Source organism: Tenacibaculum discolor (assembly GCF_003664185.1).
Taxonomy (GTDB): domain Bacteria; phylum Bacteroidota; class Bacteroidia; order Flavobacteriales; family Flavobacteriaceae; genus Polaribacter; species Polaribacter discolor.
The window spans coordinates 115,343-173,013 of the sequence record NZ_RCCS01000008.1 but is presented as its reverse complement, the minus strand read 5'-3'; the positions used below and the strand labels follow the sequence as shown (position 1 = coordinate 173,013).

The 57,671-nt window shown below is 31.0% G+C and carries 56 protein-coding genes (2 of these 56 running past the window's edge); 16 read left to right on the top strand and 40 right to left on the bottom strand.

What is annotated here, in order from left to right; genetic code table 11:
• Positions 1-267, bottom strand: the start of a protein-coding gene (locus tag C8N27_RS11355; RefSeq protein WP_121147466.1) for an AAA family ATPase. Its footprint begins 276 nt before the window's first position; the window shows 267 of its 543 coding nt (coding positions 1-267); it begins with the start codon at positions 265-267; its stop codon lies beyond the left edge, outside the window.
• 115 nt (positions 268-382) lie between these two features.
• Here C8N27_RS11355 and C8N27_RS11350 point away from each other — a divergent pair, with 115 nt between their 5' ends.
• The 6 genes from C8N27_RS11350 to C8N27_RS11325 all read left to right on the top strand — a co-directional run bounded on the left by C8N27_RS11350 (position 383) and on the right by C8N27_RS11325 (position 5,975).
• Positions 383-664: a DUF493 family protein gene (locus tag C8N27_RS11350; RefSeq protein WP_099216096.1), complete on the top strand. Its 282-nt coding sequence runs from the start codon at positions 383-385 to the stop codon at positions 662-664.
• A 9-nt stretch (positions 665-673) separates the two neighbouring features.
• The gene (locus tag C8N27_RS11345; RefSeq protein ID WP_121147465.1) at positions 674-2,272 is read left to right on the top strand and encodes a peptidylprolyl isomerase; all 1,599 of its coding nucleotides are present in this window, start codon (positions 674-676) and stop codon (positions 2,270-2,272) included.
• A 4-nt stretch (positions 2,273-2,276) separates the two neighbouring features.
• Positions 2,277-3,134, top strand: a complete 858-nt coding sequence (locus C8N27_RS11340) for a hypothetical protein (RefSeq protein WP_099216094.1) — start codon at positions 2,277-2,279, stop codon at positions 3,132-3,134.
• Positions 3,097-4,473 (top strand): peptidylprolyl isomerase, encoded by a 1,377-nt coding sequence (locus tag C8N27_RS11335; protein ID WP_121147464.1) that lies wholly within the window; start codon positions 3,097-3,099, stop codon positions 4,471-4,473. The genes C8N27_RS11340 and C8N27_RS11335 overlap by 38 nt, the downstream gene beginning before the upstream one ends.
• Positions 4,474-4,573: 100 nt before the next feature.
• Complete coding sequence (locus C8N27_RS11330) at positions 4,574-5,527, top strand: AAA family ATPase (protein ID WP_121147463.1); 954 nt, start codon at positions 4,574-4,576, stop codon at positions 5,525-5,527.
• Position 5,528: 1 nt separating this feature from the next.
• Entirely contained in the window at positions 5,529-5,975 is a 447-nt protein-coding gene (locus tag C8N27_RS11325; protein WP_121147462.1) for a YybH family protein, read from the top strand.
• Between the two features lie 103 nt (positions 5,976-6,078).
• Here C8N27_RS11325 and C8N27_RS11320 read toward each other — a convergent pair whose 3' ends face one another.
• Positions 6,079-6,966 carry a 3-hydroxybutyryl-CoA dehydrogenase gene (locus tag C8N27_RS11320; protein ID WP_121147461.1) on the bottom strand — a complete coding sequence of 296 codons (888 nt, stop codon included), beginning with the start codon at positions 6,964-6,966 and terminating at the stop codon, positions 6,079-6,081.
• Between the two features lie 150 nt (positions 6,967-7,116).
• Complete coding sequence (locus C8N27_RS11315; protein WP_028892569.1) at positions 7,117-8,076, bottom strand: Gfo/Idh/MocA family protein; 960 nt, start codon at positions 8,074-8,076, stop codon at positions 7,117-7,119.
• Between the two features lie 219 nt (positions 8,077-8,295).
• Here C8N27_RS11315 and C8N27_RS11310 point away from each other — a divergent pair, with 219 nt between their 5' ends.
• Positions 8,296-8,937, top strand: coding sequence for a protein-L-isoaspartate(D-aspartate) O-methyltransferase (locus tag C8N27_RS11310; protein ID WP_099216089.1), 642 nt, complete (start codon positions 8,296-8,298; stop codon positions 8,935-8,937).
• On the opposite strand, the gene C8N27_RS11305 is transcribed toward C8N27_RS11310, so the two are convergent.
• The 13 genes from C8N27_RS11305 to C8N27_RS11250 form a co-directional block, all read right to left on the bottom strand.
• Positions 8,934-9,659, bottom strand: a complete 726-nt coding sequence (locus C8N27_RS11305) for a hypothetical protein (RefSeq protein ID WP_121147460.1) — start codon at positions 9,657-9,659, stop codon at positions 8,934-8,936. The two genes, C8N27_RS11310 and C8N27_RS11305, sit on opposite strands and share 4 nt — an antisense overlap.
• A gap of 70 nt (positions 9,660-9,729) precedes the next feature.
• Positions 9,730-9,903, bottom strand: coding sequence for a hypothetical protein (locus C8N27_RS15945; protein ID WP_167444751.1), 174 nt, complete (start codon positions 9,901-9,903; stop codon positions 9,730-9,732).
• A gap of 18 nt (positions 9,904-9,921) precedes the next feature.
• Positions 9,922-10,782 carry a substrate-binding domain-containing protein gene (locus C8N27_RS11300; RefSeq protein WP_121147459.1) on the bottom strand — a complete coding sequence of 287 codons (861 nt, stop codon included), beginning with the start codon at positions 10,780-10,782 and terminating at the stop codon, positions 9,922-9,924.
• Complete coding sequence (locus tag C8N27_RS11295) at positions 10,783-11,652, bottom strand: nucleoside phosphorylase (protein ID WP_121147458.1); 870 nt, start codon at positions 11,650-11,652, stop codon at positions 10,783-10,785.
• The gene (locus C8N27_RS11290; RefSeq protein WP_121147457.1) at positions 11,653-12,597 is read right to left on the bottom strand and encodes a DUF1835 domain-containing protein; all 945 of its coding nucleotides are present in this window, start codon (positions 12,595-12,597) and stop codon (positions 11,653-11,655) included.
• A 148-nt stretch (positions 12,598-12,745) separates the two neighbouring features.
• Positions 12,746-13,069: a translation initiation factor gene (locus tag C8N27_RS11285; RefSeq protein ID WP_099216085.1), complete on the bottom strand. Its 324-nt coding sequence runs from the start codon at positions 13,067-13,069 to the stop codon at positions 12,746-12,748.
• Between the two features lie 5 nt (positions 13,070-13,074).
• Positions 13,075-14,022, bottom strand: coding sequence for an isopenicillin N synthase family dioxygenase (locus tag C8N27_RS11280; RefSeq protein WP_073183641.1), 948 nt, complete (start codon positions 14,020-14,022; stop codon positions 13,075-13,077).
• Between the two features lie 60 nt (positions 14,023-14,082).
• Positions 14,083-14,808 carry a DUF6048 family protein gene (locus C8N27_RS11275; RefSeq protein WP_047789011.1) on the bottom strand — a complete coding sequence of 242 codons (726 nt, stop codon included), beginning with the start codon at positions 14,806-14,808 and terminating at the stop codon, positions 14,083-14,085.
• On the bottom strand, positions 14,789-15,265 hold the full coding sequence (locus C8N27_RS11270; RefSeq protein ID WP_121147456.1) for a DUF6452 family protein: 477 nt from the start codon (positions 15,263-15,265) through the stop codon (positions 14,789-14,791). Before C8N27_RS11270 ends, C8N27_RS11275 begins: the two co-directional genes overlap by 20 nt.
• Before the next feature lie 24 nt (positions 15,266-15,289).
• Positions 15,290-15,652: a four helix bundle protein gene (locus C8N27_RS11265; protein ID WP_099216083.1), complete on the bottom strand. Its 363-nt coding sequence runs from the start codon at positions 15,650-15,652 to the stop codon at positions 15,290-15,292.
• Between the two features lie 44 nt (positions 15,653-15,696).
• Positions 15,697-17,148 carry a 23S rRNA (uracil(1939)-C(5))-methyltransferase RlmD gene (gene rlmD, locus C8N27_RS11260; protein WP_121147455.1) on the bottom strand — a complete coding sequence of 484 codons (1,452 nt, stop codon included), beginning with the start codon at positions 17,146-17,148 and terminating at the stop codon, positions 15,697-15,699.
• Between the two features lie 107 nt (positions 17,149-17,255).
• Complete coding sequence (locus C8N27_RS11255; RefSeq protein ID WP_099216081.1) at positions 17,256-17,951, bottom strand: YiaD family glycine zipper/OmpA-like lipoprotein; 696 nt, start codon at positions 17,949-17,951, stop codon at positions 17,256-17,258.
• A gap of 14 nt (positions 17,952-17,965) precedes the next feature.
• Positions 17,966-18,442 carry a lipocalin family protein gene (locus C8N27_RS11250; RefSeq protein ID WP_099216129.1) on the bottom strand — a complete coding sequence of 159 codons (477 nt, stop codon included), beginning with the start codon at positions 18,440-18,442 and terminating at the stop codon, positions 17,966-17,968.
• Between the two features lie 249 nt (positions 18,443-18,691).
• Between C8N27_RS11250 and rocD the strand changes: the two genes are divergently transcribed.
• Positions 18,692-19,936: an ornithine--oxo-acid transaminase gene (rocD, locus tag C8N27_RS11245; protein WP_121147454.1), complete on the top strand. Its 1,245-nt coding sequence runs from the start codon at positions 18,692-18,694 to the stop codon at positions 19,934-19,936.
• Between the two features lie 276 nt (positions 19,937-20,212).
• On the opposite strand, the gene C8N27_RS11240 is transcribed toward rocD, so the two are convergent.
• The 5 genes from C8N27_RS11240 to C8N27_RS11220 all read right to left on the bottom strand — a co-directional run bounded on the left by C8N27_RS11240 (position 20,213) and on the right by C8N27_RS11220 (position 26,805).
• The gene (locus tag C8N27_RS11240; RefSeq protein WP_121147453.1) at positions 20,213-23,188 is read right to left on the bottom strand and encodes a DEAD/DEAH box helicase; all 2,976 of its coding nucleotides are present in this window, start codon (positions 23,186-23,188) and stop codon (positions 20,213-20,215) included.
• Positions 23,189-23,363: 175 nt separating this feature from the next.
• Positions 23,364-24,020, bottom strand: a complete 657-nt coding sequence (locus tag C8N27_RS11235) for an IS1 family transposase (RefSeq protein ID WP_121147452.1) — start codon at positions 24,018-24,020, stop codon at positions 23,364-23,366.
• A gap of 334 nt (positions 24,021-24,354) precedes the next feature.
• Positions 24,355-24,420 (bottom strand): DUF1508 domain-containing protein, encoded by a 66-nt coding sequence (locus C8N27_RS16200; RefSeq protein WP_147431732.1) that lies wholly within the window; start codon positions 24,418-24,420, stop codon positions 24,355-24,357.
• A 7-nt stretch (positions 24,421-24,427) separates the two neighbouring features.
• The gene (locus C8N27_RS11225) at positions 24,428-25,033 is read right to left on the bottom strand and encodes an SMI1/KNR4 family protein (RefSeq protein ID WP_121147450.1); all 606 of its coding nucleotides are present in this window, start codon (positions 25,031-25,033) and stop codon (positions 24,428-24,430) included.
• Positions 25,034-25,044: 11 nt separating this feature from the next.
• The gene (locus tag C8N27_RS11220) at positions 25,045-26,805 is read right to left on the bottom strand and encodes an RHS repeat-associated core domain-containing protein (protein ID WP_121147449.1); all 1,761 of its coding nucleotides are present in this window, start codon (positions 26,803-26,805) and stop codon (positions 25,045-25,047) included.
• 286 nt (positions 26,806-27,091) lie between these two features.
• Here C8N27_RS11220 and C8N27_RS11215 point away from each other — a divergent pair, with 286 nt between their 5' ends.
• Positions 27,092-27,886, top strand: a complete 795-nt coding sequence (locus C8N27_RS11215) for a hypothetical protein (RefSeq protein WP_121147448.1) — start codon at positions 27,092-27,094, stop codon at positions 27,884-27,886.
• Positions 27,887-28,037: 151 nt separating this feature from the next.
• Here C8N27_RS11215 and C8N27_RS11210 read toward each other — a convergent pair whose 3' ends face one another.
• The 5 genes from C8N27_RS11210 to C8N27_RS11190 all read right to left on the bottom strand — a co-directional run bounded on the left by C8N27_RS11210 (position 28,038) and on the right by C8N27_RS11190 (position 33,237).
• Positions 28,038-28,418 carry a hypothetical protein gene (locus tag C8N27_RS11210; RefSeq protein WP_121147447.1) on the bottom strand — a complete coding sequence of 127 codons (381 nt, stop codon included), beginning with the start codon at positions 28,416-28,418 and terminating at the stop codon, positions 28,038-28,040.
• A gap of 204 nt (positions 28,419-28,622) precedes the next feature.
• The gene (locus C8N27_RS11205) at positions 28,623-28,856 is read right to left on the bottom strand and encodes a DUF2188 domain-containing protein (protein WP_121147446.1); all 234 of its coding nucleotides are present in this window, start codon (positions 28,854-28,856) and stop codon (positions 28,623-28,625) included.
• A gap of 897 nt (positions 28,857-29,753) precedes the next feature.
• Positions 29,754-30,671, bottom strand: coding sequence for a tyrosine-type recombinase/integrase (locus C8N27_RS11200; protein ID WP_121147445.1), 918 nt, complete (start codon positions 30,669-30,671; stop codon positions 29,754-29,756).
• A complete protein-coding gene (locus C8N27_RS11195) occupies positions 30,664-31,596 on the bottom strand; it encodes a tyrosine-type recombinase/integrase (protein WP_121147444.1) in 933 nt (310 codons plus the stop codon). The genes C8N27_RS11200 and C8N27_RS11195 overlap by 8 nt, the downstream gene beginning before the upstream one ends.
• Positions 31,597-31,659: 63 nt before the next feature.
• The gene (locus tag C8N27_RS11190; RefSeq protein ID WP_121147443.1) at positions 31,660-33,237 is read right to left on the bottom strand and encodes an MTBMA_p00010-related P-loop-containing protein; all 1,578 of its coding nucleotides are present in this window, start codon (positions 33,235-33,237) and stop codon (positions 31,660-31,662) included.
• A gap of 141 nt (positions 33,238-33,378) precedes the next feature.
• Here C8N27_RS11190 and C8N27_RS11185 point away from each other — a divergent pair, with 141 nt between their 5' ends.
• Entirely contained in the window at positions 33,379-33,720 is a 342-nt protein-coding gene (locus C8N27_RS11185; RefSeq protein ID WP_121147442.1) for a helix-turn-helix domain-containing protein, read from the top strand.
• Positions 33,721-33,777: 57 nt separating this feature from the next.
• On the opposite strand, the gene C8N27_RS11180 is transcribed toward C8N27_RS11185, so the two are convergent.
• The 7 genes from C8N27_RS11180 to C8N27_RS11150 all read right to left on the bottom strand — a co-directional run bounded on the left by C8N27_RS11180 (position 33,778) and on the right by C8N27_RS11150 (position 46,391).
• The gene (locus C8N27_RS11180) at positions 33,778-34,227 is read right to left on the bottom strand and encodes a contact-dependent growth inhibition system immunity protein (RefSeq protein ID WP_121147441.1); all 450 of its coding nucleotides are present in this window, start codon (positions 34,225-34,227) and stop codon (positions 33,778-33,780) included.
• The gene (locus C8N27_RS11175; RefSeq protein WP_121147440.1) at positions 34,227-39,041 is read right to left on the bottom strand and encodes a DUF6443 domain-containing protein; all 4,815 of its coding nucleotides are present in this window, start codon (positions 39,039-39,041) and stop codon (positions 34,227-34,229) included. The genes C8N27_RS11180 and C8N27_RS11175 overlap by 1 nt, the downstream gene beginning before the upstream one ends.
• Entirely contained in the window at positions 39,038-42,208 is a 3,171-nt protein-coding gene (locus C8N27_RS11170; protein WP_147431726.1) for an RHS repeat domain-containing protein, read from the bottom strand. Before C8N27_RS11170 ends, C8N27_RS11175 begins: the two co-directional genes overlap by 4 nt.
• A gap of 64 nt (positions 42,209-42,272) precedes the next feature.
• Positions 42,273-42,707, bottom strand: a complete 435-nt coding sequence (locus tag C8N27_RS11165) for a hypothetical protein (protein WP_147431725.1) — start codon at positions 42,705-42,707, stop codon at positions 42,273-42,275.
• A gap of 76 nt (positions 42,708-42,783) precedes the next feature.
• Complete coding sequence (locus C8N27_RS11160; RefSeq protein WP_121147437.1) at positions 42,784-43,965, bottom strand: PilN family protein; 1,182 nt, start codon at positions 43,963-43,965, stop codon at positions 42,784-42,786.
• Positions 43,965-46,043, bottom strand: a complete 2,079-nt coding sequence (locus tag C8N27_RS11155; protein ID WP_121147436.1) for a type II secretion system protein GspD — start codon at positions 46,041-46,043, stop codon at positions 43,965-43,967. Before C8N27_RS11155 ends, C8N27_RS11160 begins: the two co-directional genes overlap by 1 nt.
• Positions 46,044-46,055: 12 nt before the next feature.
• The gene (locus tag C8N27_RS11150; protein ID WP_167444750.1) at positions 46,056-46,391 is read right to left on the bottom strand and encodes a hypothetical protein; all 336 of its coding nucleotides are present in this window, start codon (positions 46,389-46,391) and stop codon (positions 46,056-46,058) included.
• Between the two features lie 96 nt (positions 46,392-46,487).
• On the opposite strand from C8N27_RS11150, the gene C8N27_RS11145 reads away from it, so the two are divergent.
• Positions 46,488-46,898, top strand: coding sequence for a type IV pilin protein (locus C8N27_RS11145; RefSeq protein ID WP_121147434.1), 411 nt, complete (start codon positions 46,488-46,490; stop codon positions 46,896-46,898).
• On the opposite strand, the gene C8N27_RS11140 is transcribed toward C8N27_RS11145, so the two are convergent.
• The 7 genes from C8N27_RS11140 to C8N27_RS11110 all read right to left on the bottom strand — a co-directional run bounded on the left by C8N27_RS11140 (position 46,895) and on the right by C8N27_RS11110 (position 53,193).
• Positions 46,895-48,019: a type II secretion system F family protein gene (locus C8N27_RS11140; protein WP_121147433.1), complete on the bottom strand. Its 1,125-nt coding sequence runs from the start codon at positions 48,017-48,019 to the stop codon at positions 46,895-46,897. The two genes, C8N27_RS11145 and C8N27_RS11140, sit on opposite strands and share 4 nt — an antisense overlap.
• Before the next feature lie 3 nt (positions 48,020-48,022).
• Positions 48,023-48,472: a PulJ/GspJ family protein gene (locus tag C8N27_RS11135; RefSeq protein WP_121147432.1), complete on the bottom strand. Its 450-nt coding sequence runs from the start codon at positions 48,470-48,472 to the stop codon at positions 48,023-48,025.
• On the bottom strand, positions 48,459-48,800 hold the full coding sequence (locus C8N27_RS11130) for a hypothetical protein (protein WP_121147431.1): 342 nt from the start codon (positions 48,798-48,800) through the stop codon (positions 48,459-48,461). The genes C8N27_RS11135 and C8N27_RS11130 overlap by 14 nt, the downstream gene beginning before the upstream one ends.
• On the bottom strand, positions 48,788-50,059 hold the full coding sequence (locus tag C8N27_RS11125; protein ID WP_121147430.1) for a hypothetical protein: 1,272 nt from the start codon (positions 50,057-50,059) through the stop codon (positions 48,788-48,790). The genes C8N27_RS11130 and C8N27_RS11125 overlap by 13 nt, the downstream gene beginning before the upstream one ends.
• Positions 50,060-50,061: 2 nt before the next feature.
• On the bottom strand, positions 50,062-50,514 hold the full coding sequence (locus tag C8N27_RS11120) for a hypothetical protein (protein WP_121147429.1): 453 nt from the start codon (positions 50,512-50,514) through the stop codon (positions 50,062-50,064).
• A gap of 1 nt (position 50,515) precedes the next feature.
• The gene (locus tag C8N27_RS11115) at positions 50,516-51,913 is read right to left on the bottom strand and encodes a GspE/PulE family protein (RefSeq protein ID WP_121147428.1); all 1,398 of its coding nucleotides are present in this window, start codon (positions 51,911-51,913) and stop codon (positions 50,516-50,518) included.
• Positions 51,914-52,476: 563 nt separating this feature from the next.
• Positions 52,477-53,193 carry an RDD family protein gene (locus C8N27_RS11110; RefSeq protein ID WP_121147427.1) on the bottom strand — a complete coding sequence of 239 codons (717 nt, stop codon included), beginning with the start codon at positions 53,191-53,193 and terminating at the stop codon, positions 52,477-52,479.
• 119 nt (positions 53,194-53,312) lie between these two features.
• Here C8N27_RS11110 and C8N27_RS11105 point away from each other — a divergent pair, with 119 nt between their 5' ends.
• The 5 genes in view from C8N27_RS11105 to C8N27_RS11085 are tightly spaced (at most 4 nt apart) and all read left to right on the top strand, a layout consistent with a single transcriptional unit that may run on beyond the window.
• Positions 53,313-54,278 carry a stage II sporulation protein M gene (locus C8N27_RS11105; RefSeq protein WP_121147426.1) on the top strand — a complete coding sequence of 322 codons (966 nt, stop codon included), beginning with the start codon at positions 53,313-53,315 and terminating at the stop codon, positions 54,276-54,278.
• The gene (locus C8N27_RS11100) at positions 54,271-55,122 is read left to right on the top strand and encodes a hypothetical protein (RefSeq protein WP_121147425.1); all 852 of its coding nucleotides are present in this window, start codon (positions 54,271-54,273) and stop codon (positions 55,120-55,122) included. The genes C8N27_RS11105 and C8N27_RS11100 overlap by 8 nt, the downstream gene beginning before the upstream one ends.
• A 4-nt stretch (positions 55,123-55,126) precedes the next feature.
• Positions 55,127-55,861, top strand: coding sequence for a DUF4129 domain-containing protein (locus tag C8N27_RS11095; protein ID WP_121147424.1), 735 nt, complete (start codon positions 55,127-55,129; stop codon positions 55,859-55,861).
• Between the two features lies 1 nt (position 55,862).
• Positions 55,863-57,104: a DUF4350 domain-containing protein gene (locus C8N27_RS11090; protein ID WP_121147423.1), complete on the top strand. Its 1,242-nt coding sequence runs from the start codon at positions 55,863-55,865 to the stop codon at positions 57,102-57,104.
• Between the two features lies 1 nt (position 57,105).
• A protein-coding gene (locus tag C8N27_RS11085) for an AAA family ATPase (RefSeq protein WP_099216073.1) crosses the window boundary here: on the top strand, positions 57,106-57,671 show its 5' portion. 439 nt of this gene lie beyond the right edge of the window; only the first 566 of its 1,005 coding nucleotides appear in the window; it begins with the start codon at positions 57,106-57,108; the stop codon falls past the right edge of the window.

Sequence of the window (57,671 nt, the reverse complement as noted above, 5' to 3'; positions counted from 1 at the left end):
TACATCAGGAATTCCTCTATCAAAAAAGATAATCTCAGCATCTCTTTGATGAGCATCTATGTACTGTTGCTCCCTTCCTTCTAATAATAGTTGGCTAAATAATAAAGGTTGCTCTAAAAAAAGTTGATCAATTCCATCTTTTTGAGCTTTTAGAGTAACTTCTCTTGAAATCTCTGGCATACATTCATATCCACGGTTAATAAATTCTCTTAAAATAGAGGATTTACCAGTACCAGGACCACCTATTAAAACTATTTTTTGTTGCATGGGGCAAAAATAAAAGTTTCAAGTTATAAATATAATAAATAGTGTAATTTTGTGCTTCATCATTATAAATTCTATATTTTTTGATGAATTTTAATAAAACAGTAATTTTTGAGTTATGCAAGATAGAGAAGCTTTTTACGCAAAGTTAAAATCACAATTAGAAGATACCACAACGTTTCCTGCTAAGTATTTATATAAATTTATAGTTCCTACTGATGGTAATCAAGTACAAGAAGTACAAGATTTATTTGATAACGGAGGGGCAGTTATTAATACCAAAAAATCTAAAACAGGAAAGTACGTGAGTGTATCGATACATATAACTGTTAAAAGTTCAGACGAGGTTATTTCATATTATAAAAAAGCAGAAGCTATAAAAGGAATTATTTCTTTGTAAATTTATAGCATGAAAAAAATACTTTTCATAACTGCTGTTTTTTATGTTACGTTTCCTTCTTTTGGTCAAAAAGATTTGGAATTGTTTCGTATTAATGATGATCCAATATTGGTATCAGAGTTTAAGCAGATGTATGAAAAGAATTTAACTATTGCCGAGGATAAAGAAGCTAATACTATTGAAAGTTATTTAGAACTGTTTATTAATTATAAGTTGAAAGTAAAAGAGGCTTATAATTTAAAACTAGACACCGCAAAATCATACCAAAGAGAGCTCGAAAGTTATAAAAAAGAATTACTAGCACCTTATTTGTATGATTCAGAGACATTAAGTGAACTAGTAGAAGAAGCTTATTATCGCACTAAAAATGAAGTTAAAGCAAGTCACATTTTAGTAAGATATCCAAGCAAAGGGTTAGCAGTAGATACATTGTTTTTAAAAAACAAGATTGAAGTATATAGAAACCGTATTTTAAAAGGAGAAGATTTTGAGAAAGTAGCAAAAGAAGTTTCAGAAGATCCATCAGCAAAAATTAACGGAGGAAATTTAGGCTATTTTAAAGCTTTTCAAATGGTATATCCCTTTGAAACGGCAGTATATAAAACAAAACTAGGAGAAGTTTCTGAACCTTTTAAAACAAGATTTGGGTGGCATATTGTAAAAGTAACGGGTATAAGACCATCAAAAGGAGAGTTTGAAGCAGCTCATATTTTAGTTAGAAACTCACCAAAAAGCGAGTCAAAAATTCATTCGTTATATAAACTTTTAGAATCAGGAAAACCATTTGAAGAAGTAGTAAAAGAACACTCAGAAGATACTAATGCAGCCAAAAATGGAGGTAAATTACCAAGGTTTGGAACAGGAAAAATGGTTGAGGAGTTTGAAAATAATGTAAGAAACTTAAAAGAATCAGGAGATTATAGTAAACCATTTAAAACAGTGTATGGTTGGCATATAGTTAAACTCATAAAAAACTATCCAGTACCGCCTTTTTCAGAAATGAAAACTGAGTTAACCAGAAAGGTAAAACAATCTAAAAGGGTTAAGGTATCCGATCAGGCATTACTTAGGAAGCTTAAGAATAAATATCAAATTAAAGAATATCCTAAAGCATTGATAATTTTTCAAAGAAATAAAAAAGAGGAGTTAAAGATAAAAGAGCTAAATGCTGTATTACTTTCTGTTAATAAGAAAAAGTTTACTCAAAAAGATTTTTTAGAGTTTATAAAATTTAAAAACAAGACTATAGCAGAAAGTTTTAGAGATTTTAAACGAAAAGCATTATTAAGTTCTTTTAAAGAAAATTTGTTTCAAACAAATTTAGAATATAGAAACACATTGTTAGAGTATAAAGAAGGTTTACTATTATTTGATTTAATGCAAAAAAAAATATGGAATAAGGCATCAAAAGATACCTTAGGCTTAAAATCTTTTTATATTGCGAACAAAGTAAAATATGGCAAAGAACTTGATGATATAAGGGGGCAAGTAATAAGTGATTATCAAGACGAGCTAGAACAGAAATGGATTAAAGAGCTACGAAAAAACAATATGGTTAGAGTAAGAAAAGGGGCATTAAGAAAATTAAAGAATACGTATAACCAATAGTATAGTGAGAAAATATATTTATTTAATTACCTTATTAGTAATAGTTTCATGTGACCTTATAAGTTTAAAAACTAAAAAGGTTACAAATGAAAGACCAATAGCTACTGTTTATAATAAACATTTGTATAAGAAAGATATTGCAGGTTTATTACCAAAAAACCTTTCACCTAAAGATAGTTTAGTTATAGTGAAAGGATTAATTAATTCTTGGGCAAAGCAAGAATTATTGTATGTAAAAGCCGAAGAAAATATATCAGAAGTAAACAGTGAAGAAATACAAAGCTTAGTTAACGATTATAAAAAGAGCTTATACATTAATGGGTATAAAGAGCGTTTAATAAAACAACAATTAGATACAGTTGTTACTGAGGAGGAAATAGCGTTGTATTACCAAGAAAATAAAGAGAATTTTAAAGTAAGTGAAGAATTGCTACAGTTTGAATATGTACACTTTGGTAAAAACTACTTGGATAAAAAAGAAACAATAAAACAGTTTAAATCAGAAAAAGAAGAAGATAAAGAAGATTTAGAGAGACATTTATTAAATTTTAAATCGTATCGCTTGCAAGATTCAACTTGGGTAACTTTTGACTATTTAAAGAAAAAAATTCCACCTTTTCGTAACGAAACGAAAGAAAACTTGTTAAAAATATCAAAATTCATACAAAAAGAAGATAGTTTAGGAGTATATTTGGTCGCTGTAAAAAATATGTTACCAAAAAATGCTACGGCTCCATTAAGCTATGTAAGCCCTAGAATAAAGCAAATTATTTTACATAAAAGAAAATTAGAATTAATACGAGATATTGAAAAAACGCTGATAAATGATGCAATTGAAAACAAGAACTTTAAAGAATATTAGTATAACATTTACGTTGTTTTTAGCAAGCTTAACAACATTAAACGCACAAGGAACTAAAATAGATGGTGTTGCTGTTGTAGTAGGTAAAAACATTGTTTTAGATTCTGATATAGATAAGTTTAAGCAAGAGGTAGAGTTAAGAAGTGAAGGAAAGGTAAAGATTTCTGACTGTGAAATGTTAGAAGAATTAATGCAGCAAAAGTTATTAGCTCACCACGCGGTTATTGATAGTGTTACAGTATCTCAATCAGAAATAGATAGTAGAGTAGATAGAAGTATTGCTTTCTTTACACAAGAATACGGTAGTGAAGAAAAAGTAGTTGAAGCTTATGGTTTTAATGATGTTGAAGATTTAAAGAAAGAATTAGGAAGAGTTCAGAGAGAAAATCTATTAATTGAAAAAGAACAGCAAAAAATTACTGAAAATATTGATGTAACTCCTGAAGAAATTCGTATTTATTTCAAAGGGCTAGAAGATAAAGGAGAGCTTCCTGAAATACCTGCTGAAGTTCAATTACAACAATTAGTAATAAAAGCAGAGCCAACAGAAGAAGAGAAAGAGCGTGTAATTAACAAGCTAAAAGAGATTAAAAAAGAGATAGAAAATGGTGCCAGCTTTAAGTTAAAAGCAATTATCAATTCAGAAGATCCTGGAGTTGCTCAAAACGGCGGAAAATATGTAATTACAAAAGATAGCCCGTTCATTAAAGAGTTTAAAGAAACTGCTTTTTCATTAGATGTAAATCAAATTTCTGAGCCTATTAAATCTGCTTTTGGATATCATATACTTCAGTTGCATAAAATAAAAGGGAATCAACGTGAAGTATCACATATTTTAATGCAACCTGAGGTTTCTGACGAAAAATTAAAAGAAACTAAAGAGCAAATAGAAAAGATAGTAGCCGATATTAAAGAAGGAAAAATAACTTTTGAAGAGGCTGTTAAGAAGTATTCTGAAGATGAAGAAACAAAAAATAGTGCAGGTATCATAATGAACCCTTATACACAAGAGCCTACTTTTGAGTTAACAAGAATGCCACCAGATTTATTTGCAAGAATTAGTGAATTAAAACAAGGTGAATTATGTGATGTTTATTACGATGAAACTCGTGAAGGTGAAAAGATGTATAAAGTAATCTTATTAAAAGAGAAAACAGACACACATAAAGCTGATTTAGTAGAAGACTATGTAAGAATGCAACAGTTTGCTTTAGCTAAGAAAAAAGAGGAAGAAATTACAAAATGGACGAAAGAAAAAATCCAAGAAACTTACTTAAAATTAAGCAACGATTATAAGAAGTGTACTTTTAAGAAAGATTGGAAAAAAGAAAACAAGTAAGAAATAATAAATTTAGTATATTGTCATTCCCGCGAAAGCGGGAATTTCATTTTATAAAAGTTTGTAATTAAATTTTTTTGAACAAAGAAAAACTTGATTTATGTCTGACGTAACAGCAGTAAACACATTAGTAGAAAAGTACAGCCAACTACAACAAGAAATAGGTAAGGTTATAATAGGGCAGCAAGAAGCTGTAAATTATACATTACTATCAATTTTTTGTGGAGGACATTCGCTGTTAATAGGAGTGCCTGGACTGGCAAAAACCTTATTAGTAAATACAATTTCTAGCGCATTAGGGCTTAATTTTAATAGAATTCAGTTTACCCCAGACTTAATGCCTTCTGATATTTTAGGTAGTGAAATACTAGATGAAACACGTCATTTTAAATTTATAAAAGGACCTATTTTTTCGAATATTATTTTAGCAGATGAGATTAACCGTACACCTCCTAAAACACAAGCGGCTTTATTAGAAGCTATGCAGGAAAAATCGGTAACTATTGCAGGGCATCATTATAAGTTAGAATTGCCATTTTTTGTGTTAGCTACGCAAAATCCAATTGAGCAAGAAGGAACATACCCATTACCAGAAGCACAATTAGACCGTTTTATGTTTTCAATTAACTTGGAATATCCAAGTTTTGAAGAAGAAGTACAAGTCGTAAAAAATACTACCTCAATAGCTGAACAAAAAGTGAATGCAATTTTTTCATCAGAAGAAATTATTGAAGTTCAAAAGTTGATTCGTAAAATACCTGTAGCAGATAATGTAGTTGAGTATGCGGTTAGGTTGGTAGGTAAAACACGTCCTAACTCTGATAAAGCAACAGAATTAATCAAAAAGTATATTGATTGGGGAGCAGGCCCTAGAGCCTCTCAAAACTTAATTTTAGCAGCTAAAGCACATGCAGCAGTACATGGAAAATACTCACCTGATATTGAAGATGTACAAGCAGTAGCTATTCCTATTTTATCACACAGAATTGTAAAAAACTACAAAGCAGAAGCTGAAGGTATTACTATAAAAGAAATTATAAATTCATTATTTTAAGATGAAGAAGTTATTAACTGTCATTTTTTTATTGGCACTATTTGTTGCGTGTAAAGAAGAAGCAACTCAAACTGTTTCAGAAGAAACAGAAAAGCAAGAAATCTTATCAGTAATGAAAGCACAAGAAGAAGCTTGGTCTAATCACGATTTAGAAGGTTTTATGCAAGGGTATTGGAAAAGTGATTCATTAAAGTTTTACGGACGCAACGGAATTACGTTCGGTTGGCAAAAAACCTTAGATAACTATAAAAAAGGGTATCCAACAAAAGAGCATTCGGGAACATTAACGTTTAAGGTTAATGATATTTCTAAAATTACTAATGGAGCTTATTCAGTTATGGGAGAATATCATTTAAAAAGAGCTGTAGGAGACGCTAACGGCGTTTTTATGATCATATTTAAGAAGATACAAGGAGAATGGAAAATCATCGCAGATACTTCGTGTTAAAACTTAGTATGATGATAAACTTGTTTTAGTATCAATCACATTTATATAAAAAAGGGAAGTTTCAATTGAAACTTCCCTTTTTTATATAGTTATAAGTCAAAGCTTACGAAAACATCTTCGCTACTTTCTCTGCTTTTCTACTTTCTGAATAATCGTAAAAACCTTCTCCAGATTTTACTCCTAATTTTCCTGCTGCAACCATGTTTACTAATAACGGACATGGAGCATACTTAGGGTTTTTAAATCCGTCATACATTACGTTTAAAATAGATAAACAAACATCTAACCCAATAAAATCAGCTAATTGTAATGGTCCCATTGGATGTGCCATTCCTAATTTCATTACAGTATCAATTTCAGCAACACCAGCAACACCGTTGTATAAAGTTTCAATACTTTCGTTAATCATTGGCATTAAAATACGGTTGGCAACAAAACCTGGGTAATCGTTTACTTCAACAGGAACCTTATTAATTTTCTTAGTTAAATCAACTGTAAAGTCCATTACTTTATCAGAAGTGTTGTATCCTCTAATAATTTCAACCAATTTCATAATTGGTACAGGATTCATAAAGTGCATTCCAATTACTTTTTCAGGTCTATTGGTAGCTGCTGCAATTTGAGTAATTGAGATTGATGAAGTGTTGGTAGCTAAAATAGTATCTTCAGCACAAGCTTCATCTAAATCTTTAAAAATCTTAAGTTTTAAATCTACATTTTCAGTAGCTGCCTCAACAACTAAACTAGTGTTTTGAACACCTTCTTTAATAGAAGTATGTGTAGTAATGTTATTTAAAGTATTATTTTTATCGTCTTCAGTAATTTTTTCTTTCGCTACCATTCTGTCTAAGTTTTTAGTAATGGTTGCTAGACCTCTATCTAAGGCAGCTTGCGAAATGTCGATAAGTTGAACATTGTATCCAAATTGAGCAAAAGTATGCGCAATTCCATTTCCCATTGTTCCTGCTCCAATTACGGCGATATTTTTCATGTTGTTGTGTTTTGATATTTATATGGGCGTTCCCCTGCGGGTCGGGCTTTCCGCTACAATCTTTTTTGTTGTATTCTTCGATTCACTCAGAATAACAAAAAAGGATTTTCACTGCAATCCCTAACGCGGTTATTACTTATTTACTTTATTCTAAAAACAGTCTATAATCTGATGTGCTACACGTAAAGCTTCAGTACCTTGACGTAACGAAACAATAGGAGTAGTGTTATTCTTAATAGCATCTGCAAACGACTCTAATTCATCTAAAATAGCGTTGTTGGCAACTACTTCAGGATTATCGTAATAAATTTGCTTTTTAACTCCCTCAGCATTCTGCAAAATCATAGCAAACTCATCAGGTTTTTCTGGCACATCTTTCATTCTAACAACTTCAGATTGCTTTTCTAAAAAGTTTACAGAGATATAAGCGTCTCTTTGGAAAAAACGACTTTTACGCATGTTTTTCATTGAAATTCTACTTGCTGTTAGGTTTGCAACACAACCGTTTTCAAATTCAATACGTGCATTGGCAATATCAGGAGTTTCTGAAATAACTGATACTCCACTTGCATGCACATTCTTTACTTTTGAATTTACCACAGATAAAATAATGTCAATATCATGAATCATTAAATCTAAAACAACAGGAACATCTGTTCCTCGAGGGTTAAATTCAGCTAAACGATGTGTTTCAATAAACATTGGTGTGTCAATCAAGTCTTTTACAGCCATAAAAGCAGGGTTAAAACGCTCTACATGTCCAACTTGACCACGAACATGATGTTGACTAGCTAAAGTTCTTATAGCTTCTGCTTCTAATACTGTATTAGTAATAGGCTTTTCAATAAAAATATGCTTCCCTTTTTCAATGGCTTGTTTAGCACAATCAAAGTGAGAAAGAGTAGGAGTAACAATATCAACTACTTCAACAGCATCAATTAATGCTTCTACTGAATCGAATAATTTATAGCCAAACTCATCAGCTACTTTTTGTGCGTTTTCTGTAAAAGGGTCATAAAACCCTACTAATTCGTATTTTTCTGATTGTTGTAACAAACGCAAATGGATTTTTCCTAAGTGACCTGCGCCTAAAACTCCAGCTTTTAACATAAGTGAAAGATTATTAGTTATTTGATTGGTTTGTTGAAAAAGAAATGATTTCCACAAAAAATCAACGCAAACAAAGATACACTTTTATACAGATTTATTACTACTTTTATCCTGCCGAAATTTTATAATTAGTGAGCCCCATAAAGGGTATTTTAAATAAGAAATTATAGGTTTTATAGTAATTTAGCTAGTAATACCTATTGGTAGATTAATGTAAGAATGAAGGATACAACCAAACATCAAGGACTTAGAAATCAATTAGCAAACGTTTTAGAAGCAAAAGGAATTAATGATGAAAAAGTGTTAAAGGCTATTAGAAAAATTCCAAGACATTTGTTTATGGATAGTAGTTTTGAAGCACATGCTTATCAAGATAAAGCATTCCCTATTGCTGCTGAACAAACAATATCTCAGCCTTATACTGTGGCATTTCAATCACAAGTATTAGAAATAAAACCAGGCGATAAAGTATTAGAAATAGGAACAGGATCTGGTTATCAAACAGCGGTATTGTTAGAGTTGGATGCAGAGGTGTATTCAATAGAACGACAACATGAGCTGTTTAAAAAAACTTCGATGTTTTTACCAAAGTTAGGTTATAAACCTAAACGATTTATTTTTGGTGATGGTTATAAAGGGTTGCCAGAAGAAGCTCCTTTTGATAAAATTATTGTTACAGCTGGAGCACCATATGTACCTAAAGCATTGTTAGGACAGATTAAAGTAGGAGGTAGGTTGTTGATTCCTGTGGGAGATAAAGAGCAAGTAATGACATTGTTTATTAGAAAGTCGCCAAAAGAATTTGAAAAGCATGAACTAGGTGGTTTTAGATTTGTGCCTATGCTAAAAAAGAAGAATTAATTATTTATTTGTTTAAAAACTTGACTATTTTCTTTGATTAATTGTTCAATCATTTTAGAATAAGGCAACTTAAAAAAATTAGATTTTACATAATATAAATTCTGATGAGTAAAAGAGAAAACAGGTAAATAAAGTTGTACATTTATACTATCTTGTTTTGTAAGGTCTTCTCTAGGAAAAACTTTAAAAGTGTTTTTTCTACCATCAATAACCATTAAAGGTTTATCATAAATCAAATCATTAATAGTGTCACTTTTTTCATTGTATTGATGATATGCTCCTATGCAAAAATATTCTAATAATTTTTCTTCAGTTATTTTAGAAGAGAAACTTTCTAAGGGAGTTATTGAAAATGTTCCCGCTCCAGTTCCACAATCTAATCCATAATGATACTCATTTTCATATTTTGGAAATTTAGTTTTTAGCCTATAGTGTGAAGAAAAAACAGAGTCATTAACAGGGAATAAAGCATTCCAACGATACGTCCACACTAAAAAAGGTCTTATTGATTTGTTTTTAAAGTTTATTTGTAAAACCTTCCTTTGTCTACTGACTTGTATGTTTAGTGCATCTGATTTTTTCTCTATACTACTTATTTCTGGATTATATAATTTATTAATTAATGGAGCGGAATAATAACCTCTTAAAAGGTATAAATCAGTTAAGAATAAAACAATAATAAAAACTAAGAGTCTCGTAGCAAATTTTATCAACTTTTTCATATTTTTAAAAGTAACAAAAAAATCCGCCTAAAAAAGCGGATTTATTGAATTTGAATAAAGAAACATCAACTTATTCAGCGATTGCTACTTCAGTTGCATCTGCAACTACTATCTCTTGTTGTTGATGTTGTTTTTGTTTGTTTTGATTAGTTTTTGCTAATCCACAAGGACTAGTACTTCCGCAAGAAGAAAAACCTAATAAACTAACAGTACAAATTGCAATAAATACTACTTTTTTCATCATTATTCCGTTTTATAAAAATCAAATATACATATTTCTGATTAAGTCACCAGAATTTTCCTTCTTTTCAATAACGTTAAACTCTACCATTTTATTTTGTATGTCCGAAATTAAATTTTCAGAAATAGCTTCACCGTCATTCCATTCAGTAATAGATAACCATTCTTGAATATCTTCTATTTGTTGTTCATACCTGTTAGAAAGAACTTCATCAATATTATCAAAATCTTTAAAGTTTTTAGTACAATTATTAATTATATCGTGTACTTTTTTTACTTCTTCAAAATGATTTTCTAATACTTCATCACGAACAGCAATAACAAAACAAGGCCATGGAGTAGGGCAATTACCAACTCTTCTAAAAGTACCATTGTCTACCAATGGTTTGGTGGTAAAGTGTTCCCACATAAAATAGTCTGCTTCTCCATTAGTTAAAGCATCAATTCCTCCTTGCAAATCTCCAACTACTTTAAATTGTAATTTATTAATGTCCCAACCATTGTTATGAGCATTTACAATTGCCATAAGTTGAGAACCTGAACCAAAGCGACTAATAGCTACAGTTGCGTGTTCTAAATCGTCAATAGTTTTAAATTTAGAATTGGCAGCTACATGGATTCCCCAAACAAGCGGGCTTTTTACAAAGGTTTGTGTAATTTTTGACGGATTTCCGTTAATAATATCCTTTATAATTCCTTCAGTAAGTACTAAGGCAATATCAACTTCACCAGAGCGTAAAGCTTTCGCCATAGCTCCTGTACCTCCAGGATAATCTTTCCAGCGTAAGTTTATTCCTTCTTTGGTGTATTCTTTATTTTTTAAAGTGATGTACCATGGATAATTAAAATGTTCTGGAACACCACCTATTTTTAATTTTAGCATTTATTTAACTAATTTCTCAAGAGTGTATACAATCAAATCATTTACTACTTTGTATGGATCTTCACTAAACGTTCCGTTTGCTCTATTAGCAATAATAGCGTTCATTGAAGAAGCATTGTGTCCTAGTAATTTAGCTAATCCGTAAATAGCAGAAGTTTCCATTTCTAGGTTGGTAATTCGATTGTTGTTGTAGTTAAAACTATCAATCTTTTTATTTAAATCAGGGTCTTGTAGAGGTAAACGTAAAACACGTCCTTGAGGACCATAAAATCCACCAGCAGTAGCAGTTATACCTTTGTATACTTTGTCAGATATTAACTTATCTTCTAAAGCTTTTCCGTTAGAAACAATTAATGGGTACGATTTTTTTGTACTCCAGCTGGTATGTTTTATAAAAGCTTCTTCAATATCAGGGTGTGAAATTTTATCTACTTGATATGATTGAAGCATTCCGTTTAAATCTAATCCATGAGAGCTTAATAAAAAGCTATCAACAGGAATGTCTGCATGCAAAGAACCCGAAGTTCCAATTCTGGTAATATTTAACTGTGTATGCTTTTCTTTAGCTTGACGTGTGTTTAAGTCGATATTAACTAACGCATCTAACTCGTTTAAAACAATATCAATATTATCAGGACCTATTCCTGTAGAAATTACAGAAATCCTTTTTCCTTTATAGGTACCAGTAGTGGTTTTAAATTCTCTTTTTTGGGTGCTAAACTCTATGGTATCAAAGTGTTTGGTAACTTTATCGACGCGATATTGGTCTCCAACAAAAATGATATCGGTAGCAATATGTTCAGGTCTTAAATTCAAATGGTAAATACTACCATCTGGATTTAAGATGAGCTCAGAATGTTGTATACTCATTTACGATGTTATTTTTAACAGCTTATCAGTAGAGTTTACATAGAGATAGCTGTATTTTTTTGCGCCACCAAGATACGAAAAATCAGAACGAATCTTTGCATAATAATTAGTTTGGTTTTGCAATACTTTCTTTCCTGTTTTACTAAGTTTTACAGGATCAAAAGAGGTAAATAGCTTTTTAAGGCTTTCAAGCTTGTTAACGTATTGAATGTCACCAAATCCGTAGTTTTCTTGGTGAGTTAAAAGATTAGCTACGAATTCATTTTGGTTGGCAAAAGTATGTTCGTTAGCTATTTTTAATATGTTATTTTCAATATGGTTTAATCCATTTTCAATAGAAGGAAAACGAAGTAAATGTGCTTTTATGGCACTTTCTAAATATACAAATGGTGATTCTGGATTGAATTTATGCGCATTTTCAAGAGGTAACGGACTATCTGAACAATACAATTGCCAAATGTAGTCTGCGTACTCAATATCGTCTTGAGAGAGCTCTATTTTATTATTAAAATGCTCTATTAATTGGTCATCAGATAATTCACCTAAACCATATAGTTTTTTAGAGTTATCTATTTTACCACTAGTAACCAAAGATATTTTGTGGTTTTTACGATATCTTTTTAGCCAGCTTATTACCGCTAACATGTTTACTTGACAAAACAAATCGTATTCAAACCATAAAACAATCTCATCTTGTTGTTTTTGATTACAAAGGTTACGGTACTCTTTAAGGGTATAATCTATAAACTTCTTCTTAGTAACTTTATACGTAGTTTTTAAAAAGTCAAAACGAGTTTTCCAGAAGTCTTCACTACCTACGTCTACAGATGTTTTTCCTTCACATAACATTTCACGCCATGTAATAATATCACCTTCAATGTTTAATTTTTGAAGCCTTTGAGTTGTGACGTCTCCATTAGTTATGTGTAATAAAGAATGTTTCATGATTTCTAGGGAATTTGTTGATTTCTTTATTTATATAATAATAAACGATTTATTTTATACGTTATTATTTATTGGTTGGTATTTAACACTTTACAAAAGTTGTAAATATAAAAAAAATGTCGAAGATTCAATTCTTCGACATTTTTACTTATCCACCAACGCGTTTTACGTTGAATCCTTTATCTTTAAGAAGTTGCATTATAGTATCTCTATAATCTCCTTGAATTATGATTTTATCGTCTTTAAAACTACCGCCAACACTTAGCTTAGTTTTAATTTCTTTAGCAAGTTTTTTAAAATCTTGAGTAGCTCCATTGTAACCATCTATAATGGTAACTGGTTTCCCTTTTCGTTTTTCATACTTGCAAAGAATAGGTTCTTCTTGTAACCAGATATCAGGTTTTTTTTCTACAGGTTTTTCTTCAAACTGATGTTCTGGAAATAAATTTTTTAATTGATCTTGTAAATCCATTAGATTTATTTTTTCAATCCTAATTCGCGTAAACGCTCATCTAAAAACTCACCCGCAGTAATATCTTCAAACTGCTTAGGGTTGTTTTCATCAATACAGTTTTCTAAAACATCTAGTTTCATATCAGAAACAGGGTGCATAAAAAATGGAATTGAATAACGAGATGTTCCCCATAATTCTTTAGGAGGGTTGGTTACACGGTGAATTGTTGATTTTAACTTGTTGTTACTATGACGTGATAACATATCACCTACATTAATCATTAATTCATCATCTTCCGCTATAGCATCAATCCATTCTCCTTTATGGTTTTGTACTTGTAATCCTTTTCCTTGTGCTCCCATTAACAAAGTAATTAAGTTAATATCTCCATGAGCAGCAGCTCTTACAGCTCCTTTAGGTTCAGTAGTAATAGGAGGGTAGTGAATTGGACGTAAAATACTATTTCCGTTTTTAATATAGTTATCAAAATACGTTTCTTCCAAGCCTAAGTGTAATGCTAACGAACGTAACACGTATTTAGCTGTTTTTTCTAACATTTGGTATGCTTCTTTACCTACTTTGTTAAATTCAGGTAATTCTTCAACCTCTACATTTTCTGGGTATTCTTTAGCATACTTTGAATCTGCATCAACATACTGACCAAAGTGCCAAAACTCTTTTAAATCTCCTTCTTTTTTTCCTTTAGCACTTTCTTTACCAAAAGAAACATATCCTCTTTGACCACCAATACCTGGAATTTCATATTTTTCTTTTACATCTGTAGGTAAATCAAAAAACTTCTTGATTTCAGCATATAAGTTGTCTACTAATTCATCGTCTAAAAAGTGCCCTTTTAATGCTACAAATCCTATATTCTCATAAGCGTCACCAATTTCATTGATGAATTTTTGTTTTCTTTCAGCATCGTCTGATAAAAAATCTGCTAAGTTTACGCTTGGAATTTTATTCATTGTTAATAAGTTTTATTATTCAGGCAGTAAAGTTAGTAAAATCAAGCGTATGCTGATAATTTATTTATTAACAAAAGGGATTAAGTACGATATTGTATAATTGAATCCGAATCCTGTACTACTTTCAAAAACACGATTAAAACCTGGTGTGTATAGTGTTTTAAAACCTTTTTGATCGTCAACACTTAACATAATTTTATATGAAAAGCTAAAACCTATAAACAGGTTTTTAAAAGTTTCTGCCTTTATACCTAGTTGTAATTCAGTCCAATGAGCGGTAAGTCCGTCATCAGACATAGGTGTTGTAACTGGGTTTGAGGGAAAATAAGGAGGTAAGTTTTCGGTACCCGAAGAAACATTAGGTTGGTAGCTATTTAAGGTATGGTCAAATATGGCAAAACCATAACGCATACCAACATAAATTTCGTTATTCATGTCTAACCAATTCTCATAAGCATTGTAATTTGCTCCAAGTCTAATATAACTTCCTTTTGAACTAGAAGACGAAAAATCTTCATAGGTAGTTTCATCTTCAAAACCTAGCTCTGTAGCGATATACCATTTTTTAGATACTCTATAATCACCCACTAATTCTAGACCACTATAACTTTTGTCAATAATAGCAAGACCAGGTTTACTAATGTCTAATCCGATACGTAAGCCATATCCTGTTTTATATGTAACGGTATCTTTTTTTTCTTTGGTTTCTTCTTTAGATGTATTTATTTGTGAGTATCCGTTCACAAATACAAAAACGAAACATAAACTAATGAAATACTTGTACATGGGCGCTAGCTTGATTGTCAATTAAAGGAACTTCTGTAGTTGATAAACTGTTTATCCAACCTGTATTACTTAAAGTTACATTTTCATAAATAATTCTGAAACCACATGAGCGAGAAACAAAATCTTTTTCAGGGTTATACTCAATAGTAAGCGTAGCGGTTTTATTGTTAGCTATATTACCATCTACATCATTCATTTTTAATGTGTAGACTGTTTTCTGAGATAAACTGTTTAAAGGAATAGCAATACTATCTGTTGTTCTATTGGTAAAGAGACTATCAGTTTTACCTTCTGCAATTACAGATAAGCGTTCTACACTTTTTAAATCATTCGTATTATCGATATCGTAAAAACGAAGCACTAAATTGGGTGTTACTGGGTTTTGTGTACAGAAATCATCTTTTTCACAGGCTGTTAAACCTACTAGAAGTATGAATAGAGCAATGTATTTTTTCATATAACTGTTTATCTGTTTAGTTGTTTATGCGTTAAGTTGATATTTTCTTAGTGCGTTTAACATATTAGTTATCTTTTCTAGCTTTTTTCTGACTAAAATATAATCTTTTTCAGAAACATAATTTAGTTCTTTTGATATTATGAGCTGATTTAACACTTCCATTGCTGAACTATAAGAAATAGTAATAAAATGAGCTTTATCTTTATTACTTTTTCGTGCTGTACCTTCTGCTAAGTTAGAGGCTATTGAAATAGTAGCTCTTCTTAGTTGTGATGTTAATCCAAAATTTTCATTTGCAGGAAAGCTATCAGTTAAACTATATATATTTTTAGTTAGTGAAATACTTTCTTTCCAAACTTCTAATTTTTCAAAAGAATAAATTTTCATAGCAAATAAACTTTTAAACAATTAAACGCATCAACTTAACTATGTTATTTTTCAAATAAAACCACCGTTTCTATGTGTGATGTATGTGGAAATTGATCTACTAAACTAATCTTTTTTAATTGGTATCCGTTGTTTATCAATTCCTCCGTGTCACGAGCTTGTGTTGCTGGGTTACAAGATACATAAACCATTCTATCAGCGTTTAAGTTTATGATTTTCTTAAGCGTTTTTGGTGCAATTCCTGCACGAGCTGGATCTAAAATAATGGTTCTTATTTTGTTTTTATATTGTGGGTGTTCATTTAAGAACTTTCCTACATCAGCTGCATAAAATTGTAAACCTTCAATATTGTTTCGATCTGCATTCTTCTTAGCATCTTCAATAGCAGAGGCTACAATATCTACACCAACAATTTTAGTGTTATTCGACTTTGAAGCAATAATTTGCCCAATGGTTCCAGTACCACAGAATAAATCCATCACTACGGTATTGTCAATTGCATCTTTGTTTTCTAACGCATAATCAACTACTTTGGTATATAGTTTTTCGGCAGATTTAGGATTGGTTTGGAAGAAGCTTTTCATGCTAATTTCAAAATTCAACCCTAATAACTCTTCTACAATTTTATCTTTTCCGTATACCAATTTAACGCTTCCTGAAGTAGCAATAGTTCTATCACCAGTTTCGTCGTTAATAGTGTGTAATAAACCAGCCACTCTATCACCAAATAACTCTACTAGATAGTTGGCGAATTTATCTAAATCAAATTTTGATAAATCGTGAGAAGTGGTTACTAAGTTGAATAACAATTCGTTGGTTTTGTATGATTTTCTTACCACAAAATACCTAAAGAAACCTTCTTTTTTAGGTCCGTGCCAAGGCGCTAAACCAGTTTTTTCACAATACTCTCTAATGTTTTTGATGTTATCTTCAACTTGTTTGTCAAATAAACCAGAATCTTTTTCAAGGTTATCACCCATCCACCAAACACCACGACGTTTAAAACCTAATGTAAACTCATCTATATCGGTTTTATTTTTACGGTCATAACCAATGGCAGAAAAACCATATTCCATTTTATTGCGGTAGTGAAATACATTCGGAGAAGCAATAAACTCATCAAATAGGTCTTCAATATTTTCAACTTTACCAATACGTTTAAATAAAGATAAAGTACTTTCTTGCTTGTATTTGTGTTGTAAATCTATAGGTAATTGAATATAAGGTGCTCCAGGAATATCTTGATATGGAACAGATACTTCATCATCAGAATGTTTTAAAACATCAATTAACTTACACTCTGCATACTTCTTTTTTGATTTATCTACACGTGCTTTTACTAATTGTCCTGGTAAAGTGTTAGGAACAAAAACTACAAAAACACCTTCTTCTGAACGTATTCTTCCAATTCCTTTTCCGCCGAAGGCATAGTCTTCAATTAAAATTTCAATGACTTGTCCTCTTTTTACAAACTTATTTCGCTCTCTTCTTGGCATTCTATACTATGATTTATGGTGTGCAAAATTAGGAAAAGATATGGTTTGAAGATAAAAAAAAGACTACTCATTTAGAGTAGTCTTTAATCTTTGTTGTGAAGGCTTTTTTATTGACCTGCTTCTTTTTTAGCTTCTTTTATCATTTGTTCGTTTGCAACAATAGCAAACTCAACACGTCTGTTTTTACTTCTTCCTTCAGCAGTATCGTTAGTAGCAATAGGATCTTTAACACCTAGTCCTTTAGTTTCAAAACGACTGTTGTTTAATCCTTTACCAGCTAAGTAGTTTCTTACTGAATTAGCTCTTTTTTCTGAAAGTTTTTGGTTATAATCAACAGCACCAGTACTATCTGTATAACCGTAAATTACAATATTTGTGTTTTCATAATCTTTAAATACAGGTACTAATTTATCTAAGTTGGCCTGCGCTGTAGCTGTTAAAGTAGCTTTATTAGTAGCAAAACGAACAGCATTTTCTCCTAAAGTAAGTTTAATACCTTCACCAACTCTTTCTACTTCTGCACCTGGTAAAGCTTCTTCAATTTCACGAGCTTGCTTATCCATTTGGTTACCAATTACACCACCAGCAACACCACCTACAACACCACCTAAAATGGCACCTAGTTCAGAGTTGTTTTTGCTTCCTACATTGTTACCTATTACAGCACCTATTACAGCACCAGCAGCAGTACCAATAGCAGCACCTTTTTGAGTGTTGTTAGCGTTTTGTATAGATTTACAAGAGGTAAAAATTGTGCCAGCTAAAAATAAAATTGATAAACTATAAATGATTGATTTTTTCATAATATTCTTATTAATTATTGTCTTTGAAATGAATATGTAATGTCTTTTACTTGCCCTGCAACGTTAACTTGATCTATTAAATCAAAACTAGTTTCGGTAACGTTACGTAACCTTAAAATATATCCAGCATTAACGTCTTTAGCTTTGTGATTATTAATAATCTTTAATACAAAGTTTCCATCTTTATTAACATACCATGTAATAGGAGAGCTAAAGTCTTTACAATCTGTACTTGGATTATTTAAGCTCATTTCTCCTTTGTTGTTGTTTGAAACAAAACTCCAGTTACTACCAATAAAGCAGTTAGAGTCTTCTAAATTAAATGAGTTTACTTTTAGGTAGTTTGAACCTGGAAAGTTTACAGCAGTAATAGTCCAGTTACCTTTTAGCATTCGTTCAGTTTTATTGTCAAGTTTAGTGTTAGTTACAGATGTAGATTTACACCCAATTACAGCTATTGAAAGCAGTAATAAAAATAAGATTTTTTTCATAAAATGATATTTAGTTAATTTCTTTAAAGATAAAAAAAACTGATTAACTATGGTTTTATTGTAAACCATAAAAAAAGTTATGTTGTTTGTATTTTTAGACCCTTCAAAGTCTATGAAAGTCACTTAAATTTAATAATTTTGTAGCTAGGGATGATTTCTTTCCCACGCTGAATTTTCGAAACTTCTTTTTCGAAAGGATAAAGGTAGATAAGGAATGGTTATTTTATAAATTTTAAAAAATTAAGAAAAATGGCTGTTTTAGACCAATTAACTTCGCAACAAGCGATTGACTTAGAAAACAAATACGGAGCACATAACTACCATCCATTACCAGTAGTATTGAGTAAAGGAGAAGGAGTATATGTATGGGATGTTGAAGGAAAAAAATATTATGATTTTTTATCAGCTTACTCTGCAGTAAACCAAGGACATTGCCATCCAAAAATTGTTGGAGCAATGGTAAACCAAGCACAAACATTAACGTTAACTTCTCGTGCTTTTTATAACGATATGTTAGGAAAGTATGAAAAATTTGCAACAGAATACTTTGGTTTTGATAAATTATTACCAATGAATACGGGTGCTGAAGCTGTAGAAACTGCTTTAAAAATCTGTAGAAAATGGGCGTATGAAGTAAAAGGAATTGATGAAAACGAAGCACAAATTATTGTTTGTAAGAATAATTTCCACGGAAGAACGACTACAATTATTTCTTTTTCAAACGATCCTGTAGCACGTAAAAACTTTGGTCCGTTTACTGAAGGGTTTATTAAAATTGAATACGATAATTTACAAGCTTTAGAAGAAGCATTAGAAAACAACAATAATATTGCTGGTTTCATGGCTGAACCTATTCAAGGAGAAGCTGGGGTATATGTGCCTTCTGAAGGATATTTAGCAGCAGCTAAAGCGTTATGTGAAAAGCATAATGTATTATTTATTGCTGATGAAGTACAAACAGGTATTGCACGTACAGGTCAGTTATTAGCAGTAAACCACGAAGATGTTCAACCAGATATTTTAATTTTAGGTAAAGCTTTAAGTGGAGGAGCTTATCCAGTATCTGCAGTATTAGCAAACGATGACATTATGAATGTTATTAAACCTGGTAACCACGGTTCTACTTTCGGAGGAAACCCTGTTGCTGCAGCGGTAGCTATTGCAGCTTTAGAGGTGGTTAAAGATGAAAAGTTAGCTGAAAATGCTGAGCGTTTAGGTAAAATATTTAGAGAAGAGTTAGCTGAGTTTGCTAAAGAAAACGAATTAGTAACGTTAGTACGTGGTAAAGGATTGTTAAATGCTGTTGTAATTAACGATACCGAAGAAAGTGAAACAGCTTGGAATATCTGTTTAAAATTACGTGACAACGGATTGTTAGCAAAACCAACACACGGAAACATTATCCGTTTTGCACCACCATTAGTAATGAACGAAGAACAATTAAGAGACTGTATTAATATTATTAAGAAGACTATTACTGAGTTTAAAAAATAAGTTTACAGTCTGTATATATTAAAAAAAGGAACGATTATATCGTTCCTTTTTTTGTTGTTATTTATTAGTTTTTAATTACTAAAATATGAAACTAACATTTTTCTAAATGTTATTAAAAATGTTTAATAGCAAGTTAGGTGCTTTCCTGTACACTTTTTAAATTGGTGATTTTTTTGGTGTACAAGTACTGTACACTATTTTTTTTATCAAAATTTTTAGTGTACAACAGTTGTACATTTTTTTAGTTGTAATTTTTTTTGGTGTACAAAAACATAATTAGTTTGCCATTTCATAAATATTTAGGTGTCTTTTTAAGATTCCAGAAGGCGTATTTTTGGTTTCATCAAAAATTCGGGTATCACCAAAAAGAATAAAACTTTCTTTGGCTCTAGAAACCGCTACATTTAGCATATTAGGCTTGTTGTCTTTTTCAAAAAACAAGGTTCCTTCATCATCATTAGAATATACAGAACTGAACAAAATAATATTTCGTTCTGCTCCCTGTAACGCATGTACGGTACCTAGTTTTATATCGCTTACTTTATAACCTGCATCGGTTAAAGCTTTAGATAATTCTCCTTTTTGACTTGCGAAAGGGGTAATGATTCCTAAAACAGGTTCAATGGCTTCTACATTGTAGGCTTCTTGAATGGTTTCTTTGTTTTGCTGTAACCAAGAAATTATGGCTTTTACTTCACTAATGTTTTGACGACTGTTGTATTTACGTTCACTAACGCCTTCAATATGATATGCCATCATTGATGGAAAAGCTTGGTTTTCTTTCGCCTTCCCTTTCATAGGTTTTAAAATTCCATCGTACGCCAATTCGTTACAAAAACTAATAATTTCATCATTACATCGTCTGTGCTCTAACAAAACCAATCCTTGTTCTTTTTTTGCGGGTAGGGGAGTTTCAAATTCACAGGCATTTTGAGCCATTTTCATAATGCTTCCGCTAGAAGCTAAAAAACCTAACTCATCTAAATGTGTGTCATTCTGATTTTCAATAATATCAAGACTTGTTAAGTTTCCTTGGTCAATTTTTTTAGGAATAGACCAAATAGGTTCTATTTGTTTTAAATCACCTATTACAAAGGCTTTTTGAGTTAATGAAAATACAGGGATACTTACTTCTGGAGTAACCTGACCTGCTTCATCAATAATTAACAAATCTAAAAAGTTGTATAGCGGTAAGTATTCAAAAATAGGTTTTCCGTTTTCGTTTTCTCCTTGAAATTGACTGTATAAAAAGTGACTTGGAGCTGTATAAAAGGTAGCGACAAAGCACGGAGTAAGCATAGCTCTTCGTTTCCATTTTGCTTTGATAGCGTATTCTCCTGTCCCTTTTTCGGTATTTTCCTCCAACATTTCTCTGGTTTCTAGTAACCAACGAGCTTCCCAGTAATGGGTTGCTAATAAAAATGCTTTATGACGTAAATCAATATCTAATTCATCATAAAAGAAACGTTGTGTTGCATCGTTAGAGTTTATTTTTTCATATTCGTATGCCCACATTTGTTCTTCTGAGACAAAAGGAAATCCTTTAATGTTGTTTTCATACTTCCAATTTTTTAGGCTTAAATGCGATTGCAATAACAGGTTTACATTATTTGTACATTCTTTTATGTATGCAGCAGCTTTTTTAGCATCTAATAATGTTTCTGCTGTAGTCTTAAAAATATGTTCAGCATTTCTTGTTTCAAAATTAGCTTCGTCAATAAAATAGTGTTTTACTTTATCAATAAAATCAGTGTCTTTTGTAGCTGTTTTTAAATCGTTTAAAACAGTTCTCCATTCTTGTAGTTTGGAGATTTTAAACGTACTTTTTTCGATGAAATCTTCTTCGTGTACGAGTATGCTGTTAATATAGTTTACCGCATTAATATAGTTTCTAGAATAGTCAACACCATCTGCTAAAATATTTTGAATCCCAATAATTTCTTCTTGTAGATGATTGCAAACATCGTCAAGTGAATTTGTTTGGGTATTAAAGTAATTACAGTAATTGGTTAAGAAATAGTACTCAGCTTCTGAAATGTATTTTTCGTTTTCTAGATTACATAAGGTTCCTTCATGACCAAATAGGTTTCCTTTTAAATAATTGATATTGGCCAGTTTTTTCTCACTTTTTGAACTGGAAGGAAGATAGGTAGCATATCCGTTAAAATCAGGAATCCAACGGTTGGCTAATTCTTCCATAGTGCTTTCAGAATTGATAAAACTATCAATAATATTGGTTACTGCTTGGTTGTTGTTTGAACAAGCTAAGATTATAGGAGCTTCTTCACCGTTAATAGCGGCTTTTACAAATTCGGTAGCAACTAAACTTTGTAAAAGTGTAGTTTTTCCTGTTCCTGGAGGTCCGTTTACAGCGGTAACTGCATTTTCTTCTGCTACTAAATAAGATAGTAATGTTTTACGTTGACTAACAGAAAGTGGAAATTTATTTGACATTTGCCCTAAATGCAAATGGTTATACACTAAAAATCCGTTATCGGTAATGGCTTCTTGTCGTTCTCTAGTATATGGGTTGATGATTTTAGAGAGTACGGGTAATTCATTCGTATTTTTAAGTAGGTTTTCATACAGAAATAAAATACTTTTTGCTGTAGAAATTTTAGAACTTAAAGCAAAGTAAGTAAGCTCATATTGCGTGGTATAGCGTTCTACTTGATAACGGTATAGGTTGCTAAAAGTTATCGCAGAAAATACTTCGTTAATATAGTTCCAGTATTCATCCCAAGGTACAGAATCTTCACTGTTTTCAAAATCAGGAGAAGCTAATTCTTTAGCATCTAAAACGGTATCGATAGAAGAAAAGATAAAATCGTTCTTTACATCTGCCATTGGGGTTAGATAGTTGCGAACAATTAAAGGAAAGCCATCTTTTGGAGCTGATAATTGCCCTGAACGATTTACAATAGCACTAATCCAAAAAGGATGAATAGTGCGTTGTTTGAATTTAGTGTTGTCGGTTTGATAAACTAAATGAAAGGGGGCAATTAATATTTTAGTTTCTTCTACTTTATGCCACTTAGGATTGTCTTTTTTAGTAATTCCTTTTAATCGATTAATTCTACGTTCTTCAACATCTAACAGTTGACTTGCTTGTTTAGAATTGATGAGCGCATTGCTTAAATCGGATGATTTTTGATAAAAAAGGTTTTTTATTTTACTAATGTCGATAGCTAAGTTTTCACTATCAGATAAGCTGTTTTTATAATATTGTAACCAGTTTTTTTCGTCGTTCATAGTTGTTCTCGTGCCCTTGAAATGTAATTTTTTCCTGTAAGAAAGGGTGCGAAAATACTATATTCAGCGTCTGTAAAAAGGGTTTTTATTTGCTTTTTATTAACGAAAAAATAGGAGAGAGGATAGTGGGTTTGTTTTCAGTAAATTAAAGGGTGTGATATGTTAAAAACACATTTTAAGTCCAGAAATAGATTTTTAAATGTGCTTCTAAATATTTTTGATTTCTTGTAAAGCAAATCGTTTTTCTACTTAACCGTTTCATATGTGTTCTTAAATTCAAATTCATTCGCTCAATTCTGTTCGTGCAATACTGAAATTGTTTATGAATTTTTTTGGGAATTAAACTTGGATAAATATTCAATTTATCGGTGTAAATTTTACTCGGTTGAAGTAAGAGAACTTTATTAATTAAAGGTTTTATTGTTTCTTTTGATTTTCTACCCACATAGAAGTCTATAATACTTTTTGTTTCTCTTTCTAACACATAGGTTATCCAAGTAACATTTTTCTTGTTACCAATAAAACTCCACATTTCATCAATTTCAAATTTGCACCCAAAGGTATTAAAGTATGGAATCTTAACCTTTTTACTTACTTTTAGAATTCTTGATAAAACAGTTTTACTAGAAATGTTCAGTATTCGACTAATACTTCTGACTCCACAACCTTCTTTAAGTAATTTTTTTATGAAATCATTTGTTTCTGTTTTGTATGCTTGATATCTATAATCTGATTGAAAATATTTCTTGCAATTTTTACAGTAAAACCGCTGCTTATTATTTTGTAACCCTTTTCTAATAGAATTGGAAGAATTACACTTTGTACAATTCATAGCTTTTTTTAGGTGCTAATTTACTACATGAAGCGGGAAGAAACTTAGATTTAATAGTTTCTAATGAATATTTACTATTTCAAATGACAAAAGATGCCGTCCTTTTTAGAACGGCATCTTTATTTAACTTATTGATTTTTAAATAAAATAAAACCTTATTTTTAATAAGTACTATTTTACTACACTACCTACCGTTCATTTTAGAACGGTATCTTTATTTAATCTCTTGATTTTTAAATAAAATCAAACCTTATTTTCAATAAGCACTATTTTACTACACTACCGATGAACCTAAGTCCATCTTCTTGCTTGTTTTAATTATGTTACTTCACTACTAAGAATTATCTTCTACAGTAGCATTTGGTGCATTGTTTTTAACAGAAGCTATACCATTTTCCATCGCATCATTACTTGATGTCAATTTTTATAGGCGTTCCATCTGGTAAATTAACTATCTGTTTTGCTATAGATGAATTATACTCTATATTTTCTTCAAAATCTTTTAAAATAAAATTACTTGTTTCATAGTCACCTCCTAATACAAATGGATATTTAGCCCCTAAACGCTTACCTAATGCTAAGCTAATTTTATCCTCTTTAGGTAAATCAAGTAAAAAATCTTTCCCCGTATAATATGACAAATCATTATTAATTTCTTTTATCCAGCTTTTAAAATCTTTACAAATAATTTCATAATCTGAAGTTTCAATATTAAAATAAGCTACACCTTCATTATGAAACCCATAAATATTACCTAAAATATCTTCAGCAAAAAAGATAATACCTTTCGTTAACTCACCATAAAAACGGCTATATAAACTATTTAAATATATTATATCATGGTAATTATGGTTCTTGCTTTCTCCAAATATATGTAGGGAATTCCCATAAAAATATCCACCATTATGAATTTTCAAAAAACTCATATACTCTTTATCTTCACCATAAATAATTTCACTTTCAAATTTTTCTGGTATAAAATCTAGCTCTTTGTTTTTTTCTAAATGTTTCATTATCTAAATGTTTAATTCTCGTTAATAGGAATTATTCTAACCTGTGTTCCATTTTTAACTCCTCTTAATTGATGTCCAATTGATGAACCAGCCCCTCTATTATCAGAGCTATTTATTAACTTAACACTAGCAGCTTGTCCTGTGTTAATTACAGCTGGAGGAGCTTCATCTCTATCCATCCCTTTCTTCGTTTTTGTTCCTTTTAAATGAGCTCTTCTTCTTTTTGATGCTCCCGCTCTATCAACAACACCTACATTTGGCTTTCCAGCATTCATAGCTTCTCTTAAGTGAGTTGCAGATTGAGGGTGTTTCTTTGCGTCTATTGTAATTGTTTTTACTTTAGGCCCAGATAATTTCCCTTTAGACTTAGCTGGGGTAACAACTGAAGCAACTGCTGCTGTAGCAGTATAAGCTAATCCTCCAGCAGCTTGCATATCGCCATTTTTAGCAGCTTGTACTGTGGTATTCATAGCCGCCATATCACCAGCACCTTCAACATTAAGGTTTATAGCTGCACTTTTATAATCTCCATCCATTGCTTGAGCTATACCTGTTGCTGTCCTATTTGCATAATCTTCAGAGTCAGTTTGTGTATCTGATAAACTTTCTACACCAGCACTCATCCAACCAACATAAAGCTGAGAAACTGAGCTCCCCTTGGTTGCATCACCTAAATAATTTAATGCAGCTCTAGCAAACTTCTTCCACCCTGGAGGTAATGGAAACTCTCCATTTTTCTCTTCATAGAAAATAGGATTATTTGCTGCGTAAATATAAGGAGATTGATTACTGTAAACATCAGCTTTAGGGTCAATTGATGTAAATAAAGCAGTAGAAGGGTCATACATTCTCGCTCCATACTCATATAAATTTAACCCTAATGATTGTTCAAATTCCTTGCCATTAAATTTAAACTTCTGAGCCACAGAATTCCCAATAGAAGAAACATTACCATTATACCCCTTATGTTTTAAACCAAAAGGATAAAAATGATTTTCCTCTATTATTTCTGAACTAGTACCTGAAGTTTGTATAATACCATCATTGTTATTATCTGTATAGGATAATCTAACATTTCCTAAGTGGTCTTTGTATTGGTATACATACTTAAACCCTGTATTATCTTTCTTTACATACCCTTCTTCAGTCGGAAAATATTGTAACTCATCATTTTCATAAGTATACCCATTGTCATAATCTAAGGTAGTAATATTGCCATTGTCATTAATAACTTTTCTTAGTTTAGTACCTATTGCATCGTATGTATAGTTTATCTTTTGACTATCGGAGTTGTTAACCTTTATTTCTAAAGGTAAGTTTAAATGATTATAGGTGATTGAGGTAATATTTTTATTTAAGTCCTTAATCATATTACCATTGGCATCGTAATCATAATCATTACCTACCTTATTACCGTCTTTAAACCCGTAATTATTATTACCTCCATCAGTAACATAATTTAACCTATTTCCATTGCCATACCAGTACACTAACTTATCCATATCGGTAAATGTAGCACTGTTTTGCCAACCATTTCGGTTTAAGCTTTGGATATTACCATTCTTGTCGTAAGTGATTCCTGATACGTTATAATTTCCGCCTGCATCGCCTGTGGCTGCTGTAATTCTGTTCAGTGCATCATAGCTATATTTATATCCTCTAGTACTAGTATCTACGTTTAACGTATTCCAAGAAGTTTCGCTTATATTCCCGTTAAACAGCGGCGTAGCACCATTTTGCGGCTTGTTGTAGTTGATAGTAAAGTTAAACAAGTTACAGCGTTTTTTTTCTCCGCATACCCTTTTTTCATAGACTACATATACAATTTTTATAAAAAGAACGTCCCGCCTGCATTATCGTAGACCAAAGATAATTTTTTGCCAACTACCTTACAACTAAACTTTAACATTTCTTTTGTGAGTTTAGCACCGTTTTTGAAGTTGTGTTTTATGTAACCATGTTACGTTGGTTTGCTAACCAATTTGCTATGACTAGTCCAAGCTTTTTTATTGTGTAACCCGCTTATCTTTTTAAGGTGAGCCTCTAAATCTTTATGTTATGAGTAAGCAAAAAGGATTAATTAAGTTAGTAGGTAATATTGGTGGTGTATCGTTTTACACTTCTAATGGAGAGTATTTAGCCCGTATGGCTGGAGGACCTACAAAGGAACGTATACAAAGTGACCCAAACTTTGCACGTACGAGAGAGAACAATACCGAGTTTGGTGGAGCTGCCAAGGTTGGTAAGGCATTAAGAACCGCTTTGAGTGGTGTACTTCAGATCATGGCAGGTAGCAGATTAGCTGCACAGTTGACAAAGATTTTTAAGACTATTAACCTAAAAGGTGCAGGAGTTAGAGGTAAAAGGCCTATAACACTTTCAGCGAACAAAGAGTTGTTAGCGGGGTTAGATTTAAACAATAAGTTAAGTTTAACCTCGGTTTTTACAGCCCCTTATACCGCTAGTATTAATGCTGACCGTAATGAGGTTACTTACGATATTCCTGCTTTTACACCTGCTAATTTTATTGTTGCACCTACAGGAGCTACTCATTTTAAGTTAGTAGCTGCGGTGGGGTTAGTTTCTGACTACACATACGATGAGGGAGCAAGTACTTACGAGCCTGTAGTTGTTGAGCAAAACAGCATTGGTATTGTGGCAAGTGATACAGTAAAGCCTTTGGGTAGTAATAGCTCTGCTATCACGTTGACAGCTACCATACCAGGGGGCGTGGTTACTGATGCAGAAGTAAGCGTTATCTCTTGTTTGGGTATTGAGTTCTACCAACAGGTAGGCGGTACGGATTACATTTTATCGCAAGGTAATACGATGAAGGTTACCAACGTATTTTAGTTCGATTAACAACTTTTTTGTTGTACTAGCATCCTCGATTGAGGGTGCTTTTTTTGTGGAGATATATAGCACTAGCACTCGACCTAAGTCGGAACATATACGGCTTATATACGGCTCATGTAGGAGTTGTCTATATATAAGCTATAATATATTACCCCATTTTTAAGTCTAGTTTTCTAAATACGTCATGAGTTTCCTCGATTACTTTATCTATAATCTTTTTGTCTATACACAGAGATATTTCAGCTTTCAGTTTTTCTAACTTCTCTTTGTATTCTTCGGTTTGCTCTGTAAAATAATGGGTATTTATAACGTATCGTATTGCAGTACCTATATTGTTACTAACTCTTGATGCGGCTACTCTAAACTCATATTTTAATTCATTTAAAGATAGCATAGAGTTTTGTATTTCGATAGCTCTTTCAGCGACTTCTAAATCTCTGTAATATCCTGCTTCTGCATTTCCGCTTGCACCACCACGCCCACAGTTATAGGCTTTTCTTATTAGGTATTCGTAACTCATTCCATCCATAGTATTTTTGCTTTAGTTTTTACAAAGTTATTGTATTATAAAAACCATGTCAAGGAGTTTTTTTATATGGTAAGCGTTTTAAAAATTTAGGATTTAGAGGTAGTTGGTGTGGCTGGTAATCCTAAGTTTTTAAAATGGCTTGTTTTTCATATAAATTAAAAAGGGGAACACCTTATAAATATTCCCCTTAGTTTTTAAAAAAGATTACCCTTTTGGTGGATGTGGGTCATTTCCGTAAGTTCTTTCTTCTTGGAACTCACCATCTTTTTTATGAATGATAACTTGTGTGTTTTGTTGATTTTTGGCTAACTCAATCGTTTTTTTAACAACGTCTGCTTTAGTGTCTCCAACTACGGAAGCTCTTTCACCATTTTGAACTTTTCCTTTCCAAGTACCATCAGGATTTTTTGTTACGTGATAGGTTTTTCTTTCAGCCATTTCACTTGTTTTATCCTTTGTCTCATACCATAAGAGAGAGACTAATCCCCTTAAGGATTTTTAACTTTTTATTTTAAGTAAAGTTTATATATTTGCTCTCCCTACAAGAACAATTTTTTACTTAAAGTCAGGCTCAAAAATCCTTTTCAAAAGCCTGATTTTTTCATCTCAAAAACTTATCCAAATTATTTTAATTGTCATACTGGCACTTTTTGTAAACACCTTTAAAATTGAAGGTTAATATACTGACGTGGTGGCAGATACTTGTACGTTTTTAAAATGGCTTGTTTTTCATTCTGCTTAGAGCACCGGATTGTGGTTCTGGAGGTCGATAGAACGAGTTGTGTGCAAAAACTAGCAAAGATGTGAGCTTGCGAACACTTGTAGCAAGCGAGGATTTTGCGACGCTTTTTGTATGCAAATTCGGTGCGGTGGCATCCGTTTAATCATGTTTTTAGGGTCTTAAAACACACCTTGCTATTTGCGTAGCAACTATAATATTCTAAACGTAGTGCGCTGGCAGTAGCGGTGGCGTGCTGGGGCTGGAAGCGGCTATTTATACATAATGGAGTTATAGACCCTGGAGAGGAGCGTAAGAGGACTATAACTGCCCGTTATGTTAACATAGCTTTGGGTAGTTTATGGCTAGTGCGTTGGCTACAGCTTTTTGTTTTTTTACGTGGATACATGGAGCGTACAAAAATACTGCTTGCAGATTTTTGTGTGTGGAATGAGCGATGGACGATGCAAAAAACAATATGCTGTAATAGCCTTGGATGCCATAAAGTACAGATGCGGTGGTAAGTGTAGGCTTATTTCGACTACGCTCAATAACCATATCCATCCACCATAGGCCGTCTACCTTCTAAGCAGATGTCCCTTTGTATAATTTGCTTTTTAGCTTATCGGGTGGAAGTTGTTTACTATATCGTGTAGGTTTTCTAAATCGTCTTGCAGGTAACGCTCTGTAGAACTTATATGACGATGACCTGCTAAATATTGAACCTTTCGTAAATTATATTGTTTTAACCAATGGGTAATGACTGAGGCTCGTATCTGTTTGATACTGCTTACTTTTTGATTGTATCTTTTTAGCTTTTTAAAGAGTTCTTTTAAAAGATTGAACTGAGCACCATAAGGAAAAAGCTGACGATAATCTACAGGGTTTCTTACACTCTTTATGAGTAAAGGTCTTATTTCATTGGTATACTCGATAAGTTCCATTATTTGCCACGCTTTTAATTCTAAAGTTCGTGAGTTGCTACGATTGCAAACAGGTATATAGATCTTTCCTTTGCTGAGTTGTAGATGTTCTAACAAAAGTCCTTTAAGGTCACTGGTACTAAGCCCTTGATATACCATAAAGCCAACAATAATCTTATTGCGTTTGGCGGTTAATCTGCGATATGAGTTATCTATATTTTCGGTTTCAAAACTGTAATACAGATCTTCTAGTTCTTCTGTATCTAAGATGGTGTAGCTAAGTGGTTCAGGTGTTCCTTTGATGGTGGTATTCTCAACAGGATTGTCTTTTCGATGCCCTCCGTTTGTTAGGTAATTAAAATACGTACGTAAATGTGCTAGTTTACCATTGATAGTGCTCTTACTGTTCTTTTGATTTTTTAAGTAGTTAATGTATTCTAATGAACTTCGGTAAGTAATGGTGTATACAGTGATGCCTTTTGAGCTACACCAGTTCGTAAAGCTGATGACTTCTCTTAGTTTCGTTTCTATGGTTTTTTCGGTATAACCGAGGGTTTGTAAATAATTGGTAAAGTCTACATAATTGGAGGTACTTTTTTTGGTCTTATTCATCGCTAATTGTTTTTAATAAGTGTGTATAGAGTTGTGTAGATGCTAAGCTACTATGTCCTAAAAATGTTTTAATACTTTCGATAGGCACTCCTTTTTCTAATAGATGGGTAGCTATACTATGACGGAGTATATGAGGTGTTATCGACTTTTCTATAATCGCTTTATCGGATGTAGCTTTGGCTATTGCTAATACTCGATTGTAGAGGGTTTGCCCTGTAATTCTACTGCCTTTAGTACTGATAAAAAAAGCATCGCTACTATCAAAGTTGTAAAAGTTTGGACGAGCTTCGTATAAATAATCTTCTAATATTCGGGAGTTGTAAGAGTTAAAAGGAACAAAACGCTCTTTGTAGTTTTTGCTTTTACGGATATGGATGCGCTCACGGTCAAAAAGTACATCTTTAATATCTAGGTTCATGACCTCTGACCTACGTAGCCCACAACTATATAGGCAAGTAAGTATGGCTTTATCTCGTAAACGTATGCGATACCAAGTATGACTGTATTCTGTTGCCTTAAAAAGTGTTTTTATTTGTAATTGGGTTAAGATATTACTGCGTTCTTCTGTATCGTTTTTCTCTGCCATTAAATGAACTCTAAGGAGTGTATCAGCATTATGGGCTATTAAATAATCTCTTAGTTTTCGTAGTGCTGTTTGGTGCATATTGAGATAAGCGTTGCTTAAAGCACCTCCTTTGTATTGGTTGGAACGTTGTTTTAAATATTCGTAATAGTTACTTACTAAAGCGGGAGTAATAGTACTAATGTGTGTATGCCCTTGGGATTCTAACCAGTAAAAGAACTCTTGCACTTTTATAGGGACTAAATACACTGTGCCTTGAGCATAGCCTAAAATGTCTAACCACTCGGTAAAGGATTGTAATAGTGTTTTGTAATGCTTGTTATGTAGCTTTAATTTTTTCATAGTACGAACTATTTATTTTTTCTACCTCGGTTGACCTTTTTGGGGATTTTATGGAACAGTGAGTTAATTTGTTGTTTTTGTTTTAGTTAATCGTTCCGTTTTACTAGTGGAACGATTTGGAACAGTGGAACTGTTTATTTTAGTAATACATTCTTGTAACGACTTGCTTATTGCTTCTTCTAACTCTTTGTATTCATTAGGGTTTATTACTTCGTATCTGTATAATTTTTCTCCTTTTATTTGTACTGTTTTGATGTAGTAGTTTTCTAGTAATTGTTTATGATACCTCCATTGTGTAGTCTTTTTTACTTTTAATCGTTTACGGATTTCTATAGCTGTAAAAGTGGTTTGATTTTCTTTTGTTAGATATTTCTTTAATTCTTCTAAATAGTTTCTACAAGCTCCTGTGATAGTATCTGATTTTCTTAGGAGTACTTCAGTAATGAGTTCGTTTGCTTCTTGTATGTCTTCGATAGTAGTTTCAATATATTCTTCTCCTGTTTCTTTGTTGTATTGCTTCTCTCTTTGATATTGTTTGTAAAAAGTGATAGCGTTAATGAACTGTAGATAGTGTGCGTTGGTTCTTCTTGGTTTAAATACGGATTGTGGTAACTCTAAATATTCTGCAAATGGATTAATTACTTTTATTGGTTTTAGTACTCGTTGAATATTCTTTAGTAACTCCGCTGCTAAAAACTCTTGTTCTTCATCTACTTTACCCGCAGTAGCTAATCGCTGATACAGCATTATTCTATTGTCTTGTTCCTCGCTTTCATCTATATACAGTAAAAAACTACGGTTGCTATTATCTTCATATATACTTTCCTGAGTGGTACAGCCTGCTACACTTACAGGGCCTTCTACCGTAAGGTGTATTGTCTTCGTTGTTCCTTTACTGTCTTTATGTACTACCGTTTTTGTTATTCTCTTTTTAGATTGTAATTCTCGTAGTGGGTAGAGTACACTTTCTGCTCCGTCTAGATCTTCTATTAAAATAAGTTTGTGTTGTAATTCTGTACGATTGAAGTAATAAAAAGCATTTGCACTTAATACCGTAATTTCCACCTTATCTTCTTCTGGTATGAGTTCTGCTACTTTTGATTGTAGGTGTGTTTTTCCTGCTCCTGAGCTTCCTAAGCTAATACAGTGTAAGGGATTGCTAGTTTTACGAGAAGTAAATATGAGATACATCAGCAGGCGGTTTACGTGTTCACCTATAACACCGCTCTTGCCGATGTACTCATTTGTGTTAGCTAACAACTTCCTCTTTTTCAAAAAGGCTTTCGCTTCTTTTTCTTCTATAGCTGTGAGTTCTTTATAAAATGGTTTGTTCTCTTGTTCTTGTTTGTCCAGTAGTAAAAACCTGTAATTTTCTAACTCGTGAGTTAATTCTTGTAAAGTTTTTCGTACAACACTCGTACCGATGGTTAAGCGTTCTGCTAGCTTACGTACAAATTTTTCTACTTGATTATCGTTGTATAGGTCTATACTATGGCGTACTATACTTTGTGTTTTTAGCTTTTGAACCGATACCGTTACCCGTAAACTTTCTAATTTATTTACTCTAATACCTCCTAAAATGTGGATTTCTAAGTGTTTTGTTACATAACTATAGTTGTTCGTATTGGTGGTATCTAACATTTTTAAAAATATTTACTTGTTCATATTTGCATCAAAACTACTATATATAAATCATTTTACAAAATCATATCATGCTTTTTTAATTCGTTTTTGAACAGTATATTTGTGAAAATTGATTAAATAAGCATCATAACTATTGATATGAGTACATTTGGTAAGCGTTTACGTGATTGTAGAAAGGATAAAAATTTATCTCAAAATGAGGTAGCCAAAGCTCTTAATACTAACCACTCTGTTATTGGTAAGTATGAGCGTGATGATGTGAACCCATCTATTGATGCTGTTAAAAGGTTAGCTGAACTTTTAGATACTACTGTAGCTTACCTTGTTGGAGAAACAGATACTAACGAACTTCTTAAAGATGCTGATATGTTACGTAGATTAAAAGATATTAGCGAACTACCTCAAAAAGACAAAGAAGCTATCTTATATAATTTAGATGCTCTTTTAAGAGATGCTAAAACTAGACTAGCCTATAAATAAAAAAAACCATAGTTATCACTAACTATGGTTTTTATGTTTGTTATCAGAACAATTATTTTAGCTGCATTCTGAAAAGGCTTGTTCTAGGGCTAAAGCCAACTCTTCTATACTAGAGTTTAAAGGTAGAACTATTTGTTTTTCTATATCATAACGAAAACCTTTTCTAGAACCTAGATTATTTGAAGGGCTTATGTAATAATTACCTTCTTTTGTATACACCCCAACATTAAAACTATTCTTGTGATATTCTTTTACATTCTTTATTCCAGTAATACTGATGTTATCTTTATGAAAAAGAAGCTCTTTATCTCTTGGAGGTTCTAGCCCTAAAGAACTTAATTCTAGTACTTCTTTCAATCTTTCAGCTAAATCTTTAGAACTTAAATTATTATCAATAATAAAAGGAGGTACAGGAAAACTACCCCCATCTTTTATTGTTCTCAAAGGGTATGTTAACACCTTTCCTTCTTTAAACTTTAAAATATTTGCACTTTTAATATCTTTCATTAATCAATAAATCTAATTGTTACATTAATATCTTTATCTAAAGCATAATTAACTGCTTTTTGTATTTGTTCCCATTGCTTAGTTGAGCCTGCTCCTCTTTCTACAGCAAGTTCTAAAGCTTTACTTGTAAAGTCTCTTCCTTGTTGAACATCAGCAAAAGTACCTTTAGCCATGTTACCCCATGAAGCACCTTTAAAATTATCTAATTTATTAATATATCCTTTTAAAGTATTAAATACTCTATTTCCTTGCTGGTAACTCTTAGCTCCTAAATCTAAGCTCTTTATACTGGTAGCTACACCGTTCTCTAACTTATCTATAACAGGGAAGTTTCTTGCCCATCTTGTGTTAGCCCCTAATATATTCTCAATAGCTCTTCCACGAGCAAAACGGTTTAAGTTCCATACAGACTCTGCTTTTCTAAATAGGCGACCAGCTTGTACAAAAGCACCGCCTATCATTAAATCCATACTTAGTTCTCTGAACCCGATACCAACACCATTAGCTACTTGAAAACCAGATTGTGGATACATTAAACCAAAAACAGCGGGATCTATAGTACCTGATTTTGCTACTGCTAGTTCTCTTGTAGGAAGTTTACTTATTTTATTTAATAAAGCATCTCTTTCAGTTTTCTTTTGATTTTGAATACTTCGTATTTGCTGTAATGTATAAGTGTTTGTTTTCCAGTTACCAAAACCACCTCTGTTTGCGGTAGCTTTGTTACCTTCTAGGTCAAACATTAATTCTAGACCTTCTAAATCTGTACCTGAAGTAACATTATTTTCAGCATATGCATATGTAGAATTATATTCATAAGAAGGAGCTAATGGATCTACTTGCAAAAATCTTCCTAAAGTACGATCATAAACTCTATAACGGTATAGATGCCAGTCTAAGCCTAAATCTCTATCTAGATGTTGACCATGAAAAGTTTTAGTATTATTTTCTGCTCCTGTAATTCCATTATTATAACCTATGTGCTCAAGTCCAAAAGGATAGTAGTTTCTTTCTTGTAATATTTCCGAACTAGGAGTAATTATACCATCTTTATTAGAGTCGGTATAAGATAATCTTACATTGCCTAAATTATCTTTAAATTGATATACATAGTTAAATTCTCCAGAGCTATTACGCTCTACGTATCCTTCAGGATGACTAAACTGTTTTAAATTGCCTTTTTCATAAATAAATTTACCTGTATAGTCTGTTATGGTTTTAGCTCCATTATCATTTTTAACCTTTCTTATTTTAACCCCATTGGCATCATAAGTATAATTAACTTTACGAGTGTCAGAGTTGTTAAACTTAATTTCCGTAGGCATATTCAAGTGGTTATACTTAACACTTGTAATATTCTTATTAGCATCAGTAAGCATGTTACCGTTGGCATCGTAGGTGTATTCTGTAGCTAACTCAGAACCATCTTTAAAACCGTAACTAGCATTACCTGTATCATTTACATTTTTAAGCTGGTTGGTATTTTGGTGATACTCATAACTTAAAATATCCATATTAGCATAACTACTGCTGTTTTGCCAACCGTTTCGAGTTAAGTTTTTGATATTTCCGTTTAAATCGTATTGGATTCCTGATACATTGTAATTTGTATTTGGAGTTCCTGTTGCACTTAAGATTCTGCTAAGAGCATCATATTTGTACGAGTAAGACTTAGTACTGGTATCGGTGTTTAACGTATTCCAAGAAGTTTCGGATATATTCCCATTAAACAGGGGCGTAGCACCGTTTTGAGGCTTGTTGTAGTTGATAGTAAAGTTAAACAAATCGTTGTCATTTTTACCATCTTGGTTAATGTTTTTTAACCAACCACGTACGTTGTAGGTATAATCTACCTCTTGTAAAGTACCGCCAACCTTTTTGGTTTTTAGTTGCCCTAACTCGTCATACTCATTAGTTACAATAGTTTCTGTATTACTTCCTATTGTTTGTTCTTGCTTAGTCATTCTTCCTACATGGTCATACTCAAAGCTATCTATAGTTACAATGTCAGCTTTACCTGATTTTTTATGTGTAGTTTTAGTTTCTAACACTTTACCAGAAAAATCTAGCTTACTTTCTATAATATCAGTAGTCTCTAATTCATCATTTTTAGAGTACACATAAATAGGTCTTGCCTTTTTATCGTAATAGGTAACTGTGGTAATCCAGTTGTTTGTACCTAAAACTTTGATTTTAGATACCGTAGCTAATCCTTTGGTATTAGTTGTTACTGTTTGACTATATACTTTTGTAGGTGGGGAAAAACTACTTGGTACATCTATATAGGTGTCGTAGTAATTGATGGTATAAACTCCAGTAACACCATTAGGAATTGCAGTTTTAGTATAATAAATATCAGCTCCTCCATAGGTTTGTTTTGAGGTTATTGTCTCAAATTGAGTATAGTCTCCTGTAATAGCAATATTTTGTAAATGAGTTCTATTACCGCTATTTGACATATAGCCCGTATAAACCACTCTTCCTAAAGCATCATATTTAGTAAATAACCATTTGTCTTGAGCTTTTAAATTAGCATCCTGAGTTAAAACGGGTCTGTCTAACTTATCGTATATGATATATTCCCATCCTTTGCCTGGTATCTTCTTTTCTACCAAACGGTTTCTATAGTCGTATTTATATTGATAACACAACTCGTTCAACTCTATTGTAGTAGGTTTGTCTGTTTGTGCTTCTGCTTTTGGAGGTAACACATAGGTTAAGTTTTCAAAATCATCATATACATAATACGTATCGTGAGCTGTTTCAACACCAGATACTAAAGCATAGGTTCGTTTTAAAATTACTTGCCCCTGCTTGTTTTTAAACTCTTCAGTAGTATGTAACTTACTTGAGCTACCATCATGATTTTCATCTTTGGTAATAGTTTTAAAAAGCTCTCTAGCTTCATAATACCCATTATTCACTGAGCTAAGCTCTAGAGTAGGAGTATAGGTGTTATCAGCAAAAGTGGTAGTTATGTAGTAATTTTTAACCTCAGTAGCGATATTGGTATCATATACAAACTCAATTTCATATCCGTTCCCTAATTTCCAGTCTTTTCCTGGAGCAGCTTGTTTTAGTACTCTATTGAGTGGAGAACCATCAAACTGTTTTTCTGAATAAGCGTTTACATCAGGTAAACTTACGCCTGCAAAATCCTCGCTATGCTTTATTTGGTAATAGCTTTTTGTAGCTGTAGCTACATCACCAGTTATAATTGCTCCATTAGCACTTTCAACAGTATAGGGTAAATATTCTTTGGTTTGACGTCCAAATTCATCGTACTCTATATGGGTAACGATATCTTTAGGTATTTTGTTATTCGTTAAAACTCCTCCTGCTTGTATTGCTATACTTTGTTTGGCTCTTCCTAAACCATCAAAATAGGTTATACTTTCTAGTACATCTTTATTTTGCGTTATTCCAGTAGGGTTTGTCATGGGCTCTTGATACTTTCTTGTAAACACATAGTTTTCGTTGCTAAATACTTGAGGTGTGTAGCTACAACCATTGTTAGTACCTGCTTCATTTGGACAATTATCAGTATTGTTAGTAACATATCCTGCAGGTTTAACACTGTAGTATACGCTATTGTTTGGGTCTCCAAATCCATCTCCATCAGTATCTAAGTAAAATGTTTGTGGCGCAATATTGGTAATATTTACTGTGCTATCGTCATAATCATCATTATTACTTACATATCCGCTAGGAGTTCCACAAGCACTGGTTGTGTTATTGGCATCACCATAACCATCTCCATCAGTATCTGCATACCATGTTGATGGAGAACTAATACTATAAGTAATACTTCTTGCGCTACTCCAACAGCCAGAGGTATTATTTCTAGCTCTTAGATAATAAATAGTTCCGCTAGTTCTGGTAGTATTAGTACTTGAGTTGGATGTGCTGGTTCCTGAGCTACTACTTTGCCAATAATAAGTGACTCCGCTAGGAGAATTACCTTGCGTTAGTACCGTGTTTCCACAGTTTTTAGTGATTGTTGGTGTTGATGGAGTGCTTGGTACTGTATTGATACTATAACTTACACTTCTTGTACTGCTCCAACATCCTGAGGTATCGTTACGAGCTCTTAGGTAATAAACAGTTCCGCTAGTTCTAGTAATACTTGAACTAGAGTTAGAGGTACTAGTTCCAGAGCTGCTACTTTGCCAATACCATGTAATTCCACTAGGAGAATTTCCTTTGGTTAACACTGTATTACCACAATTTTTAGTAATTGTAGGTGTACTTGGTGTACTAGGTACCGTATTGATACCATAACTCACACTTCTAGCGCTACTCCAACAGCCTGTAGTATTATTTCTAGCTCTTAGATAGTAAATAGTTCCACTAGTTCTGGTAATACTCGTACTTGAATTAGCCGTACTGGTTCCTGAGCTACTACTTTGCCAATAATAAGTGGTTTCACTAGGAGAACTTCCTTTAGTTATTATTGTATAACCACAGTATTTCTTAACAGATGGAGTGTTTGGAGTATCTGGTTTAGGTGTTTCATCTATCTGTCCATCGCAATCGTTATCAATACCATCGCAAAGTTCAGGAGCTCCAGGTTTAATATTTGGATTGTTATCATTACAGTCCAAATCATTTGTTACATATCCAGAAGGTTGTGTGTAGGACTCTAGGAAAATAGCTGGATTTCCATAACCATCCTTGTCATTATCAGGATACCATTTGTTAAGAGTCCCATCTCCATTTGGGTCAGGTATAATTGCTTGCCCGTTAATGTTAGTATAGCTAAATAGAAAAACTACTATTCCAATAAAAAAATTTGATTTTATTTTTTTTATCATAGCCCGTTAGTTTTATAATGATATTTATACTCTTTTAAAAGATTCTCATCGGCATCTTTTATGAATTCTAATCGGTTAAATTCATCGTACTGATAGTAGATTGTTTGACCTCTTGGATCAGTAATACTAGTGAGCCCTATTAATGGATCGTAAGTAAAAGTCTTTATCTGAGCATTGGTTAATGACGGCAAACTTCTTAAATTATTTAATGCTGTTCTTAAACTTTTCTCATTGCAAGATTCTGAGTCTTTACATGTATCATTGTCTTGATTAGACAAGCTTTGAAGACTTGAAATTGTAGCTAGAGAAATATCAGAAAGCTTGGCGTTCTCGATCTTAGCTATGGGTTGTGTTTCATTATACCCCCAGATATAAACTATATGAGTACCATCTGCTTTACTTACTTCCACAGGATTACCCTTGTCATCATATTTATGATAAACTACTCGGTCTTCTAAAGCTTGTGAACCCTTTGAGGTTTGAACTTTACTTGGTAAGTATAGGTTTGAAGGATTGTGAATACTATCATAAACCGTTTTTTGCCAAGATAATAAAGTATTTTTTTTATACCTTTTTACTTCTAATGGTTCTGCAATACGATGTTCATCTATTAATCGTTGGTCATTTACATCATGCGCATACTTGGTCTCGGTTTTTAGTACTTCGCCTTGGCTGTTAGTCGTTTCTACTCTTGTTTGTTGTAAATGACTTGGGTTATCATAAAAATAATTTGTTTTAATAATTATTGGATTTTCACCTTTGTGATTAAATATTTTTCCCTCAGAAGAACTTAAATAATGCCAGTATGCATTAACTGTATAATAGATAACCTCAAACTGTTCAAGGTCTCTAGCATCTCCATGTAAACAAGTTGGTTCATAAAGCTTATTTACTATATAACTATTCATCTTTTTTCCTAAACGCTTATCTAAAGTATAATTATATGTGTTTTCTTTGAGAGTTATAAAGCTTCCTTTAGAGTCTTTTTTTAAAACTTTTTTTTGTTTTACTAATCCATGATTCCATCCTACATTGGTCCATTTGTTGTTCCTTAAAAAAGTAAATTCTCCTAATATATACTTTGCTGGGATATCTTTATTTATAATATATTCATATTGTTCTGCACCATATTTAAAATCTAAAGAACCTTTACTTACGGTTACATATTTATAAAAAGTTGTATTATTTCCTGTATTAAAAAGAGGTGTTATACTACTAGAATTTAATATTTTATAAATACAATCGGTTGAAGAACATCCTATGCTACATCCCAATCTGCTCTTACTTTTAGATATATAATATCCTTCATAAGTATTATCTCCTGATGAAACATTCAAACTATCTAATTTGCTATAGTAATAAAAAGTAGATTCTTTTTTACTGTCACTATTAGTAATTATTTCTTGTATTCGAAAACCTCCAACATTTTTATTCTCTCCTGCTTTTGTATTCTCTATATAATAACTTAGTGACGCTCTCACTCCTTTGCACCCATCAGAAGAAATAACAATGTTATAATTTTTATTTGGGAGTAGATTAATCTCTGTTGTTAAACTAGAATTTAATTCTGAAATATGGAAAGTGTAGATTTTAGCATTTGTTTGAATATCTATAATATCTAAATAAGCTTTAGATAATTGATTATTACATTGCATTTGATCCTGTATTGGTCTTAAGATAGATGTAAAATTAAGTTCAATTGGATAATCATTAGATGTTGTTAAATTTTTTGGAGTAATAAATGTTATACTACTTTCGTTTACTGAACTTGTAGGAGTAAGCTTTACCTCCGGAATATAACGTTTTTCAAAAGTGGTTTCTGGATTACCGAAACATGAATTAGGTTCGTACACGAACTCTGAAAAACCTTTGGTAGGATATGTTATTCTTTTTAACAAACCCATTTTAGCATAACTCCAATCAGGAGTTCTATCTGCTCCAATATTTCCAAAGGAACTGTTACTTAATTTAGGAACCAAATGGGTATTTATTTTTCCATTATAATACCCCCAGTAATCTTGACTAAAAGAATTACGTTTGCACAACCCTTCTTTGCTTATATATTCTAAGTAATACTTTTTTTTAGGATTTATATCATTTATACCTGTTAAAAAAACCCTAGAATTTGATGTTACATCATAAACTAAATCAAATTTCTTTATTTCTTTATTAGAAGCATCTAAAACTCTAAAACTAGAAAGCAACATATATCCTGATATTTCTGGGTGTTGAAAATTAAAATCAAAATTAACTTTACCATAAGAGGGGCTTTTAGCTTTGATTTCAACTAAGTTTAAAGCTTGTGAACTAAAAAGTTGATGAAATGTATTGTATACTCTTGGATCTGGACAAGAAACACCATTACTTAAACAACCTAAATCTATTGTTTCGTCTATGATACTATAATTTTCTGAAATACCTTGCGTGTAGTGGTATGATTTATTCTCATAAATAAACTCTATTTCGTCACCAAGAGGATGCATGATTTTAGATAGATACCAAGCTGTAACCCCTCTAGGGGTATAACTACTTAAATCTCCTCCCACTTTTTCGCTTCTACTCTGTGAATACTCTTTATCTGAAAAAAAATATTTAACTCCTTTAGAATCTATTATTTCAAATTCATTAGATTCTGAATTATATTTTACATCTAAAGACGATATTGTAGTGGTATAAAACTTTTTGTTTTTATCAAATATTAACTGCCCAGACTGCCCCATAAAATTAAACATATATATATCTGGTTCAGTATCAATAGCTTTTTCTGCTGCATTATAAAGAAATTGAAGGTTGTTACTATTTGTTACATCTGGAGGTACATCATACATTGCATAATCGTAATATGAATCAGGTAGTCCACGAATAATCCTTGTTATAGCCCCTCCTGCATTAAGACTCCACCCTAACCCTACAGAGGAAGTTATTTGATCAACTTTTATTCCATTCGAATTATAAGAAATAGAAATAGGAAGCGAGAGGTTCTTTGTTTTATATTCAAAAAAAGGGATGTTAACATTCGCAGTGCCTGTGAACATTCCTATTGGAATTTGACCATACTTCCCTAATTCATAACTTGTTGGTGAAGGTGGAATAATATTTGGTAATTCTTGTGTATACCCCCATACACAAAAGAGCATCATTACGACGCTTGACATAGTTTTTTTCATAAAATGTAATAGAAATTAAATTAGCAATTTGTTTTTTCTTTTATCGTTTGTAAAAGTATGGTTTTTAGTTTTTTGTAACAATTTTTTTTAATTGTATTTTTAGAAGTAGATAGTTTTTACTTGTTTTATAATCTTTCTTTTTATAAAAATTAATATTTTTAATTTCTCCCGATCCCTGTTGTTCTATATAGTTTAAAAAAGATAATAATTTATTAAAACTTCCTTTTAAAATTAAAGGATATAGTTGGACATTCATGTTGTTATCTATGACATTTATAGACGTATTGAATTCAATTAGTTCAATTTTGTTTTCTTTTTTGAATTCATTTATTTTTTTTAGAATAATTTGTTGAAAAGAGTTAGTAACAGATATGTTTTCTTGTTTTAAAATTGAGTCTAAGTATATCGATTTTTCTTTAAGTAGTTTTAGTTCAACAGTACTATTATTAATTTTTTCTTTTTCTTGTAGTAAATCACTGAGTTTTTTTTTGTAGCTCAATGTTTTAGAAACGTTGAACACATATATGAAACTCAATAATGTCAAGAAAGAAATAATTAGAATGATATTTTTCTTTTTATAACTCATTTTTTATAATTATTGAAAAATGAAATTTTGAAGTTTGTCTCGTGTTTTCTATTTCTAATTTAGAAACTTCTTTAACCCAAGTAAGTTTCTCTATTATATCTACCCAATTACTAATATCTGAATTGGATTTAAAATTACCACTGATTCTTATTGTTTTTAACTCGTTCTTTATTTCTTTCTTCTCTTTAATGGTATTTAAAAAAGGTTGATAATTCAATTCTGTCAGTAATATTGTATTGGGTGTAGTATAAGCAATCTCATCTATATATTTAGCAATGCTTATTGAGGAGTGATTTTGAATTTGATTCAATAATTTTTCTTTTTCTATTACTTCATTATTCAATAACTTTAGATTTTCCTTAGTACTGTTATTTATTTCTATGTAGCTGTTTAATTCTGTAATTTTTTTATAATAAGAACTAAAAAACAAAAAATTAATAAATAATATTACAAGGCAAAAGCTCAGAGCTGTTTTATAGCCTTTATTAAAAATCACTTTATTTTTAAAGCTATTGAAATGAGTTTTAGTATGGTAAAAATTAGTCTTTAAATAAAAACTTATAATAATACCTAAAGATAAAAGGTTATTATTGTTAATGTTCAAACCATTGATATCATAATTTTTATTATTGAAGTGTTTTGGGGTGATATTAATTACTTTTTCGTGTTCAATAAGTATTTTTGAATTGGACGTAGTAACTTCCGTTGTCTGAAATAAATTAGCAATTTCAAAAACTGATAGGTTTCCTAAAGAGAAGTCTAAAACTGAAATTTGATTAGAAGAATATAGCTCAATTAAATTATCAATGTATGACTTTCTTGTTACTGCTAAAAATATATTATCATTAGTTTTTTTATATTGATAATAGAATTCTGTACTATTTAAATTAGGGTATGCTAATTGAAATATATTTTGATAATTTTCAGGTTTGTTTATATTTTTAGTTAAAACTTGTAGGTTATTAAAAACTAAAACAATTTGTTGTTGTTTAGATTCCTTGAGAAAACTAATAAGTTCTTTATGAGTAGAAAAAGTTTTTTTGCTGTCTAATAGAAGCTCTTTTCCTTTTTTCTTTAACTGTAGAAAATAGTAACTTTCTTCTCCTTGAGGATTGAAAGTGTGTTCTACAGCACAAAATCTATTATTATATAAAAACCAATCTTTAAGCATTATTTAATGATTGTAGGTTTAATTAAAACAGATAACTTTTTTTTAGAGTCAATACGTTTTCTTTTACTAAACAACCATTTTATTACTGGTATTCTGGACAACAATGGAACTCCAGAACCCGAATCATTTTTTAAGTTTTCTTCCAACCCACCCAATATTACTACATCTTGATCTTTAACCCTAATGATAGATGTAAACTCTCTAGAGTTCATTCCTGGAGGAGCCTCTTTGTCTATTCTCTTTCCGTTAAAACTTGACTGGACTACATTAATACTCATTGTAATTTGATTATCTCCAGCTACCAAGGGTTTTATAGCTATAGATAAATCAGCGTCAATAGGAACATAATTTTTAATTTCAGTTGTTTGAGGGTTTTGAGAACCTATAATATCTCTCCTTGTAATAGCGTAATAAGAACGTTCTCCATTTGATAAAACAGCCTTGTGTCCGTTTAAAGTTGATAGTTTAGGGGTAGAACGAATTTTAATATTTCCATTAGCCTCCATAGCATTGATCTTTGCATAAAAATTAGGAACTACTTTACCTACATTTAGTGAACCAAAACCATTAAACCCTCCTATGATTTTATTAATAGTAGTTGCTCCAAGTGTTACATCAGCGGAAGGGAATAATTGACCAGTATTGTTAACAGGTTTTTCACCTAAGCCTAATTCAACCCCTGTTTCAACTGTTGCAGATTTATTTACTTCTAAAATCATTACTTCTATGAGAATAACAGGTACAGGCTTATCAATTTCCTTAATAAAAGATTTAAACTTCTCTATTTTTTGAGCATCTCCACTTATTATAAAACTATTTCTTTCAATATCTGTTTTTACTTCTAAATCATTTATTATCTCCTTTGGTAGAATATTAATTAAAGCTTCTGCTTTATTATTATAAGTATTGAAAGATCTATTATTGTTTCTTGTATTTATAGTTTGTTGTTGATTGTTAAAGCCATCCCTATTATAGTTTTGGGCATAGTTGTTATTACTTGTATTTTGATTGAAAGAAGAAGTATTATAGCTAAATTGATTCCTGTTATTCATCGGGGCAGCCATAATCTCAATAGACCTATGTAATAAAGGTACAGTTACCACACTCCTTAAAGAAGCCTGCTCTCTTTTTCCTAAAAAGTATAAATTTTCTTCTTTTTTATATGTGTAAGGAGTGTCTTCTAATAACTTATATAACAACCTGTCATAGGTTATACTGTCTGTTTTTATAGAAGCTTTTCCTATCGTTGTTAGTGAAGTGTTTGTGAAAATTCCAACATTTAAATCATAACCAATATTTTTAATAATTGAAGCTATATCAGTGTTTTCAAAATCAACACTTATAATTTTATTTATCGTATCGTTTACTTGATAAAAAAAGTTAGAACTTCGATATCTTCTTGGTCTTTGTTTTGATTTAACGCTTACTGTGTTTGATATAGTAGAAGCTTCTTCAAATAAGTAATAATCGTCTTTTGTTTTTGTAACTAACAAATTGTTCGAAAAAGCTAATTTATCTATTGCACTTTCAAAAGTTTTTCCTTGAATATAACCAGATATCCGTTTATTCCCTAAACCAATAGAATACACTAAGTTTTTACCTGTTACATCGGTTATTTTTTTAAAAGCAACAGACAACGTATCGTTGTTTAATTCAATAGAGAATTTATCAATAGTTGAATCATATTCTACAGGTATATTTTTTGTTTTAAAAATAGGTTTACGAGAGTGTTTTTTTATTGATAGAATATTTCCTAAAGGTTCTATTGTTAAAGAATACTCTTTGCATAAATACAAAAATATGTTGCTAACAGTAGCATCCGAAAAATTATGAGATAAAGAAAAATTATTTAGCTCAGGACCAATACTTACATTTACTTTATGAGTATTTGCTACTGACCTTATGAAGACAGGAAGCTCAATATTGTTAACACTAAAATCAACTTTTTTAGTAAGTCCTGGGATTTTTGTTTGTAAACTGTCTAACGTATGTTTCAGTTTGGATATTCTATTATTTGTTTGTTGTGAAAAAAGGATAGAACTGGATAATAAAAAAAATAGGAGTAATTTCTTTTTCAAAATATTTAATAATTAATTTATAGTAAAAGAGCTTCTAGTTTCTTGTGTTTGATACTCGGAGTTTTTTCCAATAATACTCCACTCATAATCACCAGAGCTTAGTTTTTTTGAGAATAAAGATTTTGCAATCACTGTATCTAGTACAGTTTTGGTAATGTTACTAAAGTTTGGGGTAATAACTTTTAAGTGATATACGTCTACGTCATCCAGTTTATTCCATGAAAAAACTATTTCTGGATCATCTAGCTTAACTTTATTAGCAGGAGAGACAATGGTGATTTTTTTATCTGAAATATTCTCAACGAATATGGCTTCACAATTTGTTAAAACTAATGCAGAGAGAAGCATCAATACTTTCTTTTTCATAAAAACTTTAAATTTCAGAGGCAAATGTAAAGAATTATTTCATTTTTAATACTTTTGACAAAAATCAAAAAAACAGAGATGAAATTGAAATTTTCAAAAAAGGTAGATGCTTATAACTTACAGGAACTTTTAGTTGTTTTAGTTATTATAGGAATTCTTATTTTAATAGCATTACCTTCTTTAATGCCACAAATTTCAAAAGCTAAAAGCATTGAAGCTAAAGTTCAACTAAACCATTTGTATGGATTGCAAAAAAGCTATTTCTACTTACACTCAAAATATTCAAATGATTTTAATGAGGTAGACTTTATTATTCCTAAAAATATTAACCAAGGAGGAACAGCTTATTATAGCTATGAAATAATTGAAGCTACAAATAACTCATTTAAAGCTAGAGCAACTGCTGTTAGTGATTTTGACGGTGATGGAGTTTTTAATATTTGGGAAGTAGACCAAGACAAAAATTTAAAGGAAATAGTAAAGGATTAACCTATAACGGTACTTAACTTAAACATTGGTATGTACATAGCTATAAGTATTGTAGCTACAACTATTCCTAAAATTAAAATAATTAATGGTTCTAAAGCTGTGCTTAACATTTTTGATTTATACTCTACATCTTTATTATATTGGGTTGTCAATCGCTCAAAAATAACCTGATTTTGGTTTGTTTCTTCTGCAACTTTAGTTAAAGAAATCATTTTTGAATCGAAAATAGAATGTTTTTTTATGCTTTCTGATAATGTTTTTCCTACTAAGATGTCATTTTCTATATTGTTTAAGGCTTGTTGCAAGGGATAGAAGTTAATCATTTTCTGTGTAAGTTGAATGCCATTTAATAAAGGAACTTTAGCACCTATAAGTAAAGAGAGTGCTTGTGTAAATTGAGCAACCTTTACTTTTTTTACAAATTCACCAATAAAAGGTAGTCTTAAAATTATTTTAGAACTAATTCTTTGATACCATAGTGTATTTTTGAAAAACTTTCTTAAAACTACTGTAATTACAATTACTAAAAATAGAACCCAGTAATAGTTTTTGAAAAAGTTTGAAATCATTATAATTTTAGTAGTAATCCAAGGAAGTTCAACATTATTTTGTTTAAAAATATCAGCAAACATAGGTACTACGAATTGTAACATAAAGCCTACAGCTAAAAATGCAGTTGTAAGAATTATAATAGGATAGGAGAGAGCGTTTAAAACAGTTCTTTTCTGCTCATTTTTCTTTTTGAAATAATTACCTAATTCTTCTATAACTTTATTTAGAGTTCCTGTTCTTTCTCCTATTTGAATTGAAACATATTCATAAGTAGAGAAAAGCTTTTTTTCTTGTAAAGCTTCTGAAAAATTTTTTCCAGAAATAAGTTTTTCAATAATAGATTCAATTAACTGTTCGTCTGTTTCTTTTTTTTGCTCTTTTGAAATTAACTCTAATGCATCTTTTAATTCCAGTCCAGCTTGTAAAAGTACATACAACTCTGTGTAAAAACTTTCTTTCTTTTTGTTAGAAAATGATTTTCCAAATAAGTTTATTTCTTTTTTTAATAACTTATCAAAATCAAAAGTTTTTTCTTTAGATTCTTTAATGTTTTCTATTTGAAATCCCATTCTTTAATTTATATAAAATGAAGCACTTTTTACTCTGTTTACAAATAATTTCTGATTATTGTAAGTGTTTTCAAATTCTAATTTTAAGGCGTCAATAGGCCCATTTATAACTTTCAAACCATCTAAAAAGAAAGTTTTATTATTAGTTTGAATTAAAAAGCTATCTTTTTTTCTGATAATTACTTTTTCCTGAAAAGTATATGTTATGGTATCTAACTCTTTTTCAAAAGAAAGAAGTTCTTTCTTAAAAAAAACAGTATTAGCTTCATTAAAATCTTTCCATAGTACCTTGTCTAAATTTTCTATGGTTTGTTTTTTGTTTAAGTTGATTTTAATGCTTTGTGTTTGTTTTTGAATCATTGTTAATACTAAAAAAGCTAAAGATATCACTATAGTTGATACAACCATTACTACAAGAAGCTCAGTTAATGTAAAAGCTTTAATTTTTTTCATAATCAATAATTTTTCTTGAAACTGTTGTATTTGTTTTTTTAGAGGTTATTTCAAATTCAATTTCATTTAAATTATTATTGTTTTGTTTAGAAATATGAATTAACCAATCTCCTTCATTATTGCTATAAGGAAGTTTAATTAATGCATGTTGATATTGATATACTATTTCACTTAGCTTTGAATTTGCCGCTTTAGTATTCTTACGAATTGTATTTTGCATAATGTTGTTAAGTATAGCTATAGCTATACCAAAAACTAAAACAATAACAATAGTTGCTATTATTACTTCATTCAACGACGATGCTTTTATTTTTTTTAATATAACCATTTAGCTATATTTTGATTATTAGAGTTTAAGTTCATTCCTACATATTGTGTAGGGAGTTTATTTGCGTTAATCTTACCGTTTAATATGTGATTTATATAAGTACTTCCTTGTTGGTTGGTTATAAAGTTTTTTGTTATTACCATCCCTTTTACTTCTCCAAGTAGTTCTAGGTTAGCTTCACAATAGACTTCTCCTGTAACTATAGCTTCTTCTTTAATAATTATTTGAGGATTATAATTGCTTTGTTGTAGTTCACTATTTTCTTTTTTATATATCATCACTCCTTTAAAGATGACTCCTTGTTTTAATTCTATTTTATTTTCTTTTTGATTTTTTTTAGCTTCATCACTCTTTAAAAGAAGAACCAAGGAGGATGGATAATTAATTTTACAGTTTTCATTAACAGTTATCGTTTTGGTAGCAAAAGCTTGAAAATTTCCTGTTACATTTTTTTCTAAGACGATTTCAGGAGCAATAAGAATAATGTCATTTAATTTAGCTGAAGCAGCAATTGTTATTTTTCTATCAGACCTCACTATAATATTACCTTTTAAAGAAATATTTTGAAGATAAATGCTGGAAGTTGTTTCGTGTAAAAATGTTTTTTTATTAAATGATTGTATGATATTAAGATTTTCTTCTAGCTCAAAGATTTGAATAGAGTCATTTAAATAGTAGTGTTTTAATAGTTGTTCTATTACTGCAGAGTTGGATATTTGTGGTAGTTTATTAGTGCTTGTATGTTTAACTCCTTCAATTAGTTTGTTGTTGTAAAATGAAGTACCTCCAATATTTCCTGTTTTGATACCTCTTTTAGGTAAAAAAACATCGCCTACTATTTTAGCATCTCCAACCATAACTAACGGAGTATTATTATCTTGAAGGTAAAGAGCTTTTCTTTTATCTTGCCACCATCCTAAAAGGCCTAGTTTTTGAAAATATTCTTGTCCTACTTTAGATGTAATAGATCCTATTTCGAAAAGACCCCATTTTTTTTTTAAAATAAATGTAGATTCTTTAATGTTATCTGAAAATTGTTTTGTTAAGATTTGATTATATTCTATATCTTTATTTGATAAGTAATCAAATCCGTAATTAACGTTTAAAATGGCTTGTTTGTAGAAAAGGTGCTTTACAGATAGTTTGTTTTGTAAGTTAATTAACAGGATGAAGGTTAGTAATATAATAGCAATGATAACTGAAATTACCAAAACATACTGTAAAGCACCCGCTTTTATTTTTGTTAACCTATTAAGCATTATTAACTGAGTGGAATTACTTTGTTGTTCCCTTTGTAATGAATTTTTACTTCTTTTTTATTACCAGAAAGTAATTTTATATCACTAGTGGATTGCCCTATTTTTAAAATGTTTTGATTCCCGTTTATGGATATTATAAAAGATTTTCTTTTATTGCTTTCAATTATTCCATGATAAATAATAGGAGGAAAATTTACTGGTTCAGCTACTTTTTTCTTCCTCCCTTTTTTCGTAGGTTTTGTTAGTGTTTTACCTAAAAATGGATCTCTTGTGTGTTTTTTAATAATGTAGTTTTGCTTTTTCTTTATTTTTTTTCTAGCAATGCTTTGTTTGTTAGTTGTAGGTAACAATATTTCTTCCTTAGGATTTAAGTAACCGAAAATTTGAAACCCAATTACTCCCCAAACAATAATAACAGCAATAATTAAAGTATACGTTTTGTGTTGCTTTTTCATTTTACGAGATTATTAGTGAATATACTTCATCAATTGAAGTAATTCCTTCTTTAACTAGTTCGATAGCATTATTTTGTAGTGTTTTAATTTTATTAGCTTTTAAATAAGTATCTATTTCTAATTCTTCTTTTTTAATAAATGAAATTATTTCTTTTGTAGCAGGTATAATTTCGTATATAGCTTTTCTCCCTTTATATCCTGTTTGATAACATTCTTCACAACCAACAGCTATAAAATGAGATTTTAAAATGTTATGTAATTTAGAATCTACTGATGTTTGTTCTTCTTTTTTGCAATTATCACAAAGTTTTCTTACCAATCGTTGAGCGATGCTTATATTTAGTGTACTTGCAATTAAAAAAGAAGGTACTCCCATATCTATTAACCTAGAAACAGTTCCCCATGCAGAGTTAGTGTGTATTGTTGATAGTACGAGATGGCCCGTTAAAGCAGCTCTAATAGCCATCTTTGCAGTAGCTACATCTCTTATTTCTCCTACCATGATTATATCTGGGTCTTGCCTTAAAAAAGTTTTTAAAGTACTTGAAAAATCTAAACCTATATCTTCTTTTAATTGAACTTGATTAACCCCTTCTAATGTGTATTCTACAGGGTCTTCTATTGTAAGAATATTGGTATCTTCTTTGTTTAATTCTTTTAAAGTAGCATAAAGAGTAGTGGTTTTACCAGAGCCTGTTGGACCAGAAATTAAAATAATACCATTAGGTTTCTTTATTGTTTTTTTATATGTTTTTAACTCTTCTATAGTAAAACCTAACTTGTTTAACTGAATATCAACATTATTTTTTGATAGAATACGCAATACAAGTTTTTCTCCTTGTAGCGTTGGTAAAGAAGACACTCTTATATCAAAATCTTCTGACTTTGTAGTTAAGTTGATGCGTCCATCTTGTGGTAACCTTTTTTCAGAAATATCCATGCTAGCCATAATTTTTAGGCGATTAATTATTTTGGGATATTCTGAGGCGGGAATAATATATTTTTCAATTAACTTACCATCAATTCTAAATCGTACTCTTTTTTGTTTTTCAAATGACTCAAAATGTATATCACTGCTGCCTATCTCTTTAGCTTCATGAATTATATTTAGTAAAAAATCTTCTGAATATTGTAAAGAAGCAGCGCTTTTTCGATTTCGTTTTCTGTAGTTTTTTTGTAAGTAGCTATCAATATTGCTAGTTAATTCTTCTTCTAAAATTATACTTTTTCCTAAAACTATTTGAAGCTCAGATTTTAGATTTTCTGTTTTATTAGAATCAGTTAAAAAGGTAGTACTGTTTTTCTCTGTGTTAATGGGGATTATTCTATATTCATAAGCCAGTTCAGAGGGAATTAGCTGTGATAATTCAGTAGGTAAATCAAAGTTTTTCTTTTTCATTAGAAAGCATAGATGTTAACAATATCAAACACCAAATTTATAAATAAAATTAAAAATAGAAATAATGCTTGAAATCCAGCTAAAGGAACTGTTTTTTGAGTTAGTTTAGGTTTTAAGGTTAAAAACAAAATGAGAGAAAAAAATAACGATATGGAAAATAAAGTCAAAAATGTTACTGTAGGAAAACTAACACTTAGTAAAATGAAAAACAGTATATCTCCCAGCCCCAAAGAATAGAAAAATGATTTTTTAAGTTTTAATTTAGAGTACAGAAAAATTATAACTAATATAGTTGATAAGATTATTAGGTTTATCAAAATATTGAGAAGATAAATGTTTAATAAGGTGTTTTTAAAATAGATTAATGAACCAGCAACTATAGCGGTTAATAAAACAAGTAAAAATACTTGTCTTTCTTTTAAGTCTTGGTAAAAAATTATTAATAGTAAACTAAGAAGAATATAAATCAATTTTTATGTCAAAGATATAATAATTAAGTTTTTATAAGATGAATGAAAGTATAACTTCACAAAAAATACTCCCATAGATTAATTTGATTAGGTTTACTGCCTTGCGTAATAATGATAATCTTTAATCACAGTATCTATAAATTGAGCAGGTTTTTGCTCGGTGGTAATTCCTGTTAACTCAATAATTTTTGTATGTAGTTTTAAAATTACTTTATGATTTCTTTTCTTCATGGCATCTCTATATACCCTTGTAATGGTATGAATATCGTTGTCTGTTAACAAAGTAACTTGCGAGTAAGTAGGGGTGTAGTTATCGACTACATCGCTTGCAATAGTATCTTTTAAAGTAATTCTTTTCTTTTCAGATATTACAGTAGTTCCTGCAGCAATATCTCCTAAACGTTGCCCTTTTCCGTTTAATAAAATGGTAAGAACTGCAACAGAACCACTAGCTAAGGTGAAATCAACAAAACGTAGCAACCATCTAATTAAATAACTTCCAAAAGTAGGTTTAGAACCATCTAACTTAACCACTCTTATTTGGTTGAAGTATTTACCCGGTGTTTGTCCGTTCATTAAAACTTCAAAAAGCAAACTATAAAAGAATACAGGAAGCCCTAATAAAACAAACAGACTCATATATTCCATACTCATGGGTATATCTAACATACCTATTATAATCGCAATTATAATGTAGTACCCAACAATAAATAAGGCATCGATTAAATAAGAACCGATACGAGTGGTAACGTGTGCTACATTTTGACTAATAGCAATGTTTTGAGCTGTTTCTATTTGAAAATTATCCATGAACTAGTTTTTCGCTTTTTTTTGTTGATATTTATGCAACTTTTTTTAGTTTAGCGAAGATAAAAATATTCTATGATTAGAGAAACTTCTCAACAAACATGCTTTAATTTTTTAAATACATGAGAGAAGCTGCTTTTGTAAATAAAAATAAAGAAAAGTGGCAGCTTTTTGAAGATGCGCTGTATAACAAAAAAGTTATTTCACCAGATAAATTATCTGATTTATATGTGGAGTTGACTGATGATTTAAGTTACGCCAAAACCTTTTATCCGAACGGAAATACGGTGATATACTTAAACTCGATAGCTTCTGCGGCTCATCAAAAAATTTATAAAACTAAAAAAGAAAGCAAAAACAGGTTTGTTAGTTTTTTTAAAACGGAATTTCCTTTGATGTTTTATAGCTACCAAAAACAATTATTGATTGCGTTTTTAGTATTTGCTTTTTTCTCAATTTGTGGAGCTTTTTCAGCTGCAACTGATATTGATTTTGTCCGCCTTATTTTAGGAGATGGTTATGTAAACATGACCTTGGAAAATATTGAAAACGGAGACCCAATGGCTGTTTATAAAAAGGCTAATGAAGTGGATATGTTTATTGGTATTACCATCAATAATATACGAGTTGCAATGTATGCCTTCGTTTTAGGAATGCTTTTTTCGGTTGGAACCTTATATATTATGATGCAAAACGGAATAATGTTAGGTTCGTTTTTGTATTTCTTTTATGATAAAGGATTGTTCTGGGAATCGTCAAGAACCATTTGGATTCACGGAACTATAGAAATATCAGTAATTGTTATTGCAGGCTGTGCAGGTTTGGTACTAGGTAATGGGTTGCTGTTTCCTAAAACCTATTCAAGATTAGAATCGTTTAAAAGAAGTATGAAAGACGGATTAAAAATAATGGTAAGTACCATTCCTTTTTTTATTGTAGCAGGATTTTTAGAAGGTTTTGTAACCCGTCACACAGAAATGCCCGATTGGTTAGCAATTTTAATTATTGTTACCTCATTAGCATTAATCATATTTTATTACGTCATTTACCCAGTTAAAGTTTATAAAAATCAACAAACCCATGCATAAAGAATACGTAGAGTTTAAAAAAGAAAGAGATTTAGGAAATATTATTTCAGATGCTTTTAAGTTTATAAGATTAGAAGGAAAACAGTTCTTTTTAACCATTTTAAAAGTAGCAGCAATACCTATTGTTATAGCAGTAGCTTCTATGATTTATTACATGATGTCAATGTCTTCGTTAATTAGCCAAGAAACAAGTGCAGTTGTTGGAATGATGGGGTCAGTGTTTATTATGATGATAGCTTATTTAGTAGCTATCGTTTACATAAACTTAGCAGGTATGTATTATATTAAATCATACATAGATAATAAGGGAGTAGTTAGGCAAGAAGACGTTGTAATCAACACAAAAGCTAAGTTTTGGTCGTTTACAGGGTTTGGTATTTTAGCAGGTTTAATATTATTTGCCAGTGCAATGTTATGTGTATTACCAATGTTTTATACTTGGCCAGCATTATCTTTAGGTGCTTCAATTTTAGTATTTGAAAATGAAACAGCTTCTGGAGCAGTAGGGAAATGTTTCAACTTTATAAGTGGATATTTTTGGGAAACTTTTGGGGTGATTTTTGTAGTATCTATTTTAGTAAGTGTTCTAGGGTATGTATTTCAAATACCAGCAACCATATACCAATTAATAAGTATAGGAATAGGTTCAGGAAGTGATGATCCAGCGCAAGTTTTTGGATTTTTTGGAGATCCTATTTACTTGATTTTAAATGTTATTTCAATAGCAGGTCAGCTAATGTTTTATTCAATTACTTTAATAACCAACGTACTTTTATATTTTGATATTAATGAAAGAAAGAACCTTACAGGAACTATTGAAAGAATTGATAGTATAGGACAGTAATCTTTTGAAGCAGTTTCTTTTTTACATAACGTTTTTTATTTGCTCAATCACTGTTTTTTCTCAGGAAGAAAAAAGAGAGGTTCAGTATGATGATACTATTATTGAACAAAAAAAGTTTGATACTCAAAAAATAGAAGAGTACAAGCAAAAAGATGAATTTATATACATCGTAGAAAAAAGAGAACCTACTATTTTAGAAAAGATATGGGACTGGGTAAAACGAACCATCATAAAAATTCTCTCTTATATTTTTGATGATATTACTCCAGCAGTAGGATTTTTACGCGTTGTTTTAAAAGCGTTACCATATGTAATTGCAGGATTAGTGTTGTACTTTATTATTAAATTCTTTTTAAAAGTAAATGCACGTAATATTATTGATGGTAAAAAAAACAAACCTATTGTACACTTATCAGAAGAGGAGGAGTTGATTAAAGATAAAGATTTACCAAAGTTAATTCAGAAAGCAATTTCAGAAGGGAACTATCAGTTAGCAATACGTTATTACTATTTACTATTGCTAAAAAACCTGTCTGATAAAGATTTTATCTCTTGGCAACAAGAAAAAACGAATGAAGATTATATAAAAGAACTATCGTCAAAAAAGCAATTGCATAGCGATTTTAAAAAGTTAACTTACTTGTATGATTATGTGTGGTATGGTGAGTTTTCAATAGATAAAGAAAAATTCTTACAAGCGGAAAGTAATTTTAAAAACACGCTAGCTAAAATATACTAATTTGGATAAGAAACTAAAAATATACATTGGTTTGTTGGTGCTTATAGTACTCGGTATTTTTTATGTCGAGTCTGTAAAGCCTAAAGAAATCAATTGGTATCCAAGTTATGCAGCAAAACATAAAATTCCGTATGGTACATATGTACTGCATAAAGAAATGTCAAGTTTATTTCCAAAAAGTGAAGTAAAAGATGTCTATCAAAATCCGTACATATATTTAAAAGACGATAAGAATAATGGAACGTACTTTTTTGTTGATAATAAAGTAAATTTTGACAAAGATGAGTTGAATCAGCTTTTAGAGTTTACAGATAGAGGGAATGATGTATTTATAGCAACAAATGGAATACATTTAGATACATTGCAGATTCAAACAAGTTATTTAACTACTTCGGCATTTGAAGAAAAAGCATATCAAAAAATGAGTAATCCTATATTTGGTGGTAAAGAGTATCATTTTGATAGAGATTTTTCAAAGCTGTACTTTTCTGAAGTAGATACTCTTAATACAACTGTTTTAGGTGAGTTGGTAGTAAGGAATGAAAATGATTCTATCATCAGTAAAAAGCCAAACTTTATCAAAGTAAAGTATGGAGAGGGAAACTTTTATTTGCACACCTTTCCGCAAGCATTTACCAATTACAATATGTTGTTAGATAGCAATTATGAATATGTAGCTAATGTGTTATCGTACTTAAATAATCAGCAAAAAAATGAAACGGGGGCTGGGGGAGGCTCTAATAGTAGAAGTGCCATTTTATGGGATACCTACTATAAAACAGGAAAAAGTAGAATAACCTCACCTATGCATTATATTCTGTCAACCAAATCGTTAAAATGGGCATATTATATAGGATTGATAGGGGTGTTGTTCTTTATTATTTTTAAAGGAAAACGTAATCAACGCTTAATTCCTGTAATTACCCCATTAAAAAATCAAACATTGGCTTTTACACGTACTATAGCCAATATGTATTATGAAAAATCAGATCATAAAAATATAGCTGAACATAAAATCAACTATTTTTTGGAGTATATCAGAATCAAATATAGATTATCAACTTTAAAAATAGATGAGCGTTTTTATAAAAACCTTGCTAACAGAAGTGGTAATTCAGAAGAAAAAGTAGTTGCTTTATTCAAAAAGGTACAGCAAATACAATCAAAATCAAGTATAACCGAAGAAGATTTGGTAGCGTTGAATAAAGCTATTGAAGATTTTAAAGCATATAAAAAAGAGTAGGATGAATACAGAAAATAATCCAGCAGAAGTAACAAACGAACTATTTTCAAGCAGAGTAGACTTGTCGAAATTAAAAGAAGCTGTTATTAAAATAAAAGAACAGTTAGGAAAAGTAATTGTAGGGCAAGAAGAGTTTATGGAATTACTGTTGGTTTCTTTACTAGCAGATGGACATGTGCTGATTGAAGGTGTGCCAGGAGTTGCTAAAACAGTAACAGCAAAACTATTAGCAAAAACCATTGCAACTGATTTTAGCCGAATTCAATTTACGCCAGATTTAATGCCTTCAGATGTGTTAGGAACTTCGGTACTAAATATGAAAACATCTGATTTTGAATTTAAAAAAGGACCTATTTTCTCAAATATTGTATTGATTGATGAGATTAACAGAGCGCCTGCAAAAACACAAGCAGCGTTGTTTGAGGTGATGGAAGAAAAACAAATTACGATGGATGGTGAGCGTTATGTTATGAATCCACCATTTATGGTATTGGCAACCCAAAACCCAATAGAGCAAGAGGGAACTTATGCTTTACCAGAAGCCCAATTAGACCGTTTCTTGTTTAA

Coding starts and splice junctions, on each gene's coding strand:
- C8N27_RS11225 (WP_121147450.1), bottom strand. CDS start 25,033: ATGAAACATTTAGAAAAAAACAAAGAGCTAGATTTTATACCAGAAAAA.
- C8N27_RS11270 (WP_121147456.1), bottom strand. CDS start 15,265: ATGAAAAAATACATTGCTCTATTCATACTTCTAGTAGGTTTAACAGCC.
- C8N27_RS11175 (WP_121147440.1), bottom strand. CDS start 39,041: ATGATAAAAAAAATAAAATCAAATTTTTTTATTGGAATAGTAGTTTTT.
- C8N27_RS11105 (WP_121147426.1), top strand. CDS start 53,313: ATGAGAGAAGCTGCTTTTGTAAATAAAAATAAAGAAAAGTGGCAGCTT.
- C8N27_RS11215 (WP_121147448.1), top strand. CDS start 27,092: ATGAGTAAGCAAAAAGGATTAATTAAGTTAGTAGGTAATATTGGTGGT.
- C8N27_RS11295 (WP_121147458.1), bottom strand. CDS start 11,652: ATGAGTATACAACATTCTGAGCTCATCTTAAATCCAGATGGTAGTATT.
- C8N27_RS11240 (WP_121147453.1), bottom strand. CDS start 23,188: ATGAACGACGAAAAAAACTGGTTACAATATTATAAAAACAGCTTATCT.
- C8N27_RS11310 (WP_099216089.1), top strand. CDS start 8,296: ATGAAGGATACAACCAAACATCAAGGACTTAGAAATCAATTAGCAAAC.
- C8N27_RS11125 (WP_121147430.1), bottom strand. CDS start 50,059: ATGCTTAATAGGTTAACAAAAATAAAAGCGGGTGCTTTACAGTATGTT.
- C8N27_RS11185 (WP_121147442.1), top strand. CDS start 33,379: ATGAGTACATTTGGTAAGCGTTTACGTGATTGTAGAAAGGATAAAAAT.
- C8N27_RS11190 (WP_121147443.1), bottom strand. CDS start 33,237: ATGTTAGATACCACCAATACGAACAACTATAGTTATGTAACAAAACAC.
- C8N27_RS11210 (WP_121147447.1), bottom strand. CDS start 28,418: ATGGATGGAATGAGTTACGAATACCTAATAAGAAAAGCCTATAACTGT.
- C8N27_RS11250 (WP_099216129.1), bottom strand. CDS start 18,442: ATGAAAAAAATCTTATTTTTATTACTGCTTTCAATAGCTGTAATTGGG.
- C8N27_RS11305 (WP_121147460.1), bottom strand. CDS start 9,659: ATGAAAAAGTTGATAAAATTTGCTACGAGACTCTTAGTTTTTATTATT.
- C8N27_RS11350 (WP_099216096.1), top strand. CDS start 383: ATGCAAGATAGAGAAGCTTTTTACGCAAAGTTAAAATCACAATTAGAA.
- rlmD (WP_121147455.1), bottom strand. CDS start 17,148: ATGCCAAGAAGAGAGCGAAATAAGTTTGTAAAAAGAGGACAAGTCATT.
- C8N27_RS11150 (WP_167444750.1), bottom strand. CDS start 46,391: ATGCTTCTCTCTGCATTAGTTTTAACAAATTGTGAAGCCATATTCGTT.
- C8N27_RS11280 (WP_073183641.1), bottom strand. CDS start 14,022: ATGAATAAAATTCCAAGCGTAAACTTAGCAGATTTTTTATCAGACGAT.
- C8N27_RS11100 (WP_121147425.1), top strand. CDS start 54,271: ATGCATAAAGAATACGTAGAGTTTAAAAAAGAAAGAGATTTAGGAAAT.
- C8N27_RS15945 (WP_167444751.1), bottom strand. CDS start 9,903: ATGATGAAAAAAGTAGTATTTATTGCAATTTGTACTGTTAGTTTATTA.
- C8N27_RS11255 (WP_099216081.1), bottom strand. CDS start 17,951: ATGAAAAAATCAATCATTTATAGTTTATCAATTTTATTTTTAGCTGGC.
- C8N27_RS11195 (WP_121147444.1), bottom strand. CDS start 31,596: ATGAAAAAATTAAAGCTACATAACAAGCATTACAAAACACTATTACAA.
- C8N27_RS11170 (WP_147431726.1), bottom strand. CDS start 42,208: ATGAAAAAAACTATGTCAAGCGTCGTAATGATGCTCTTTTGTGTATGG.
- C8N27_RS11140 (WP_121147433.1), bottom strand. CDS start 48,019: ATGGGATTTCAAATAGAAAACATTAAAGAATCTAAAGAAAAAACTTTT.
- C8N27_RS11330 (WP_121147463.1), top strand. CDS start 4,574: ATGTCTGACGTAACAGCAGTAAACACATTAGTAGAAAAGTACAGCCAA.
- C8N27_RS11335 (WP_121147464.1), top strand. CDS start 3,097: ATGATGCAATTGAAAACAAGAACTTTAAAGAATATTAGTATAACATTT.
- C8N27_RS11235 (WP_121147452.1), bottom strand. CDS start 24,020: ATGAATTGTACAAAGTGTAATTCTTCCAATTCTATTAGAAAAGGGTTA.
- C8N27_RS11345 (WP_121147465.1), top strand. CDS start 674: ATGAAAAAAATACTTTTCATAACTGCTGTTTTTTATGTTACGTTTCCT.
- C8N27_RS11205 (WP_121147446.1), bottom strand. CDS start 28,856: ATGGCTGAAAGAAAAACCTATCACGTAACAAAAAATCCTGATGGTACT.
- C8N27_RS11285 (WP_099216085.1), bottom strand. CDS start 13,069: ATGGATTTACAAGATCAATTAAAAAATTTATTTCCAGAACATCAGTTT.
- C8N27_RS11265 (WP_099216083.1), bottom strand. CDS start 15,652: ATGAAAATTTATTCTTTTGAAAAATTAGAAGTTTGGAAAGAAAGTATT.
- C8N27_RS11200 (WP_121147445.1), bottom strand. CDS start 30,671: ATGAATAAGACCAAAAAAAGTACCTCCAATTATGTAGACTTTACCAAT.
- C8N27_RS11275 (WP_047789011.1), bottom strand. CDS start 14,808: ATGTACAAGTATTTCATTAGTTTATGTTTCGTTTTTGTATTTGTGAAC.
- rocD (WP_121147454.1), top strand. CDS start 18,692: ATGGCTGTTTTAGACCAATTAACTTCGCAACAAGCGATTGACTTAGAA.
- C8N27_RS11320 (WP_121147461.1), bottom strand. CDS start 6,966: ATGAAAAATATCGCCGTAATTGGAGCAGGAACAATGGGAAATGGAATT.
- C8N27_RS11135 (WP_121147432.1), bottom strand. CDS start 48,472: ATGAAAAAAATTAAAGCTTTTACATTAACTGAGCTTCTTGTAGTAATG.
- C8N27_RS11290 (WP_121147457.1), bottom strand. CDS start 12,597: ATGAAACATTCTTTATTACACATAACTAATGGAGACGTCACAACTCAA.
- C8N27_RS11300 (WP_121147459.1), bottom strand. CDS start 10,782: ATGCTAAAATTAAAAATAGGTGGTGTTCCAGAACATTTTAATTATCCA.
- C8N27_RS11130 (WP_121147431.1), bottom strand. CDS start 48,800: ATGGTTATATTAAAAAAAATAAAAGCATCGTCGTTGAATGAAGTAATA.
- C8N27_RS11160 (WP_121147437.1), bottom strand. CDS start 43,965: ATGCTTAAAGATTGGTTTTTATATAATAATAGATTTTGTGCTGTAGAA.
- C8N27_RS11325 (WP_121147462.1), top strand. CDS start 5,529: ATGAAGAAGTTATTAACTGTCATTTTTTTATTGGCACTATTTGTTGCG.
- C8N27_RS11180 (WP_121147441.1), bottom strand. CDS start 34,227: ATGAAAGATATTAAAAGTGCAAATATTTTAAAGTTTAAAGAAGGAAAG.
- C8N27_RS11110 (WP_121147427.1), bottom strand. CDS start 53,193: ATGGATAATTTTCAAATAGAAACAGCTCAAAACATTGCTATTAGTCAA.
- C8N27_RS11120 (WP_121147429.1), bottom strand. CDS start 50,514: ATGAAAAAGCAACACAAAACGTATACTTTAATTATTGCTGTTATTATT.
- C8N27_RS11115 (WP_121147428.1), bottom strand. CDS start 51,913: ATGAAAAAGAAAAACTTTGATTTACCTACTGAATTATCACAGCTAATT.
- C8N27_RS11315 (WP_028892569.1), bottom strand. CDS start 8,076: ATGTTAAAAGCTGGAGTTTTAGGCGCAGGTCACTTAGGAAAAATCCAT.
- C8N27_RS11145 (WP_121147434.1), top strand. CDS start 46,488: ATGAAATTGAAATTTTCAAAAAAGGTAGATGCTTATAACTTACAGGAA.